51 protein-coding genes and 1 pseudogene (1 of these 52 running past the window's edge) are annotated in these 57,671 nt (G+C 39.2%); 27 read left to right on the forward strand and 25 right to left on the reverse strand.

Translation table 11 applies throughout. The features are described 5' to 3' along the window. The 4 genes from dnaA to gyrB are packed head-to-tail and all read left to right on the forward strand — an operon-like array spanning position 1 to position 6,044. A complete protein-coding gene (gene dnaA, locus F1325_RS00005; RefSeq protein ID WP_100157783.1) occupies positions 1 to 1,401 on the forward strand; it encodes a chromosomal replication initiator protein DnaA in 1,401 nt (466 codons plus the stop codon). Positions 1,402 to 1,405: 4 nt separating this feature from the next. Continuing rightward, on the forward strand, positions 1,406 to 2,509 hold the full coding sequence (gene dnaN / locus F1325_RS00010) for a DNA polymerase III subunit beta (protein WP_075673270.1): 1,104 nt from the start codon (positions 1,406 to 1,408) through the stop codon (positions 2,507 to 2,509). Positions 2,510 to 2,520: 11 nt separating this feature from the next. Continuing rightward, entirely contained in the window at positions 2,521 to 3,609 is a 1,089-nt protein-coding gene (recF, locus tag F1325_RS00015; protein ID WP_160229839.1) for a DNA replication/repair protein RecF, read from the forward strand. A 20-nt stretch (positions 3,610 to 3,629) separates the two neighbouring features. Continuing rightward, positions 3,630 to 6,044, forward strand: a complete 2,415-nt coding sequence (gyrB, locus tag F1325_RS00020; RefSeq protein ID WP_109373359.1) for a DNA topoisomerase (ATP-hydrolyzing) subunit B — start codon at positions 3,630 to 3,632, stop codon at positions 6,042 to 6,044. A gap of 74 nt (positions 6,045 to 6,118) precedes the next feature. Here gyrB and pepT read toward each other — a convergent pair whose 3' ends face one another. The 3 genes from pepT to asd all read right to left on the reverse strand — a co-directional run bounded on the left by pepT (position 6,119) and on the right by asd (position 10,507). After that, positions 6,119 to 7,354, reverse strand: a complete 1,236-nt coding sequence (gene pepT / locus F1325_RS00025) for a peptidase T (RefSeq protein ID WP_109373360.1) — start codon at positions 7,352 to 7,354, stop codon at positions 6,119 to 6,121. Positions 7,355 to 7,394: 40 nt separating this feature from the next. Further along, a complete protein-coding gene (locus F1325_RS00030) occupies positions 7,395 to 8,939 on the reverse strand; it encodes an AbgT family transporter (RefSeq protein WP_160229840.1) in 1,545 nt (514 codons plus the stop codon). Between the two features lie 461 nt (positions 8,940 to 9,400). Then, positions 9,401 to 10,507: an aspartate-semialdehyde dehydrogenase gene (gene asd, locus F1325_RS00035; protein WP_100157779.1), complete on the reverse strand. Its 1,107-nt coding sequence runs from the start codon at positions 10,505 to 10,507 to the stop codon at positions 9,401 to 9,403. Positions 10,508 to 10,978: 471 nt separating this feature from the next. Between asd and F1325_RS00040 the strand changes: the two genes are divergently transcribed. Beyond that, positions 10,979 to 11,542, forward strand: coding sequence for a class I SAM-dependent methyltransferase (locus F1325_RS00040; protein ID WP_109373362.1), 564 nt, complete (start codon positions 10,979 to 10,981; stop codon positions 11,540 to 11,542). A 50-nt stretch (positions 11,543 to 11,592) separates the two neighbouring features. On the opposite strand, the gene F1325_RS00045 is transcribed toward F1325_RS00040, so the two are convergent. After that, complete coding sequence (locus tag F1325_RS00045) at positions 11,593 to 13,080, reverse strand: PLP-dependent aminotransferase family protein (protein WP_160229841.1); 1,488 nt, start codon at positions 13,078 to 13,080, stop codon at positions 11,593 to 11,595. Between the two features lie 134 nt (positions 13,081 to 13,214). On the opposite strand from F1325_RS00045, the gene F1325_RS00050 reads away from it, so the two are divergent. Further along, the gene (locus F1325_RS00050) at positions 13,215 to 13,673 is read left to right on the forward strand and encodes a GNAT family N-acetyltransferase (RefSeq protein ID WP_160229842.1); all 459 of its coding nucleotides are present in this window, start codon (positions 13,215 to 13,217) and stop codon (positions 13,671 to 13,673) included. Positions 13,674 to 13,767: 94 nt separating this feature from the next. Here the strand turns inward: F1325_RS00050 and F1325_RS00055 are convergent, their stop codons facing one another. Continuing rightward, entirely contained in the window at positions 13,768 to 14,505 is a 738-nt protein-coding gene (locus F1325_RS00055; protein ID WP_109373365.1) for a tetratricopeptide repeat protein, read from the reverse strand. A gap of 108 nt (positions 14,506 to 14,613) precedes the next feature. Between F1325_RS00055 and murQ the strand changes: the two genes are divergently transcribed. Both murQ and F1325_RS00065 read left to right on the forward strand, forming a co-directional pair. Then, complete coding sequence (murQ, locus tag F1325_RS00060; RefSeq protein WP_109373366.1) at positions 14,614 to 15,510, forward strand: N-acetylmuramic acid 6-phosphate etherase; 897 nt, start codon at positions 14,614 to 14,616, stop codon at positions 15,508 to 15,510. Positions 15,511 to 15,910: 400 nt separating this feature from the next. Next, positions 15,911 to 16,155: pseudogene (locus F1325_RS00065) on the forward strand (IS3 family transposase); the annotation flags it as partial. 79 nt (positions 16,156 to 16,234) lie between these two features. Here F1325_RS00065 and F1325_RS00070 read toward each other — a convergent pair. The 3 genes from F1325_RS00070 to F1325_RS00080 all read right to left on the reverse strand — a co-directional run bounded on the left by F1325_RS00070 (position 16,235) and on the right by F1325_RS00080 (position 23,334). After that, positions 16,235 to 21,178: an RHS repeat domain-containing protein gene (locus tag F1325_RS00070; protein ID WP_160229844.1), complete on the reverse strand. Its 4,944-nt coding sequence runs from the start codon at positions 21,176 to 21,178 to the stop codon at positions 16,235 to 16,237. Between the two features lie 107 nt (positions 21,179 to 21,285). Then, complete coding sequence (locus F1325_RS00075) at positions 21,286 to 22,206, reverse strand: transferase (protein WP_109373370.1); 921 nt, start codon at positions 22,204 to 22,206, stop codon at positions 21,286 to 21,288. Between the two features lie 264 nt (positions 22,207 to 22,470). Continuing rightward, positions 22,471 to 23,334: a YicC/YloC family endoribonuclease gene (locus F1325_RS00080; protein ID WP_109373371.1), complete on the reverse strand. Its 864-nt coding sequence runs from the start codon at positions 23,332 to 23,334 to the stop codon at positions 22,471 to 22,473. 126 nt (positions 23,335 to 23,460) lie between these two features. On the opposite strand from F1325_RS00080, the gene rph reads away from it, so the two are divergent. Further along, positions 23,461 to 24,177, forward strand: coding sequence for a ribonuclease PH (rph, locus tag F1325_RS00085; protein ID WP_160230850.1), 717 nt, complete (start codon positions 23,461 to 23,463; stop codon positions 24,175 to 24,177). 81 nt (positions 24,178 to 24,258) lie between these two features. Beyond that, the gene (pyrE, locus tag F1325_RS00090; protein WP_109373372.1) at positions 24,259 to 24,903 is read left to right on the forward strand and encodes an orotate phosphoribosyltransferase; all 645 of its coding nucleotides are present in this window, start codon (positions 24,259 to 24,261) and stop codon (positions 24,901 to 24,903) included. 308 nt (positions 24,904 to 25,211) lie between these two features. On the opposite strand, the gene slmA is transcribed toward pyrE, so the two are convergent. From slmA to coaBC, 3 genes are all read right to left on the reverse strand, one after another. Beyond that, entirely contained in the window at positions 25,212 to 25,814 is a 603-nt protein-coding gene (slmA, locus tag F1325_RS00095; RefSeq protein WP_109373373.1) for a nucleoid occlusion factor SlmA, read from the reverse strand. A 112-nt stretch (positions 25,815 to 25,926) separates the two neighbouring features. Further along, positions 25,927 to 26,385, reverse strand: coding sequence for a dUTP diphosphatase (gene dut, locus F1325_RS00100; protein ID WP_006534255.1), 459 nt, complete (start codon positions 26,383 to 26,385; stop codon positions 25,927 to 25,929). After that, complete coding sequence (gene coaBC / locus F1325_RS00105; RefSeq protein WP_109373374.1) at positions 26,369 to 27,580, reverse strand: bifunctional phosphopantothenoylcysteine decarboxylase/phosphopantothenate--cysteine ligase CoaBC; 1,212 nt, start codon at positions 27,578 to 27,580, stop codon at positions 26,369 to 26,371. Before coaBC ends, dut begins: the two co-directional genes overlap by 17 nt. A gap of 302 nt (positions 27,581 to 27,882) precedes the next feature. On the opposite strand from coaBC, the gene radC reads away from it, so the two are divergent. From radC to F1325_RS00140, 7 genes are all read left to right on the forward strand, one after another. Then, entirely contained in the window at positions 27,883 to 28,554 is a 672-nt protein-coding gene (radC, locus tag F1325_RS00110; protein ID WP_109373375.1) for a RadC family protein, read from the forward strand. Positions 28,555 to 28,801: 247 nt separating this feature from the next. Beyond that, complete coding sequence (gene rpmB / locus F1325_RS00115; RefSeq protein ID WP_036914542.1) at positions 28,802 to 29,038, forward strand: 50S ribosomal protein L28; 237 nt, start codon at positions 28,802 to 28,804, stop codon at positions 29,036 to 29,038. 11 nt (positions 29,039 to 29,049) lie between these two features. Further along, positions 29,050 to 29,217, forward strand: coding sequence for a 50S ribosomal protein L33 (gene rpmG / locus F1325_RS00120; RefSeq protein WP_006534250.1), 168 nt, complete (start codon positions 29,050 to 29,052; stop codon positions 29,215 to 29,217). 149 nt (positions 29,218 to 29,366) lie between these two features. Then, on the forward strand, positions 29,367 to 30,494 hold the full coding sequence (locus F1325_RS00125) for a glycosyltransferase family 4 protein (protein ID WP_160229845.1): 1,128 nt from the start codon (positions 29,367 to 29,369) through the stop codon (positions 30,492 to 30,494). 138 nt (positions 30,495 to 30,632) lie between these two features. Continuing rightward, entirely contained in the window at positions 30,633 to 31,634 is a 1,002-nt protein-coding gene (locus F1325_RS00130; RefSeq protein WP_109373377.1) for a glycosyltransferase family 9 protein, read from the forward strand. Between the two features lie 3 nt (positions 31,635 to 31,637). Next, positions 31,638 to 32,741, forward strand: coding sequence for a glycosyltransferase family 4 protein (locus F1325_RS00135; RefSeq protein WP_160229846.1), 1,104 nt, complete (start codon positions 31,638 to 31,640; stop codon positions 32,739 to 32,741). Continuing rightward, positions 32,741 to 33,910: a glycosyltransferase family 4 protein gene (locus F1325_RS00140; RefSeq protein ID WP_109373441.1), complete on the forward strand. Its 1,170-nt coding sequence runs from the start codon at positions 32,741 to 32,743 to the stop codon at positions 33,908 to 33,910. Before F1325_RS00135 ends, F1325_RS00140 begins: the two co-directional genes overlap by 1 nt. A 1-nt stretch (position 33,911) precedes the next feature. On the opposite strand, the gene rfaL is transcribed toward F1325_RS00140, so the two are convergent. Then, positions 33,912 to 35,165 carry an O-antigen ligase RfaL gene (rfaL, locus tag F1325_RS00145; RefSeq protein WP_160229847.1) on the reverse strand — a complete coding sequence of 418 codons (1,254 nt, stop codon included), beginning with the start codon at positions 35,163 to 35,165 and terminating at the stop codon, positions 33,912 to 33,914. Between the two features lie 101 nt (positions 35,166 to 35,266). Here rfaL and mutM point away from each other — a divergent pair, with 101 nt between their 5' ends. Beyond that, complete coding sequence (gene mutM / locus F1325_RS00150) at positions 35,267 to 36,091, forward strand: bifunctional DNA-formamidopyrimidine glycosylase/DNA-(apurinic or apyrimidinic site) lyase (protein WP_109373442.1); 825 nt, start codon at positions 35,267 to 35,269, stop codon at positions 36,089 to 36,091. On the opposite strand, the gene coaD is transcribed toward mutM, so the two are convergent. The 6 genes from coaD to rfaQ all read right to left on the reverse strand — a co-directional run bounded on the left by coaD (position 36,088) and on the right by rfaQ (position 42,001). Further along, on the reverse strand, positions 36,088 to 36,573 hold the full coding sequence (coaD, locus tag F1325_RS00155) for a pantetheine-phosphate adenylyltransferase (RefSeq protein WP_109373380.1): 486 nt from the start codon (positions 36,571 to 36,573) through the stop codon (positions 36,088 to 36,090). The two genes, mutM and coaD, sit on opposite strands and share 4 nt — an antisense overlap. Continuing rightward, positions 36,563 to 37,342 (reverse strand): glycosyltransferase family 2 protein, encoded by a 780-nt coding sequence (locus F1325_RS00160; RefSeq protein WP_160229848.1) that lies wholly within the window; start codon positions 37,340 to 37,342, stop codon positions 36,563 to 36,565. The genes coaD and F1325_RS00160 overlap by 11 nt, the downstream gene beginning before the upstream one ends. After that, entirely contained in the window at positions 37,342 to 38,619 is a 1,278-nt protein-coding gene (gene waaA, locus F1325_RS00165; RefSeq protein ID WP_075673244.1) for a lipid IV(A) 3-deoxy-D-manno-octulosonic acid transferase, read from the reverse strand. Before waaA ends, F1325_RS00160 begins: the two co-directional genes overlap by 1 nt. Before the next feature lie 81 nt (positions 38,620 to 38,700). Then, positions 38,701 to 39,804: a glycosyltransferase gene (locus F1325_RS00170; RefSeq protein WP_109373382.1), complete on the reverse strand. Its 1,104-nt coding sequence runs from the start codon at positions 39,802 to 39,804 to the stop codon at positions 38,701 to 38,703. Then, on the reverse strand, positions 39,801 to 40,934 hold the full coding sequence (locus F1325_RS00175) for a glycosyltransferase family 4 protein (protein ID WP_109373383.1): 1,134 nt from the start codon (positions 40,932 to 40,934) through the stop codon (positions 39,801 to 39,803). Before F1325_RS00175 ends, F1325_RS00170 begins: the two co-directional genes overlap by 4 nt. After that, on the reverse strand, positions 40,934 to 42,001 hold the full coding sequence (gene rfaQ / locus F1325_RS00180) for a putative lipopolysaccharide heptosyltransferase III (protein WP_109373384.1): 1,068 nt from the start codon (positions 41,999 to 42,001) through the stop codon (positions 40,934 to 40,936). Before rfaQ ends, F1325_RS00175 begins: the two co-directional genes overlap by 1 nt. 159 nt (positions 42,002 to 42,160) lie before the next feature. Here rfaQ and F1325_RS00185 point away from each other — a divergent pair, with 159 nt between their 5' ends. Continuing rightward, a complete protein-coding gene (locus F1325_RS00185) occupies positions 42,161 to 43,123 on the forward strand; it encodes a polysaccharide deacetylase family protein (RefSeq protein ID WP_109373385.1) in 963 nt (320 codons plus the stop codon). 1 nt (position 43,124) lies between these two features. Continuing rightward, positions 43,125 to 44,198: a glycosyltransferase family 9 protein gene (locus F1325_RS00190; protein ID WP_160229849.1), complete on the forward strand. Its 1,074-nt coding sequence runs from the start codon at positions 43,125 to 43,127 to the stop codon at positions 44,196 to 44,198. A 21-nt stretch (positions 44,199 to 44,219) separates the two neighbouring features. On the opposite strand, the gene rfaC is transcribed toward F1325_RS00190, so the two are convergent. The 3 genes from rfaC to rfaD are packed head-to-tail and all read right to left on the reverse strand — an operon-like array spanning position 44,220 to position 47,176. Then, complete coding sequence (gene rfaC / locus F1325_RS00195) at positions 44,220 to 45,179, reverse strand: lipopolysaccharide heptosyltransferase RfaC (protein WP_160229850.1); 960 nt, start codon at positions 45,177 to 45,179, stop codon at positions 44,220 to 44,222. After that, a complete protein-coding gene (gene rfaF / locus F1325_RS00200; RefSeq protein WP_109373388.1) occupies positions 45,176 to 46,228 on the reverse strand; it encodes an ADP-heptose--LPS heptosyltransferase RfaF in 1,053 nt (350 codons plus the stop codon). The genes rfaC and rfaF overlap by 4 nt, the downstream gene beginning before the upstream one ends. A gap of 9 nt (positions 46,229 to 46,237) precedes the next feature. Beyond that, the gene (rfaD, locus tag F1325_RS00205; RefSeq protein ID WP_109373389.1) at positions 46,238 to 47,176 is read right to left on the reverse strand and encodes an ADP-glyceromanno-heptose 6-epimerase; all 939 of its coding nucleotides are present in this window, start codon (positions 47,174 to 47,176) and stop codon (positions 46,238 to 46,240) included. Between the two features lie 270 nt (positions 47,177 to 47,446). Here rfaD and F1325_RS00210 point away from each other — a divergent pair, with 270 nt between their 5' ends. Together F1325_RS00210 and tdh are read left to right on the forward strand one after the other, a co-directional pair. Continuing rightward, positions 47,447 to 48,646 carry a glycine C-acetyltransferase gene (locus F1325_RS00210; protein ID WP_109373390.1) on the forward strand — a complete coding sequence of 400 codons (1,200 nt, stop codon included), beginning with the start codon at positions 47,447 to 47,449 and terminating at the stop codon, positions 48,644 to 48,646. Positions 48,647 to 48,655: 9 nt separating this feature from the next. Next, positions 48,656 to 49,681: an L-threonine 3-dehydrogenase gene (gene tdh / locus F1325_RS00215; RefSeq protein WP_023583402.1), complete on the forward strand. Its 1,026-nt coding sequence runs from the start codon at positions 48,656 to 48,658 to the stop codon at positions 49,679 to 49,681. Positions 49,682 to 49,732: 51 nt separating this feature from the next. Here tdh and F1325_RS00220 read toward each other — a convergent pair whose 3' ends face one another. From F1325_RS00220 to rimO, 3 genes are all read right to left on the reverse strand, one after another. Next, positions 49,733 to 50,698, reverse strand: a complete 966-nt coding sequence (locus F1325_RS00220; RefSeq protein WP_160229851.1) for a divergent polysaccharide deacetylase family protein — start codon at positions 50,696 to 50,698, stop codon at positions 49,733 to 49,735. 2 nt (positions 50,699 to 50,700) lie between these two features. Then, positions 50,701 to 51,993, reverse strand: a complete 1,293-nt coding sequence (envC, locus tag F1325_RS00225) for a murein hydrolase activator EnvC (RefSeq protein WP_109373392.1) — start codon at positions 51,991 to 51,993, stop codon at positions 50,701 to 50,703. Positions 51,994 to 52,208: 215 nt separating this feature from the next. Beyond that, positions 52,209 to 53,537, reverse strand: coding sequence for a 30S ribosomal protein S12 methylthiotransferase RimO (gene rimO / locus F1325_RS00230; protein ID WP_099073937.1), 1,329 nt, complete (start codon positions 53,535 to 53,537; stop codon positions 52,209 to 52,211). A gap of 360 nt (positions 53,538 to 53,897) precedes the next feature. Between rimO and F1325_RS00235 the strand changes: the two genes are divergently transcribed. The 5 genes from F1325_RS00235 to F1325_RS00255 all read left to right on the forward strand — a co-directional run bounded on the left by F1325_RS00235 (position 53,898) and on the right by F1325_RS00255 (position 57,378). Continuing rightward, positions 53,898 to 54,335 carry a rhodanese-like domain-containing protein gene (locus tag F1325_RS00235; RefSeq protein ID WP_109373443.1) on the forward strand — a complete coding sequence of 146 codons (438 nt, stop codon included), beginning with the start codon at positions 53,898 to 53,900 and terminating at the stop codon, positions 54,333 to 54,335. Between the two features lie 69 nt (positions 54,336 to 54,404). Next, a complete protein-coding gene (secB, locus tag F1325_RS00240) occupies positions 54,405 to 54,875 on the forward strand; it encodes a protein-export chaperone SecB (protein ID WP_109373394.1) in 471 nt (156 codons plus the stop codon). Then, the gene (gene gpsA / locus F1325_RS00245) at positions 54,875 to 55,891 is read left to right on the forward strand and encodes an NAD(P)H-dependent glycerol-3-phosphate dehydrogenase (RefSeq protein WP_099073939.1); all 1,017 of its coding nucleotides are present in this window, start codon (positions 54,875 to 54,877) and stop codon (positions 55,889 to 55,891) included. Before secB ends, gpsA begins: the two co-directional genes overlap by 1 nt. A 93-nt stretch (positions 55,892 to 55,984) precedes the next feature. Continuing rightward, a complete protein-coding gene (cysE, locus tag F1325_RS00250) occupies positions 55,985 to 56,806 on the forward strand; it encodes a serine O-acetyltransferase (protein ID WP_160229852.1) in 822 nt (273 codons plus the stop codon). Continuing rightward, positions 56,806 to 57,378 (forward strand): serine acetyltransferase, encoded by a 573-nt coding sequence (locus tag F1325_RS00255; protein ID WP_160229853.1) that lies wholly within the window; start codon positions 56,806 to 56,808, stop codon positions 57,376 to 57,378. The genes cysE and F1325_RS00255 overlap by 1 nt, the downstream gene beginning before the upstream one ends. A gap of 61 nt (positions 57,379 to 57,439) precedes the next feature. Here the strand turns inward: F1325_RS00255 and trmL are convergent, their stop codons facing one another. Next, a protein-coding gene (trmL, locus tag F1325_RS00260) for a tRNA (uridine(34)/cytosine(34)/5-carboxymethylaminomethyluridine(34)-2'-O)-methyltransferase TrmL (protein WP_160229854.1) crosses the window boundary here: on the reverse strand, positions 57,440 to 57,671 show its 3' end. Its footprint extends 272 nt past the window's final position; only the last 232 of its 504 coding nucleotides appear in the window; its start codon lies off the right edge, out of view; its stop codon occupies positions 57,440 to 57,442.

The raw sequence follows: 57,671 nt of genomic DNA on the forward strand, positions 1-57,671 counted from the left end.
GTGTCACTTTCGCTTTGGCAGCATTGTCTTGCCCGATTGCAGGATGAGTTACCTGCCACTGAATTTAGTATGTGGATACGTCCCTTGCAGGCAGAACTAAGCGATAATACGCTGGCGCTGTATGCACCTAATCGTTTTGTCTTAGATTGGGTGAGAGAAAAATACATTAATAATATCAACGCATTATTAGTGGATTTTTGTGGCTCTGAAGTCCCTTCTTTACGTTTTGAAGTGGGTAATAAACCCGCATCTGCACGTACTACAGAAAGTATTCCTAAAGCTGTTGTACATCCGACAGTGAATACCGCTCCAACACATAGTCAGCCTGTTCGTCCTAGTTGGGATAATCAACCGGCATCTCAGCTGCCTGAACTCAATTATCGTTCTAACGTTAACCCTAAACATAAGTTTGATAACTTCGTTGAAGGTAAGTCAAACCAGTTAGCAAGAGCAGCGGCAAGACAAGTTGCTGATAACCCAGGTGGAGCTTATAACCCACTCTTTTTATATGGTGGAACAGGGCTTGGTAAAACGCACTTGTTACACGCCGTGGGTAACAGCATTATGGAACGCAAAGCGAATGCAAAAGTCGTGTATATGCATTCTGAACGATTCGTACAAGATATGGTAAAAGCATTACAAAATAATGCGATAGAAGACTTTAAGCGCTATTACCGTTCTGTGGATGCACTATTAATTGATGACATTCAATTTTTCGCCAATAAAGAGCGTTCACAAGAAGAATTTTTTCATACCTTTAACGCATTGTTAGAGGGAAATCAGCAAATTATTTTAACGTCAGACCGTTATCCTAAAGAGATAAATGGTGTTGAAGACAGATTAAAATCACGCTTCGGTTGGGGATTAACGGTTGCTATTGAGCCACCTGAACTTGAAACCCGAGTGGCGATTTTGATGAAAAAAGCGGATGAAAACCAAATTCAGTTACCTGACGAAGTGGCCTTTTTTATTGCTAAAAGACTTCGTTCTAACGTCCGTGAGCTTGAAGGTGCATTAAACCGAGTAATTGCTAACGCAAACTTTACAGGTCGTGCGATTACTATCGACTTTGTACGTGAAGCATTACGTGATCTGCTCGCCTTGCAGGAAAAATTAGTCACTATCGATAATATTCAAAAAACGGTTGCTGAATATTATAAAATTAAAGTTGCTGATTTACTGTCAAAGCGGAGATCCCGATCGGTTGCCCGTCCGAGGCAAATGGCAATGGCGCTGGCGAAGGAATTAACAAACCACAGCTTGCCTGAAATCGGGGATGCCTTTGGTGGTCGTGATCATACAACAGTCCTTCATGCATGCCGAAAAATAGAGCAATTGCGTGAAGAAAGTCATGACATCAAAGAAGATTTTTCTAACTTAATCAGAACATTATCATCCTAGCGCTATGAAATTTATCATTGAACGTGAACAGCTTCTTAAGCCGCTACAACAAGTAAGTGGCCCTTTAGGTGGTCGTCCAACATTACCTATTTTAGGTAACCTATTGCTTAAGGTAACTGAAAATACCTTATCGCTAACGGGGACTGACCTTGAAATGGAGATGGTGGCAAGAGTTAATCTTAGCCAATCTCATGAAATTGGCGCCACAACTGTTCCTGCGCGTAAGTTTTTTGATATTTGGCGTGGGCTACCAGAAGGTGCTGAAATTAGTGTTGAGCTCGATGGTGATCGCCTATTAGTGCGTTCAGGTCGCAGTCGTTTCTCCTTATCAACATTACCTGCATCTGATTTTCCTAATTTAGATGATTGGCAAAGTGAGGTTGAATTTACTTTGCCTCAAGCAACATTAAAACGTCTAATTGAGTCCACTCAATTTTCAATGGCGCATCAAGATGTGCGTTATTACCTCAACGGTATGTTGTTTGAAACTGAAAATACAGAGTTACGCACAGTTGCAACAGATGGACACCGTTTAGCAGTATGTTCAATGGATATTGGGCAATCTTTACCGGGACATTCTGTTATTGTTCCTCGTAAAGGTGTTATTGAATTGATGCGTTTACTTGATGGCGGCGGTGAAAGCTCACTGCAATTGCAAATCGGTAGTAATAATATACGTGCACATGTGGGTGATTTTATTTTCACCTCGAAGTTGGTTGATGGTCGTTTCCCTGACTATCGTCGTGTATTACCGAAAAATCCAACGAAAACAGTGACTGCGGGTTGTGATATTCTTAAACAGGCATTTTCTCGTGCTGCAATTTTATCCAATGAGAAATTCCGTGGTGTGCGTATAAACCTCACCAACGGTCAATTGAAAATTACAGCTAATAACCCTGAGCAAGAAGAAGCAGAAGAGATTGTTGATGTTCAATATCAAGGTGAAGAAATGGAAATTGGCTTTAATGTCAGTTATCTCCTTGATGTACTCAATACATTGAAATGTGAAGAAGTTAAACTTCTACTAACAGATGCTGTTTCAAGTGTTCAAGTAGAGAATGTGGCAAGTTCTGCGGCTGCTTATGTTGTTATGCCAATGCGTTTATAATAGTCACTAACATGATTTTATCCCGTTTATTGATCCGTCATTTTAGAAATATTGAACAGGCGGATCTGCCATTAGCGGATGGCTTTAATTTCCTTGTTGGACCTAACGGGAGTGGTAAAACAAGTATACTTGAAGCGATTTACACGTTAGGCCACGGACGCGCATTTCGTAGTTCTCAAGCTAATCGCGTGATCCAGCATGATGAAAATGAATTTATTCTTCATGGGCGCTTAAGTGGGCTAAATGAAGAGAGCCGTGGCTATGCGATTGGATTAAGTAAAGATCGCGAAGGCAATAGTACAGTTCGTATTGATGGCAGCGATGGTCATAAAATTGCAGAGTTAGCAAAATTGTTACCTATGCAATTAATAACACCTGAAGGCTTTACACTACTGAATGGTGGGCCTAAATATCGTCGTGCTTTTATTGATTGGGGTTGTTTCCATAATGAACCTCGATTTTTTGCTGCATGGTCAGATTTAAAACGTGTATTAAAACAACGTAATGCAGCACTGAGGCAAGCAATGTCTTATCGACAACTGATGCCTTGGGATAAAGAGCTTATCTTATTAACAGAACAGATAAGTGAATGGCGAGCTCAATATACCGAAGATATCGCTAAAGATATTGAAGAAACGTGTCGTCTGTTTTTACCTGAATTTTCGTTGAAAGTTAGCTTTCAACGGGGATGGGATAAAGAAACTGATTATGGTGAGTTGCTAGCACGTCAATTTGAACGTGATAAAATGTTAGCGTATACCTCACTTGGTGCTCATAAGGCGGATTTACGTATTAGAGCAAACGGCACGCCAGTAGAAGATATGTTGTCACGAGGCCAGCTCAAGTTGTTGATGTGTGCTTTGAGGCTGGCACAAGGTGAATATTTCACTCGTAAGAATGGGCAAAGATGCCTGTATCTGCTCGATGATTTTGCTTCCGAATTAGATGCGAGTCGGCGTCAGTTATTAGCCGAGCGTCTAAAGTCTACGCAAGCTCAAGTGTTTGTCAGTGCGATAACACAAGGGCAAGTGAAAGATATGCTAGATGTAAATAGCAGGCTATTTAGCGTAGAACGTGGCAAAATAGAGGTTAAACCATAGGAATAAAGCGAGAAACGTTGATGTCGAATACATATGACTCCTCAAGTATCAAAGTATTAAAAGGGCTGGATGCGGTGCGTAAGCGCCCGGGGATGTATATCGGGGATACAGATGATGGAACCGGTCTGCATCACATGGTCTTCGAGGTGGTCGACAACGCAATCGACGAAGCCCTCGCGGGTTTCTGTGATGAGATAATTGTCACTATCCATTCAGATAACTCCGTCTCTGTTCGAGATGATGGTCGTGGAATTCCAACCGGCATTCACCCAGAAGAGGGTGTCTCAGCAGCAGAGGTTATTATGACCGTTCTGCATGCGGGGGGTAAATTCGATGATAACTCCTATAAAGTCTCTGGTGGACTTCATGGTGTAGGGGTTTCTGTTGTTAATGCGTTGTCTGAAAAACTTGAACTGACAATCCATCGTGATGGAAATATCCATCAACAAATTTATCGTCATGGTGTGCCTGATGATCGCTTAAAAGTGATTGGCGATACTGAAAAATCAGGGACATTTGTACGCTTCTGGCCAAGTCTTGAAACCTTTAAAGGTGAGACTGAATTCCAGTATGAGATCCTAGCAAAACGTCTTCGTGAGTTGTCATTCTTAAACTCAGGCGTTTCTATTCGTTTAATTGATAAACGTGATAACCGAGAAGATCATTTCCACTATGAAGGCGGTATTAAAGCATTCGTTGAATACTTAAGCCGTAACAAAACGCCTATTCATCAAAACGTATTCTATTTCTCAACAGAAAAAGACAATATTGGTGTTGAAGTGGCAATGTTGTGGAATGACGGTTTCCAAGAGAACGTTTATTGCTTTACCAACAATATTCCACAACGTGATGGTGGTACTCACTTAGTTGGTTTCCGTACTGCAATGACACGTACGTTAAACAACTATATGGATAAAGAAGGTTTTAATAAGAAATCGAAAATCAGTGCAACGGGTGATGACGCTCGTGAAGGCTTGATTGCGGTTATCTCTGTTAAAGTCCCAGATCCTAAATTCTCATCACAAACAAAAGATAAACTGGTTTCTTCAGAAGTGAAAACAGCGGTAGAAACGCTGATGAATGAGAAACTGGTGGAATATCTGTTAGAAAACCCAAATGACGCGAAAATCGTTGTCGGCAAAATTATTGATGCTGCTCGTGCGCGTGAAGCTGCACGTAAAGCGCGTGAAATGACTCGTCGTAAAGGCGCATTAGATTTAGGTGGCTTACCGGGTAAATTAGCGGACTGTTCTGAACGTGATCCTGCTTTCTCTGAACTGTATTTAGTGGAAGGGGACTCTGCGGGTGGCTCTGCAAAACAAGGGCGTAACCGTAAAACACAGGCTATTCTTCCGTTAAAAGGTAAAATCCTAAACGTTGAGAAAGCGCGCTTTGATAAAATGTTGGCATCTCAAGAAGTTGCAACGTTAATCACTGCATTAGGTTGTGGTATCGGTCGTGATGAATATAACCCAGATAAACTGCGTTATCACAGCATTATCATCATGACGGATGCGGACGTCGATGGTTCTCACATTCGTACTCTGTTACTGACCTTCTTCTATCGTCAAATGCCAGAAATTATCGAACGTGGTCATATCTTTATTGCTCAGCCACCACTTTACAAAGTGAAGAAAGGTAAACAAGAGCAATACATCAAAGATGATGACGCAATGGACGAGTATCTGATGTCGATCGCTCTTGATGGTGCAGCACTGTATGTGAGCGAACACGCACCCGCAATGCATGGCGAGCAACTTGAAAAACTGGTTGTTGATTACCATGCAGCGCACAAAATTATTCGTCGTATGGAGCGTATCTATCCACTTAGCATGTTAAACAGCTTGGTGTATCACTCAACGCTGACAGAAGATGCGTTATCTGATAAAGCCAAAGTTGAAGAGTGGATGAGTGGCTTGGTTAACCGCTTAAACGAAGCCGAAGATCAAGGCAGTACTTATAGCTACACCATCGCTCAAAATGATGAAAATCGTCTGTTCGAACCTGTATTACGTATTCGTACTTATGGTGTGGATACAGACTACAAATTGGATTATGACTTTATCCACAGTAGCGAATATCAACGCATTACGCATTTAGGTGACATTATCGGTAACCTAATTGAAGAGGGTGCGTTTATTGAGCGAGGTGAACGTCGTCAGCCAATTTCAAGTTTTGAAGAAGCACTTGAGTGGTTAACAAAAGAATCACGTCGTGGTCTTGCTGTACAGCGTTATAAAGGTCTTGGTGAAATGAACCCAGAGCAATTATGGGAAACCACCATGAATCCAGATACACGCCGTATGATGCAAGTCACCGTGAAAGATGCGATCGCAACTGATGAATTATTTACCACCTTAATGGGTGATGCAGTTGAACCTCGTCGTGCCTTTATCGAAGAGAATGCGCTGAAAGCGGCAAATATTGATATCTAGTTTTATTCTAAATTAGATAAAAAAAGCGGAGCTGTGAAAACGGCTCCGCTTTTTTGTTGGCTACAACAATCACACTATCCGCGCTTACCTGCCAAACGGCACAGCATTTCTGTCACTAAATAGCTCTTTTCAAATGAGCTAACAGGTAAAAATTCAAAACGAGAGTGGAAATTCAGTGCACCAGTGAAATAGTTTGGTGTGAGTAATCCTCTTGCTGAAAGCGCAGAGCCATCTGTACCTCCTCGCATTGGGATCACATTAGGTTGAATATTTAATTGTTTTAATGCTTCAAAAATAAGTTCGATAGCGGTGCGATCTTCCCCAATCGAATCACTGATATTGCTATATACATCGACAATCTCATAGTTGATTTGTGCACGAGGATGGCGAGCTTGGATCAAAGCAACAGACTGTTTAATAAACTGTTTACGAGCTTCATAACTTTGTTTATCAAAGTCACGAATAGCCATTTTAATCACCGCATTATCAGGATTGGCTATTAAATCGGTGACATAGAAATAACCTTCACGATGCTCGGTATGCTCTGGTGTATCAAAGCGGTCAAAACAACCAATAAAATCATGAGCAACACGAATTGGGTTTAACAATACATTTTTCGCGGACATTGGGTGCGCAGTAACACCTTTTACAGACACTTTAATTGACGCGGCATTGAAGGTTTCATACACCACTTCACCTAATGCACAACAATCAATAGTGTAAGCAAAATCAACGTTAAAGCGAGATAAATCCATCAGTTTAGAACCGCGTAATCCAATTTCTTCATCGGGTACAAACGCGACATAGATATCGCCACAATCAAAATCAGCTTGTTGCAGTTTATCCATTAATTCCATCACAACGGTGATCGCCGCTTTATTATCAGCCCCTAATACACTTGTGCCATCACTGAAAATAATCTCTTCACCGATATAAGGCACAGCTTCAGGGTGTTCTTGAGCTTTAAACCAGATATCTTTCTCTTTATTTAAGCAGAGATCTTTACCTTCATAACGTAGTGTTTGAGGGTGAATATTGGGTGATATTCCCACATCAACCGTGTCAAGGTGAGCAACAAAACCCACTTTAGGCGCATTGGGATTATTACCTGGTCTCATCGCATATAAAATGGCATGAGAGTCGATATAAATATCTTTTAATCCGTAAGTTTCTAGTTCTTTAGCCAGTAACTTTGCTAGCTCAAGTTGCCCTTGTGTGCTGGGTACCACAGAAGCAGATGCATCACTTTGGCTTTCAACTGCCAGATAACGGAAGAAACGCTGTTCTAACTTTTTACCTAGGGTGTTCATTATAATGTTGTTCCTAATACTGTTATTTTATAAGAATGATTTATGCAGGTTGCCATGTATATCCACTGTCAAAACCAAGAGGGATATCTAATTCCCAAAAGATAAACAGTGTGGTAGTTAATACAATAAGCAAGCCAATAGTAAAGGGGATCATCATTGAGCATAGTGTACCGATACCTGCACCTTTATAGTATTTTTGGCAATACATCAAAATCAGTGGATAGAATGGGAACATTGGTGTGCTCACATTCATTGCAGAATCACTAACTCGGAACGCGGCTTGCGTTAATTCAGGTGAAATTCCGACAGCCATTAACATGGGGACTAATACTGGTGCAATAACAGCCCATTTTGATGTTGCTGAGGTGATCATGATATTTAAAATCGCAGTCAGCAAAATTACCCCTAATACCGTCATACCTGAAGGCATATTAAGTGTACGCAGTAATTCCGCACCTGATAATGCTAATAGTGTACCTAAATTTGAGTGCTGAAAAGAGTAAAGAAATTGAGCCGCAAAAAAGGCGAAAACGATAAATGGGATCAGTGATTTGGTGATATTTTCCATTGCTTTGACAATATCTTTTGTAGACGCAAAAGACTTTGTCATATAGCCATAAATTAAACCGGGTACAGAAAAGAAGATAAACAGTAAAGGCACCACAATTTGCATAATTGGGGCTTTAGGGCTGGTTAAACTGCCTTCTGGTGAACGTAATGGTGACGTTTCTGGTAATAACAGTGCAAATAAACCAATTCCCATCAGCACAACTGCCCAACCTGCAAAACGGAATGCTCGTTTTTCTATTGGTGTGATTTCACCTAACTCTGCATCTTTGGTATCAATACCAGAAGAGATAGGGCAGTTTTTATTTAACCAAGGCTCTACAATTTTTTCAGTGATATACCAACAAGTTAAAATAACGCCAAATGTTCCACCTACGCTAAAAAAGTAGTTACATAAAACGTTAACGCTATATCCTGGAGCCATAATTTGCGCTGCTTCTTGAGTAAAGCTTTGCATTATTGGATCAATAATTGACGGTGTATAACTAGCTGTAAACCCACCCGCTAAACCTGCAAATGAGGCAGCGATACCTGCTAAAGGATGACGACCACTGGCATAGAACATCATCGCAGAGACTGGCATAAGAATAACGTAAGCGGAGTCGGAAGCTAAGTGAGCAACAATACCAACAAAAACAACCGTCGTTGTCAGCATTTTAGGAGAAATAAACGAAAGCATTTTTTTTAGAGCAGTTTTAATAAAGCCGCTGCTTTCTGCAATACCAATTCCTAATGTTGCAACAATCGTGATCCCAAGTGGAGGAAAGCTAATGAAATTTTTCACTGCACTTGTCACAAATAATATGATTTCTTCATATTGAAACATATTAATAACGGCGATTTTCTCTTTAGTAACAGGGTGGAAATAATCAAAATGCACAAAAGAGAGAAAGAATGAAAATATCCAGCAGATTATTAAGGCGTAAACGAACAACATCGTAACATCAGGCATGATATTACCAATGCGCTCGACTCGGTTTAAAAAGCCTTTTTTATTGGGTTGTGTTTGTGTTGTCATATTTATAATGCATCTTTTTATAAAAGTAATAAAAATCACCTTAAATAAATGACAATAAAAAGTAAATTTATTTTTAAATAATAAGTAGTTACCGAGGTTCATATGAAAGAAAGAGAAAAGGAATAATATATTAGAAATTATTATATTTAGATTTTTGGCATCATTATTTTTCAGTTGTTAAAAAATGCTTTATTTATTTTTACACTCTGTTTTGAATAAAAATAGGTGGATTGTGCTGAATAATCAGCCTGAATTCTTTAGAGTTATTTTTGAAATTATTGTAGAAAACTTGTTTTATAAAGATCTATAAAATTAAAAATAAATAAAATAAGAAAAATTAAAAAATAGTTTTATGAGAAAAAGGTGTGAGGAAAATAAGAAATGAAGCTAATAACTATTGAGAATAAGAATATCAACCATTTCTATTTTCTTAAAATGGCCGATATTCTAAAGAATGAATTTTAACGCAGAATATTCAACATACGACGTAAAGGCTCTGCGGCACCCCATAACAGCTGGTCACCCACTGTAAAGGCTGAAATAAATTCAGGGCCCATATTTAGTTTACGAATACGGCCTACTGGTGTGCTCAATGTACCTGTGACTGCTGCTGGTGTTAATTCACGCATAGTTAATTCACGATCATTAGGAATGACTTTTACCCAATCATTATGGCTTGCGAGTAACTGTTCAATCTCTGCAACAGGTAAGTCTTTTTTCAGTTTTAAGGTGAATGCTTGGCTATGGCAACGTAATGCACCAATACGAACACAAAGACCATCCACAGGAATGATATTAGAACCTGTATTTAGGATCTTGTTGGTTTCAGCTTGCCCTTTCCACTCTTCACGGCTTTGACCGTTTTCTAGTTGTTTATCAATCCAAGGGATCAAACTACCTGCAAGAGGAACACCAAATTGTTCGGTAGGCATTGTACCGCTGCGCGTAAAGTTAGTGACTTTACGTTCAATATCTAATATTGCAGATGCTGGGTTTTCTAGCTCTTTAACCACTTGATTATGTAAAGAACCCATCTGTGACAGTAGCTCTCTCATATGACGAGCACCAGCCCCAGACGCCGCTTGATAAGTAGATACGCTTGCCCATTCCACTAGATTGTTAGCAAACAGACCACCTAATGACATTAGCATTAAACTGACGGTGCAATTACCACCGACAAAGGCTTTAATGCCTTTATTTAAGCTATCTTGAATATGCTGCCCATTAACAGGATCGAGAATAATCACTGCATCATCATTCATACGCAGTGCTGATGCTGCATCAATCCAGTAACCTTGCCAACCGGCTTGGCGTAGTTTGGGATAGATTTCATTGGTGTAGTCACCACCTTGGCAACTAATAATAATATCGAGTGATGCTAAGGTATCAATGTCATAAGCATCTTGCAGAGTACTACGGTGATTACCATAAGCAGGTGCTGCTTCACCTAATTGAGATGTGGTGAAGAAAACAGGGTTTATCCCATCAAAATCACGTTCTTCAACCATTCTTTGCATTAAAACGGAGCCGACCATACCACGCCAGCCCACAAAACCAACATTTTTCATTGTAATTACCCTGTCTTTGTCTGTAGGAATAGTGAGAGACCTCACACTAACCTGACAAAATATAGAGATAGGTGCAAGTGAATTTATTGATTATTTGCCAAAGAATTAGAAGCGTTTCTTATAGTCTGCATAGAGTTAACAAAAGGAAACCACAGAACGAACAAATATCAATAATTTGTTAAAAGCAAAATGGATGAGTCATTAAAATGTAAGAATATTCTGTTATTTCTTATTTCATTTTTTTAATAAATAAAAATATATTCTTGTTTAAGAAAATAGAGTAAAAATAGAAAAATGTAAAATAGTGTAATATATAAGAAAAACGTATTTACTTAGATATGGCTCCAAGCTTTATACTGAAAAACGTTATCCAAGAGATGACATAAATTCATAAATAAAAAATAACGATGAATATTCTTCATTTTATCTGATTTTTATTTTACCTTGATAAAAAGGTTTTAGGAGGCGCAAATGGATATATCTACATTCATTCCATTATCTACGTATTACTCATATTTAAAGCGGTTTGTGATTTCACCAACCACAATGGGTACTATCGCACCTTCATCTCGTTGGTTATGTTATGAAATGCTGGATAAACTCAACTGGCATCAAGATGTTCAAATTGCAGAATTAGGCGCGGGTACTGGCGTTATTACGCATCAAATTCTAAAAAGAATGTCTGCACATTCATCGTTGGATGTCTTTGAAATAGAACCGAGTTTCGCCACTGAACTGCGTAAAATTGATGATAAACGCTTAAGGATTTATACCACATCAGCAGAGAAATTAGATAGTCATTATAATATGATTATTTCAGGGCTTCCTTTTCTATCTATTAATCGAAAATTAGGATTAAAAATCTTAAAACGGGTTCATAGTGAGTTATTAAAAACACAGGGTTGCTTTGTTCTTTTCCAATATACAACTCGATATGAAAAGACATTATCTCGTTATTTTCATTTGGAAAAAAGACGTGTAATACGAAATGTTCCTCCTGCTTGGGTTTATTATTGCACACCAAAAATAAAATAGGGTGAATATAAAGCTTATCCGATTTTTATATTGTAAATAATCAATATTATTTATTCAGATAAAACTTGAGCAAGTCGCGTAATACTGTTTTCAATTTCGGTAGAATTATGAGCTGCATATCCTAATAATACGCCCTGTTTAGGATAAGCTTGCATGCAGTAACGTGATAAAGGCTGTATAGCTAAGCCAATTTCTTGCCCTTTTTTAACAATATATTCTTCTGTGTAGCCAGCCAGTAGCCAGCAGACAATATGGATCCCAGAGTCTGTCGGTTCAACACAGAAAACATGAGATAAATGTGTTTTTATGGCATTAGTCAATACTTGATAACGTTCATAGCAGGCTTTTCGTATTCGTCGAACATGGCGTGCATAATGACCTTGAGAAATAAACAGCGCTAATGTTGCTTGCTCTAAAAAGCCTGAGTGAGAGTCGGTGTAGTATTTAGCGACTTTAAAAGCGTCAACTAAAGTTTGAGGCACGACTAAAAAGCCTAAACGAAACCCGGGATACATCATTTTTGAAAATGTACCGGCATAAATAACGCGCTGGTATTTATCTAAACCTTGTAGAGATTGAATGGGTTTGGAGTGATAGCGAAATTCGCTATTGTAGTCATCTTCAAAGATCCACACATTATGGGATGATGCCCACTCTAATAACGCAATACGGCGTGAAAGTGAGAGGGTATTACCTAAAGGGAATTGATGTGAAGGTGTTGTAAAAACAAGTTTTGCTTCAGGACACTGCTCTATTCCTTGAAAAATATCCATTCCATCAATATCTGAATTTATTGGGTGTGATTTTATACCATAAGATGTGAAGATCCCTCGTGCGCTGTCATAACCAGGATCATCTAACCAAACGGCATCGCCTTCTTTTAATAATACTCTGGTGGTGAGGTTAATCGCTTGCTGTGTTCCATTTACAATAATGATTTGTTCAGGTTGGCAATAAAGACCACGAGTTGATTGCATATATTGGCATATCATCTCTTTTAATGGGGTATAGCCTGTTGGCGAATTAAATGTTGCGAGTGCTTTTTTTGATTGCCGCCAAACACGCCCTAATAATCTTCCCCAAAGTTCATGTGGAAAAAGATCAACACATCCGACTCCGACGTGAAAAATAGGGTTACTGTTTATATTGGGTTGCGATTGTTGCCAAAAATCCTGTGCTTTTTGCATATTCGGATTTAGCGTTTCTAACGGATTTTCTATTAACAAAGAAGAGGCTGGATTGGTTGTTTTAGCCCACTTATCAGAAATAATGGCATCAGGGATTGTACTTGCAACAAAAGTACCTGCACCGCGTCGAGTAAATAAATAACCTTCATCAATTAAACGTTCAAATCCTGCAATAACAGAATTACGGGAAATCGACATCATTTCAGCTAAGGTACGGCTTGATGGTAAGCGACTACCAGAAGATAAACGCCCATCTAAAATAGCTTTTCTAATCGCGTGATAAATCTGAGAACCAATAGGTCCTTCCTCTAAAACAAGGTTAGGAAAATAAGCTGTTTTTTTCTGTTTCATAAAGTGGATCCTATAAAAACACAAAAAGTGTACCTTATTGAGAACCAAAATTAAACGTACCATGGCAACGATTAAAGGCAGGGTGATACCTCCTTTTGTTTATACCGTTTATAAAAGTAGAAGGAAGCAAAGAGATGAGCACAACACCAATAACTGTTTCAATTCAGTTTGTTGAACAAGCGCATTATGCTCAATGGTTGCCACATTGGTTAAGTTATCAAGTATTTTATAAAGTTGAGTTATCAGAAGAAATTACATTAAAAACATGGGCACGTTTTTTTGATGAAAAAGAGCCTGTTTATTGTGCCGTAGCGATGGAAGGTGAAAAGGTATTGGGTTTTGTTCATTACCTTTTTCATCGTTCAACATGGGCTGAAAGTGATTTTTGTTATTTAGAAGATTTATTTGTTTCACCAGATATACGCGGCCGCCACGTAGGTAAGCAACTTATTGAGTTTGTTAATCAACAAGCAAAACAGCGTGATTGTGCTCGTTTATATTGGCATACACAGGAAACCAACTTACGCGGTCAACGTTTATATAACTGGGTGGCAGAAAAACCAGGTGTGATTGAATACCGTATGGCGCTGTAAAAGAACGTTAGATAGAGCCGATAGGGTATAAAAGAGATGGCAATATTTACCATCTCTTTTCTGAGTTAGGGTTATTTATTAGATTAAATTTCAGTTAGTTAAACGCTTGTTGGCAATAGAATTCATTGCCAACTTTTTTTGCTTCTTCACAAGCCTGTTTCATTAGTTCGTCAGCTTTTTGCTTATTTGGTTCGATAATATGATATTGACCAGAGAACATAAAAGAGGCCATTGCTTGAGCAAATCCTTCAAAAGTTATTTCGTTGGCTTTTGCAAACCACATATTCGCTTTTTCAGTATCTACAGGGACATTACCTACTCCGCTATAAAGAACACCTAACCAAATCGGCGCATAAACAAGTTCAGGTTGATGCGTTGCTGCGGCTTCTTCTAATAATGCAATTGCTTTTTTATAATCGGTTTCACCAGATAAAGGTGCTATCAGGGCTGTTGCCAGACTGATTTTTCCTCTTATGCTTCCTTTATTCGCTGCGGTTGTTGCTAACTTTCTTGCATCAACATAATGATTTTTAAAATAAGGGTCAGTATTAAATAAATAGAGATCAGCAAGTAGTGCGTAGGCATCGGCATAATTATTTTTTATGGCTTCATTAGCCCACAGTTGTGCATTAAAGAGATTTTTTTCTACACCCGTTCCCATTAAATACATTTCAGCCAATTGATATTGAGCTTGTGCATTATGGTTTAGTGCTTCTGTGCGGGTTTGTTCAAACACTCTTTTTTCTTGTTCTTCAAAATTAGCATGCAAAGAAAAAGAGAAGAAAAGGGTCATTAAACTGATAAAGGTCGAAATAGATTTAATAAATGTCATGTAGAGTACCGTTTGTAATGATTTTGAAAATCTTACCAATAATAATGGTATAAAAGCAGTTTATTTCTTCGACTTAATCAAACAAATAACAATATTGGGAGAGCGATAATGGCGATTGACCTTAGCAATCTTGTCACTGAAAGTAGAAATCATAACAGTGAAAATATAGACACACTTTCAACATTCGATATGCTAAAAGTCATCAATAATGAAGATAAAAAAGTGCCATTAGCAGTCGAGAAAGCGTTACCTGAAATTGCTCAATTAGTTGATAAAGTTGCAATTGCTTTTTCTCAAGGTGGTCGCCTTATTTATTGCGGAGCAGGTACATCGGGACGATTAGGGATTTTAGATGCCAGTGAATGCCCTCCAACTTATGGTACACCTCATGATATGGTGATTGGTTTAATTGCTGGTGGACACAAAGCTATTTTACAAGCTGTCGAGAATGCAGAAGATAATATTCAATTAGGTGAACAAGATTTACGCCAACTTAATTTTAATGAAAAAGATGTATTAGTGGGTATTGCTGCGAGCGGCAGAACCCCTTATGTCATTGGTGCTTTAAATTATGCAAAATCATTAGGGGCGACAACAGGTGCCATTAGCTGTAATCCTGAAAGCCCTATTGCACAAATTGCAGATATCGCTATTACACCGATTGTGGGAGCTGAGGTGGTCACAGGATCATCACGAATGAAAGCGGGCACAGCACAAAAGCTTATCTTAAATATGATAACAACGGCTGCGATGATAAAAATCGGCAAAGTGTTTGGTAATTTGATGGTGGATGTTGAAGCGACCAATGCCAAGCTTGTTGAGCGCCAAGTTCGTATTGTGATGCAAGCAACAGAGTGTGAAAGAGCTATTGCTGAACAAGCGTTATCACAATGTCAGCGTCACTGTAAAACGGCAATTTTGATGATCTTAGCAAACGTAGATGCACAGCAAGCTGCACAGATGCTTAATCAAAATAAAGGGTTTATTAGAAAGGCGTTGGAATAGTGTAATGCTACAATTTAATGTTCTCTATAAAGTACTATTATTGACATCCTCCTCGCCCTATGAACTGCATCCCAAAAGTTGGACTCTTTTAGTCTAATTTGAAGGGTGCTTTTTTATGTTAAAACATACTCTAGAGTTTAAATTTGAAATTATTCAGGCTTACCTAAATGATGAAGGGCCACCTAAAATACTCAGTAAAAGGTTTAAAATTAATCATGCCATAATCCGCCTATGGATTGAAAATTATCGATTACACGGGTTAGGTGACTTAAAAGTTAAAACGTCAAAACAAGTTTATTCTCCCGAGTTCAAATTTCATGCAGTTCAAATGATCCTCAATGGGACATCTCTACATGAAGTTTGCAGACAACTTGATATCAGCGATAGATCAAGGGGGTAGTATCAAATGGCTCATTATCAACAACAGCTACAGGAAAGGGGCTTACAACAAAGCATGTCACGAAAAGGGAATCGTTTAGATAATGCGTCAATGGAAAGCTTTTTCGGGATACTTAACTCTGAGTGTTTTCATGGAAAAGGATTTAAATCGGTTGATGAATTAGAGCAGACCGTGAAAGAATCAAGGTTAAATTGAAAGGACTCAGCCCTGTAGAGCACAGAACTCAGTCCTTGAAAGCTGCTTAATGAACAGTCCAACTTTATGGGGGTACTTCAGAAAGACAGGGTTTTACTGCATACCTGATAAGTGAATATAAACAATGAGTCAGAGTGGAAAATCGAACCATTTCCCCTTATGGCGAAATCGAGTAATATATTCTTTGGGTATTGGTGTTACAAAGGTCGCTTCTACGGTTCTTGCGGGTAGCATAGCGACAAAATTTGAAGTATCAACTGTTTCCCCATCAAGTAGTAAACGTGGAGAAGCTACATTTTTTCGAAATTTTAGCGTTTCAGTTCCAAGTACCTGAGCTGTGATATTTTGCTCATGCATTTTAGGAATTTTAATTTCATATAAATAATCACGAGAATCAGCATAACCCCCAGCCGCCATATCTGTACCGAAAGAGATATAATCTCGGTTAGGGCTACGGACATGGGCTTGTGAGTGTTCTGTAGCATTTTTACTAAATTCAGATTTGAAGCGCTGTAATATTTCTGCGGGTGTGTCTTGGCTCCAAGGTTTGAACCCTCCTGCTTCACTTATTTTATTGGGTGCCCGATTTTCACCTCGATAAAATGCCATTGCATCTTCTACTACGGCCCACTTTTTCGCAGCCGCAGTCGCACCGCGACCCGATAATCCTGTGTCTAGAATATTTCCAATACGAGCTCTGAAGCCTGAAGTTGCTCTGTTTAGCCCCATTAGGGCACCACGACCCACCGCCTCACTGATACCTGCAATACCTGTGCCTAAAGAAACCCAGCCAAGAACAGACGATGCTTCAAGATTACTATCAGAAATAGCACCGCTGACAATACTTGTAATATCGGAAACAACACCCAGAGCCCCTACAGCTAAAGTAATTGCAGAGGTTGAGCTAAGCGCTGCCGCCACACTGCCAGCTGCAATAATTGAAGCGCCTGCTGTGAAGATAGAGAAAATTAATCCTAACGCACCCAATACAATTCCTGTAATAGCGTTGCCACTTAAATGACCACTGGGATCTAATCGGTTGATTGGATCGCCAGCACAATAGGCATAAGGGTTAATACCGCCCGCATCAAAGGGGCTGAGACTATCAGGGCTAATAAACCTCATTAGTTGAGGATTGTACGTTCGATACCCATTCCCCAGATGATAATTGCCACTAAGTGGATCACGACGCTCACCATTAAAGCCGGGTAGCCATAAATCACTACGACTATAACCGTAAGGGCTCCATTGGCTCAGTGTTCCATTATCTTGAGATGTGTCTCGTGACCAAAGTAGGCTGGCATGGCTATCTGTGGCAGTGAGTATGAGATTGTTTTCTGTTGCAGCACCCAAACAATGATGGCCTAGTTTGATTAATCGATTATTAATAGACTTAGATGTCATTAATTCGTTTACAAGCTCATCTCCCCGGTAATAGAGTGCTCTACTATCTGTGTCATCAATATTTTGTATGGCTAGACGATTTAATGCATCATAACTATATGTACTATTTTTTCCGTTCGGGTTACTGATGATTTTAAGTCGACCAATTGCGTCATAATGTAATGTATTATCTATTTCATCTTTAATCATACGTCCATTAGCATCATAACTGAGTGAAATATTAGCTGGATAATTGGCGTGTGTATGCGTTATCGATGAGAGTTGAGTGGGATCTTTATCATTTTGATAATGATAGTGAGCACTGTCTATAGTGTTATCTTTGTGGGTTGTGTCTACCTGAACAAGGTTATTAAGAGCATCATAAGAATAGATTTGTTTTGAGAGTAAATTACCATACGGCGTGGTTGGAAGCTCACTCCCTATTGCTTCGTAACTGAGTAAGCGATTGCGTAGATCGTAGTCATAATGTTCTGTACAGACAGTGGTGCCATTTTTTTGGGTTACACGATTGGCAAGTTGATCGTTTTCCAACCATGTTTGAGATATTACTATTTTCATACCGGAATTATCGGTTATAGTACGTGAGATCTCTCTGCCAAAATCATCATAAAAGAGCTGTGTTTTTAGGTTAGCTGCTGTTGTAGGATCAGAAACAGTTAGGGTGCTGAGATCCCCTAATGCGTTGTAGTTGATTTGAGTTTTTAATGCATTATCAGCAACTTCAATAAGTTGACCAAATGCATTTCTGTTGTAGCGCGTTTGAGCACTTGTGATATCGTTAAATGCGGTATTGCTGCCGAGTAATGTCCATTGGTAATCGCTTTTTTTAGCACCAGTTAAATTACTTGTGACGGTTTCTGTTTTTAATGTTCCTGAAGGATGCCAAGCCAATAGTGTATTAACGCTATTGGACTCGTCTGCATCTAACAGCCGGCCATTACGTGCATTATAAGAGAACTTTTGTTTAACGTCATTTGAGCTAAGGGAAAGTATGGCATTATCCAATTCAGGCACGTATGTCATAAGGATTTTTTCTTGTGCCGGTGTTGTCACATTATCTGGTACAGGGGAGGCTTTTTGATAGGTATAATCAGTTACCCTCCCTCCGCTTATACTTTTTACTACGCGTCCTAAACTATCAAATATTTGAGTACCTAGCGTCCAAGTTTCATTCTCTCTTTTTGAATTATTTCCCGTTACTTTTATGGATGTGATTTGTTCACCCTTTAAAAAAGGGGCGTAAGTGCGAGTGACTATGCTACCATCAGCTGCTGTTTGGGTAACAACGCGATCATAAGCGTCATAGGTACGTAGTGTGACGTGACCCAGCTCGTCTTCTTCCCTGCATAAGCGTCCCCATCCGTCATAATCATACTTACGTGTCCCTTTAATATTCTCTTGTTGGTCTTTGAGTGTAATATGTAGAGGTCGAGAGTTAATATCATAAGTTGTTTGAGTACTACCGCTATATATTTCTTGTCCATCTTGAGTGCCACTTTGTTTTAATATTTTTGTGAGATAGATGACATCAATATTTTGCCAACGTGTTCTACCATCAGTGGAGGATGCCTTGGTTATTTGACCCCAATTATCGTAACAGTAAGCATTACTTATTGTGTACTGTTTATTGCTTTGATTTTCTTCTAACTGCCAGTCACTACTGGTTTCTGAACTTATTTCATTCAATAAATTATAATTATAAGATTGAACTTCATACCAGATAGTAGGGGTATTGCTATTTGCTCGTAATTTACGAATGATTCGACCTAAACCGTCAAAAAAAATTTTTGACTTATTTCCTTGTCCATCGGTTTCTATGCACGTTATATTCTTATTTTGGTCAATGAGATAATGCCAAGTACTGGTATTTTCATATTCTGTTCCTTGGGATAAAGTTTTACTAATAATTCGCCCCATACAATCATATTGATAATTAGTGTTAATACCTTGAGCATCTGTTTTTGTGTAAAGTAAACCACTAAATAGTGATTGAACACGAGTGAGTTCACTACTTAAGCCGTCATAACCAATAAGTTTAGCTGTTTGTGTGATTAAGTTATTGTTTATTCGCGTACTAAAATATTGGGTATTAATATAGACGTTATCTTCATTTTCTAAGTCATATACTTCTTCTTTAATGATCGTTACTCGACCAAAGCTAATATCGTCTAGTGTTGAGTTTAAGGTGTAAAATTGCCGTGATAATAGTTTGTTATCACTATAAAAACATTTTTTCTCTTGTACGATATATTCAGTATTGCCGAGTTTTTGGTAACTAAACTGAATGACACGTATTGGTGTGAGATAAGGTGTTTTCGGTGGTATGAGTGTTTGTTGTTTCATATATTTTACAAAACCATTGGGGGTTGGTGGACAATTTTCTTCCCCTTCAGCTGCATACCAAAGTGTTTGGATTTCTGAGCCATCTGAATATTGTTCTTTAATCGGGTTGCCCCAGATATCAAATTCGGTTTTTGTTATCTCCTCACGACTCTGTTCTTCAGCAGGTTTGCTGAGGTCGGTATATTGAGTTGTTGTTTGTTTTGGTAACTGAAATTGCTCTGGTTGTTGATCAAAAGGCATACCTATCATTGCGTAATATTCCGTTTTTACGCTGTGTATACAGGTTCCTCTCTGGATCTTCTCTTCTGTGATCAAATGGAAATTGTTATAGTGACGAGTAATAGTAATATTTTCACTCTCTCCTATTTGAGTTTCAGTTGAACCATATTGATAATCAGTCAAAATAGCATAGGCGTTGTCACGGTTAGGAGAGAAATTAACGCCACTTGCAAACCCTAAATAGTTAGTGCTGGTATATTCATATGTAGTAACTTGTGCTTTCTGTTCGTTACCAGGGTCAAGAATATATTTTATTACAGCAGGAAGAGCGGGAATGGCATCTTCAGGAAAACGCATGATATTATTTTGATAAGTTATGGTTTCCGTTAATCCTGAAGGATAAATAATACTCTCAACAAAACCATTTATATTATATGAAATATCCCATTTGTAATCGTTATTTATATAAACTATTTTTTTCAGAAAGCCATTAAATAATTGGCAGTGTAAAAGACGTTCTTCTGAAGTTTCTGAGAATAGTGTTAATGCAGGAATATTTAGATCGTCATAATTGATGTTAATTAGCTCCCCATTTTGATCTTCTATACTTGATAGCCTATTTATTCCTTTAAATATCCAATTGAAATTAACTTGATGGCCTAGAGGGGAATGTATTGAGATCACATTTTTTATTTCTCTACCAGAATTAGTACCCTCTAAAATCTCAACTACGCCTGATTTGTAAGTAATAATATAATTCTCATTAGTTCGTTCTATTTTAAATGTTTTTAATTTTCGTTGTTCAACCTCTATACCTTGTGGATTTTCTTTGATGCGATAGGTTTCACCATTGGATAAATACAGTATTTTATTTAGTGCATCATAATAGGTTAGTGAGAAAGAAATACCTTTGCCAAAACCGATATTATCAGTGTTAAGTTGATTGTAATTTAATGAAAGATTAATTTCTGGACCTAAATTCCCATTTGCCACGATGTTTATGATGGGAAAAGAGAATGAATATAATCCAGTACGAGGATCTACTCCCCCAAGTGAAGCGCTGAAAAAATTATGACTTTGTGTAAAATATTCTGATTTTTGTGTCATTGTATAAAACTCCATTAATATTATTGGGTTGCAGGTGAAGTTAGCCTCTGTGCATAAGTGAGAGGCTAATTTTTTCAAAGATGGGATTTATTTAAATAGGTAATGAATCAAACAATAACGTTAAAAGATATTTGATTATCACCGTTTGATGTAACATTGATATCAGCTCTGTTTCCGTATTGGTCATGTAAGAAGAAATGTAAAGATTTTTTCCATTCGCTGTAGGACCATAGAGCACCATGCCATACCCGATAAGACCAGAAGCAGATCCCCGTTTCTTCATGATTTTTCGATGTTACGGTAATGGACCATGAAGAGGAAAAGGTAAATTTTTTTGTATAAGTGGCAGATACATCACGTTTTATCGATGAGTCAGTTGAGGTGCAGCAACCTTTATAATTTCCTGTTTGTTTATAGTGAAACCAGTAGCCTTTGTCACATAGCGCATCATGCGTTATTGTATTTTGTGCTGTTTTAAATCGAACATAATATTTTTTTAAAACACAGTTATAACCACCAAAATCACTCTCATTTTTTGTCACAATATCCAAATCATCATTATTAAATATTCTCTGAGGTTGGATGTTTAAAGAGATAAAATCAGGGGTGGCATTATTATTGTTATTAATAGTTGAGGTTGTATATTCAGTATCACCAACCATAACACTCACGGATACTTTGAGTGGGGACTCTGAAACCTTAGGTACGGAGAGATAACAAAGGCAACTACTAGCCGCGCTGGAGTATGTTATTGGTTTGGGAATTGGATATGCATATGCTCCTTCTTTATCGGATACTTCCAAAATACTATTTGGAATGGCCTCATTTTTATAGTCAACTAATTTGATGTGTTTGTATATTTCTTCATTAGATAAAATAATTGAATTATTTTTTGCATCTCTAGCCTCTATAATTATATTAATAGGGACTTGATGAGCTTTATTGGCATAAATAGATGTGGATTTCTCACCGTTAGAGATGTAAATATTTAATTTATATATTGTTTTTATATCACTCCATGTATTCATAGATAACCTCGCTATATTTATTAGTCAATTTTTTTCGATATATAGATATTATCTTTATTTTTCCTTTTTATCATAACACGCAAAAAAAACATTAATTATATTAATGCATATTATGGCGCTTATAATATTTATGTGTTGGTTTTTCTTATAACCCATTAAACAATAAGTAAGAGTTATTGGCGCTTATATCAAATAGAGACAAAAAAGCCAGCTAATACAAGGTATTGGCTGGCTTAATGATGGGCTGTAAACCGCTAAGAAATCTTATTCAATATTTTGGATCTGCTCGCGCATTTGTTCAATTAAAACTTTTAATTCAATGGCTGAATTGGTGACTTCAGTATTAATTGATTTTGAGGCTAATGTGTTGGATTCACGGTTAAATTCTTGCATCATAAAGTCAAGACGACGACCTACCGCTTCTTTTTTAACAAGAATTTTGCGCGTTTCTTTAACGTGAGCTTCTAATCTATCCAACTCTTCTGCGACATCTAAGCGTTGCGCTAACATCACTAACTCTTGTTCTAAACGATTATTATCAATTTGAACCTGTGCTTCTTCTAATTTGCTGGTTAAGCGTTCGCGTTGCCATTGTAAAATTTCTGGCATTTGAGCTCTTACTTTAACGACTTCTGCGCTAACCGCATCTAAACGTTGCTCGATAAGTTCTTTGAGTGATTGTCCTTCGGCTTCACGACTAGCAATAAAAGCATCGATTGCTAGATCTAATTCGGATAAAAGTTCAGTACCAATCGCATCTAAGTCTTGCTCTTGTGCTGAAATCACACCCGGCCAACGTAAAATATCAAAAGGGCTGATAGTGCCTTCATGGCTATGGCTTTTTACCCAATTGGCAGAAACAATCAGTTGTTTTGCGAGATTCTCATCAAGATTTAATTCACCTTGAAAGCGAGCATTAAGATCAAAACGTAAGTTACATTCAATTTTACCGCGCGTTAAGCGATTACGTAGACGTTCACGAATAACAGGCTCTAAACTACGTAATTGCTCAGGTAAACGAATATAAGTTTCAAGGTAGCGCTGGTTTACGGAACGCAGTTCCCAAGCGGCAGTGCCCCAGTCTTTTTTGATGTCTCGGCGAGCAAAAGCGGTCATGCTACGGATCATAATAGGGTCTCAATAATGTAAAAGATGATATGATTATAACCCTATGCATCAATACAAGGATAGGCATAAGCCATTTTAGGTCGTATAATGCGCCCCCAATATGTCAGAGAAAGCGGAGATAACACCATGCGTCCAGCAGACAGACAAGCAAACCAAGTACGTCCTATTACCATTACTCGCCACTATACAAAACATGCTGAAGGTTCTGTATTAGTCGAATTTGGTGATACTAAAGTCTTGTGTAATGCCACTGTAGAAGACGGTGTACCTCGTTTTCTGAAAGGACAAGGGCAAGGATGGGTGACCGCAGAATACGGCATGCTTCCTCGCGCAACAAATAGTCGTAATGCTCGTGAAGCGGCTCGTGGTAAACAAACGGGTCGTACTATGGAGATCCAGCGTTTAATCGCTCGCTCATTACGTGCCGCGGTTGATTTAAAAGCATTAGGTGAATTTACCATCACTGTAGATTGTGATGTTATCCAAGCGGATGGCGGTACACGTACTGCATCTATCTCTGGTGCTTGTGTCGCATTAGTTGATGCTTTAAATAAAATGGTTGAAGAAGGCAAACTGAAAAAAAACCCTCTGAAATCAATGGTAGCTGCAGTCTCTGTGGGTATTGTTGATGGTGAACCATTATGCGATCTTGAATATGTTGAAGATTCAGCAGCAGAAACAGACATGAATGTGGTGATGATCGATGATGGTCGTATGATTGAAGTTCAAGGTACGGCAGAAGGCGCACCATTTAGCCATGAAGAATTACTTGCTTTACTCGCCCTTGCGAAGGGGGGATTAGAGAAAATATTTGAAGCGCAAAAAGAGGCGCTTAAGCAATAAATTCTATTTTTAAAGGCGACTGAGAAGTCGCTTTTTTTATGCCTAAAATTTGTCATCAAGTAACGTAGAGAGGAGAAAGAAATGAAAGCCTACCAACGCCGCTTTATCGAACTAGCATTAGCAAAAAATGTCCTGAAATTTGGTGAGTTCACGCTGAAATCAGGAAGGGTGAGTCCTTACTTTTTTAATGCCGGTTTATTTAATACAGGGCGTGATTTGGCTTTGCTGGGGCAGTTCTATGCGCAAACATTATTAGATAATAATGTGTCTTGTGATGTGTTGTTTGGACCTGCTTATAAAGGGATCCCTATTGCAACTACAACGGCAGTCGCATTGGTTGAACATCATGATATCGATATCCCTTACTGTTTTAATCGCAAAGAGGCTAAAGATCATGGTGAAGGAGGAACATTAGTAGGAAGCCCATTGAAAGGTAATGTAGTGATTGTTGATGATGTCATTACAGCAGGTACTGCAATTCGTGAGTCAATGGAAATCATCAAACAGCATGATGCAACGCTTTCTGCGGTGTTATTAAGTTTGGATAGACAAGAGAAAGGGCGAGAAGAACTTTCTGCAATACAAGAGTTAAAACGTGACTATCAATGCCAAGTGTATTCGATTATTACTTTGGATGATTTAATTAGCTACCTAAGTGAGAGCAAGACTCTGTCTGAGCATTTACCTGCGGTTAAAGCTTATCGTGAACGCTACGGTGTGAATTAATAAAGTTAATACGCGATAAACGAGTTGACCGATTATAGATAAAAAAAAGCCCTCGCCCAATTATGGGCGGGGTGAGTAGTACAATGAATCTTCTGCGACAATTATCACAGATATTGAAATATAAAAAGGACTTTTACAGCAGGGGCAAAGCGAGTCGCTAATGCCACAATGTAGGAACTGCACGAGTGCCATTCCTGATAAATACATTTAGGTAACTCTGTACCAGAGGACGCATGTTAACACAAATAAGAAAAAAACGGCATATCTGTAAATTTCAAATTGTTGAGTTAAATCACGAGTCCATCATTTCATTGTAACTGTGCCAAAATTAATGGCCAGCGGGCTTCAAATTCTTGAGTGGGTTGATAGCGAAATTCTGTGCGTACAAAGCGCGCTAGCATGCCTTCACAAAAAGCGAGTAATTGTGAAGCAAGTAATGCTTCATCATGTAAGAAGGCACTCCCTTCACGAATTTTACGTTCTTTGATAACTTGTCGAAGCTGGACTTCAATGCGTTCATAAAGCTGGTTTATTCGCCCTTGTAATCTGTCTTGTTCAAACATCAAAGCATGACCCGTTAAAATACGAGATAACCCTGGATTTTTTTCAGCAAAACCAAGGATCAAGACAAGAATTAAGCGAATTCTTGCCACAGCATCTTTTTCGTCTTTTAAAATCAAATTAATACGAGAGACTAAGCTATCTTCGATAAACTCAATTAAGCTATCAAACATTTTGGTTTTACTTGGAAAATGTCGATAGAGCGCAGCTTCAGATACACCAACAGTAGCGGCAAGCTTCGCCGTTGTAATGCGCTGACTACCGTCACTTGATTCCAACATTTGGGCAAGTGACTGTAAGATTTCATCCCGTCTATTTCTTTTCTTTTTGGTTTCTTTTTCTTCTGCCATGACTGATAAGGCCCCTGCTAAAAGCAAAACAAATCAGTAAACCTTTGCACTAAGGTTTTTAGTGCAAAGGGAGTGATATCGTCATTGATATAATTAATGCAAGACGTCTTTATTATTGGCGGCCAGAGTGACCAAAGCCACCGCTACCACGTTCCGTTGCAGTAAAATCTTCAACAATATTAAATTCAGCTTGAACTACGGGCACGATGATCATTTGAGCAATACGTTCACCCGGTTCGATGGTGAACGCTGTTTGACCGCGATTCCAAACTGATACCATAAGTTGACCTTGATAATCAGAATCAATCAGACCAACTAAGTTACCCAATACAACACCGTGTTTATGGCCTAAACCTGAACGAGGAAGCACCATTGCTGCTAATCCTTCATCGGCAATATGTACAGCAAGACCTGTAGGTAATAATTCGGTTTGCCCTGGTTCAAGAACCAATGGTGCATCAAGGCAAGCGCGTAAATCTAAACCAGCAGAGCCTGTTGTGGCATAAGCAGGAAGTGGATATTCTTGACCAATACGTGCATCAAGGATTTTAACATCAATTTTTTTCATCATAATGTTTGGCTATCTCGTCAAGTAGGCGATGGCTAAGTTGTGCTTTACTACTGTGTGGTAAGCGCGTTTCTCCATTAGCCCAAATAAGGTGTAATGCATTATTGTCACTGTTAAAGCCTTGATTTTCTGCTGAAACATCATTGGCACAGATCAAGTCGAGCTGCTTTTGTTCTCGTTTTTTGCGGGCATATTCTTCCACATTCTGGGTTTCAGCTGCAAATCCAACAACAAAAGGACGGTGTTCAACCATTTTTCCAACACTCGCGACAATGTCGGGGTTTTTTACCATAGTGATGGTGACTTCATCACCTTGTTTTTTTATTTTTTCAGTCGCGATAAGTTTAGCGCGGTAATCGGCAACAGCTGCACAACCAATAAAAATATCTTGTGAAGGTGCGATTAACATCACTTGTTCGTACATTTCTTGTGCGCTTTCAACGTCAATACGTTTAACACAAGTCGGTGTCGGTAATGTGACAGGTCCTGCGATAAGCGTGACATCAGCCCCACGTAATGCGGCTGCATGTGCAATTGCAAACCCCATTTTTCCTGAGCTATGATTGCTGATAAAACGCACTGGATCTAAGGCTTCACGAGTAGGCCCTGCGGTTATCGTGATTTTTTTACCTGCAAAATCTTGTGGCGGTAAAGCAAGTTGTTTTTCAGCTAATGCGACGAGAGTTAGAGGATCTAACATTCGTCCTGGGCCTACATCACCACAAGCTTGACTACCAGAGTCAGGCCCCCAAATTAAACAGCCACGTTGTTCTAAAGCAGATAAATTTTCTTGTGTAATTGTGGCTCTGTACATTTGCTGATTCATTGCAGGCGCAATAGCGATAGGCGCGCTACTCGCTAAACAGAGTGTGGTAAGTAAATCATTTGCCATACCCACTCGCAAACGTGCAATAAGATCGGCAGTCGCGGGTGCAAGTAGAATTAAATCAGCCCATTTACCTAATTCAATATGTCCCATAGCGGCCTCTGCCGCTGGATCAAGTAAATCATCAGCAACAGGAAAACCAGAAACCGCTTGTAGTGACAAAGGCGTCACAAATGCATGAGCAGCGGGTGTCATTACAACTCGTACAATTGCGCCTTTATCACGTAAACGGCGTACAAGTTCTGGTGCTTTATAGGCCGCGATACCACCACTGATACCAAGAATAATCTTTTTGTCGTGAAGTGTAGTCATGATGAAATGCCTAAGTACATAAATAATTGCCCGTAATTTTACCACAAGGTAATCGTGAATTCGGAATTCTATGTAACTTCATGTTTTATAGATTAAATTTTTGAGATTCATCTCGCATAAATTTGATATGTGTCTTTTTTATACAAGATTAGTAGTTTATAGTAAATTAACTGTATAAAACAACAGTTGTTTTGCGATTGGCATTTAATGATGAGTGATGTTTCTCCTAGATCTTAATGCCTATGTGAATAAATAAAATAGATCATTAATACCACTACCTTTACTTATTAAGGAGTCCACGGATGGAAAATCAATCGATTAGTGAACTTTTACCTAGAGAAAAACTATTACTTTATGGCGTGGAATCACTCACTGATATTGAGTTATTGGCGCTCTTTTTACGCACCGGCACTTATGAAAAATCTGTATTAGAGCTTGCTGCTTTTTTACTTAAAGAATGTGGCTCTCTTTATCACGTTATTAATGCTGATTATGAAACATTAGGGCGTTTTAAAGGTGTTGGCGTGGGAAAGTTTACCCAGTTGCAAGCTATCAATGAAATGGCTCAGCGTTTTTCTACAATACAATTTATGTATAAAAATGTACTTTCTTCTTCTGAAGACACAAAGCATTACTTGCAAAAATTACTTCATTGGCGAGACCGAGAAGTGTTTGTGGTGTTGTTTCTTGATAATCAAAACCAATTGATTGCATTTGAAGAAATGTTTAAAGGAACAATTAACCGAGTAGAGGTTCATCCGAGAGAAATTGTCCGTCAATCGATAAAAAAGAATGCAACATCTATCATTCTTGCTCATAATCATCCCTCTGGTCATTCAGAACCAAGCCTTGCAGATAAACAATTGACTGAAAAAATTTTTACTGCTTGTCAGTTGGTTGGCATAAATGTACTCGATCACCTTGTGATAGGGCATGATAACTGTGTTTCTTTTGCAGAACGTGGTTGGTTATAGCAAATATTTTTGTAATTATTGTCAATCTTTATTTGTACGGGTCTTGAGCGTTGAGGCCATTGGGCGTATACTACGCCACCTTTGAGGATCTTGGGTTTGGCGAGAAGAGCCTATCTCAGCAAGTTTTTTCTGAGGTGTTTACACAGTTTTTCAATCGTTAAAAGTTGCTGAGATGGGCTCCAAAGCCTGACGAGGCGGTCAAACCTGATATTAAAGCTCGAGCTGATTAGATTTTTGGAGAATAGACATGTCCCGAGTCTGCCAAGTTACCGGCAAGCGTCCTGTGAGTGGAAACAACCGCTCTCACGCATTAAACGCGACTAAACGCCGTTTTCTGCCAAACCTGCACTCTCACCGTTTCTGGGTTGAGTCTGAGAAACGTTTCGTAACTCTGCGTGTATCTGCTAAAGGTATGCGTGTGATTGATAAGAAAGGCATCGAATCTGTATTAGCAGATTTACGTGCCCGTGGTGAGAAGTTCTAAGGAGCTGAAAAATGGCTAAAGGTATTCGCGAGAAAATTAAACTCGTTTCTTCTGCTGGTACAGGTCACTTCTATACCACTACGAAGAACAAACGCACTATGCCAGAAAAACTGGAAATGAAAAAATTCGATCCAGTTGTTCGTCAACATGTGCTTTATAAAGAAGCTAAAATTAAATAATTTTAGTTTTCTTAAAAAACCCGACCTTAGTGTCGGGTTTTTTGTTATCTGGAGCCCGCTAAGTATAACAAAGTAAAGCTATTGTGATCTTCGCTTACTCTTTAGCTATACTATGGCTCTTTTAAAATCATCGGGTGAATGGATTGCGGATGAGCAAGTCAGTATTATCAATATTACACACAGAGTCATCTTGTGGCTGGGGTGGTCAGGAAATTCGTATACTGACGGAATCTCAAGGCATGATCCGCAGAGGGCACCGAGTTGCATTAGTGTGTTGTCCTACATCTAAAATTGCGAAGGCTGCACCGGATTATGGTATTGAGGTTTTCACTCTACCGATTGAAAAAAAACGCAGTTCAGCATTAAAAGCACTTCGCCAATGGTTAAAGTCACATCGTCACCAATTTGATGTTATCAATACCCATAGTTCAACTGATGCATGGTTAGTTGCCGCTTCTTGTGTCACATTACGTCATTCACCCGTAGTTGTTCGAACTCGTCATGTTTCTACGGATGTTTCACGTTTATTACCAACACGATGGCTTTATCTTTCATCTTGTGCGCATGTCGTGACAACAGGTGAGAAATTACGCCAGACACTCCATCAGCATAATAAATTTCCATTAGAAAAAATGACCTCAGTTCCTACAGGAATTGATTTGCAACGTTTTTTTCCACAAGATAAACAGCAAGCCAGAGAAAAAATTGGCATACCTAATAAACCAACATTAGGGATTGTTGCTACCATGCGAGTATGGAAAGGGCATAAATATTTAGTAGAAGCATGGAAATTGTTACATCAGCAGTTTCCAGACTGGCAATTAATTTTTGTAGGTGATGGCCCTCAGCGTAAAAACCTAGAGCCAATGGTGAAAGAGGCTGGTTTAGAACAGAGTATCTTTTTCCTTGGTAATCGTAATGATGTACCAGATTGTTTAAATGCAATGGATCTCTTTGCGTTACCCTCTTTTGGTAATGAAGGTGTACCACAAGGTATTATGCAGGCGATGGCATGTGGTTTACCTGTCGTGTCAACTACGGTTGGCGCGATTAGCGAAGCAGTTATTGATGGTAAAACAGGATTTACATTAGTACCGCAAGTACAAGAATTATTAACCCGTCATTTAGCTAAATTAATGAGCTCAGATAAATTGCGTGAACAAATGGGACAAGCAGCGCTTGAACATGCCGTTTCACGATTTAGTTTGGATAATATGTTAGATAAGATGGAAAGGATCTTTATTCAGGCAATCAACGATAAAAATAAATCAGTATGATTCATGTTGATAATAAAGCCGTGAAACGATTATCTCTATTATCAACTTGGTGTATTCATCTTATTGATGAATATTTGTAATACTTTTTAGTGTATAGTCTGAGAAGTAAATGTATCATTTAAGCCAAATAAAAAGCATATGGATCCGAAAAATATATTGGTTATAGCGGTAGCGCGTTTTGGTGATACATTACTTATCACTCCCGTTATTCATGCCTTAAAACAGCGCTGGCCCAATGCTCATATTCATGTATTTGCACATAAGCGTAGCGCATGCATTCTTGAGCATAACCCTGATATTGATAGCATTAGGCATTTTTCTAAAAAAAGGGCGGTTTGGACTGGTTGGTTACCTCATAAGCCTTATGATTTGGCTTTGGTATACGGTAATGATCGTGATTTGGTGAATTATGCTCGTCGCCAATCTCATCATACCGTTGCTTTTGCTGATATTTCTCAGCAACAAGGCAATGTGACTTGGGTTGCTCGTCCCAAGTCGCCGATAGTTGCACAAAAAGAACGTGCCTTATTAATTAATGCATTAGGGATTTATCCGAGTTGTTGGCAATTGCGTTACTTTATCAATGAGGAAGAAGCGACTTTTGCACAACAGTTTTTAAAAGATAATTCATTAATTAATAAGAATATTATTGGTTTTCAACTGCAAAGTTTTCCAGCTAAAGCCTATCGAGATTGGCCTGTGGAAAATTTTCTACAATTAGCAAAACAGATTATTACCCATGACGCGAGTGCGTACTTTTTGCTATTAGGTAGTAAGGAAAGTGAACAATTATCCATTGATTTAGCTAAACAAATGGGTGAACAGCATTGTTTAGCCTTAGCGGGTCGAGTTTCAATGCGGCAAAATGCGGCAATTATGGCGAATTTATCGCTTTATGTTGGGGTAGATACAGGTCCCACACATTTAGCTGGGGCTTTAGATATCCCAATGGTGGCGTTATATCATAGTTATCACCCAGGGTGTTATTTAGCGCCATTACAGCATTCTTGTTGTCAGGTTATCCAGCATCCAACGTCGTTGGACAATGCCCGCCGTGAAGATAATATGGCTGATATATCAGTCGAAGAAGTGTGGGGTGCAGTGCGTAATATCATTGATGGAATGAAGGTGAAAAAGTAATCCATGAAGATCGGTATAATTGATGTCACAATCACCATGTCTTATGGCGGGATCCAAACAGCGGTTTGGGAACTGGCTAAGCAATTGCATGATGCGGGGCATGAAGTTCATCTTTATGGTGGTAATGGCGATATTCGACACAATCTGGCGGGACGCCAAATACAGGTACACACTTATCCTTATACACCGCGAGATAAAGTTATCGATCTTGGTGGTCGTTTTCGTCGTATTGTTGAGCGCTACACTTTTGCACGACACGCTAAAAAAGATGTTATCAGTCAAAAATTCGATTGGGTTATTTTAACGAAACCTTTTGATTTTTTTTGGCCTTCTATGATGCCTAAATCATCCTCAACGCGTTTTTGCTATATGAGTGGAGGCACCAGCTTTTTTAAAGGTGATCGCAGATTAGGTAAAAAGATTTCAGCATGGGTAGCATGTAGCCATTTTAATGCTTGGCAAATCCAACATCATTTTAAGCAATTCCCTAGTGTGATTTATAATGGTGTGGATATTGAAAAATTTAAACCTATGACTACCTCGTTACGTGAGCGATTAGGAATAGGTGAGTCTACTTTTTTACTCTCATTTGCTGGACGATTAGTTGGTTGGAAAGGCTTGAGTGTCGCAATCGATGCCATTGAAAAGCTGAAAGGTGAAGATGTTAAGCTCTTGATTATCGGTACGGGTGATGATCTAGAGCGATTGAAGAGTAAATCGGTAGCGAAAGGCATTGCTGAACAAGTTATTTTTCATCAACCCGTTGAGCATAACCAATTACCTGAATTTTATGCAGCAAGTGATGCTGGTATTTTCCCAAGTACTGGGGATGAAGCATTTGGCATTACGATTGCAGAAGCGATGGCATGTGCTAAACCGGTTATTGCTAGCCATATCGGAGGTATTCCCGAAGTTGTCGGTAATGAAGGTACCGCTGGGGTTTTAGTCGCCCCAGGTAGTGCAGATGAAATTGTGATGGCAATTAATCATCTTCGCGAATTACCCGACAGAGGTAAAACAATGGGCGAGAATGCACGTTCACGTATAGAAACACGTTATACTTGGCAACATTCTGCACAACGTTTATTACAGACATTGGCGTCATAATAATGAAGATTGCCTATCTTGATCCTTACCCAGTTCCTGACTTACGAGTTGCTTCATTGCAAATTTTGCAAAATGTTGATGCTTTTGCCAGAGCGGGTGCACATGTCACTTTAGTTACACCAAAAGGACAATATCGAGATAGCGATATATTAGGTCGTTCAATCCATGCTAATGCAAGTTTAGTTTCCTTAAGAGATATTCGTCGTAAATGGTATTTTCCATTTAATTCACAAAAACTTTTCTCATTACAGATAGCGCGTTGGGTTAAGCAAAATAACGTTGATGCATTGTTTACTCGTAATTTAAAACTGGCTTGTTATCTTTGTGAAAGCTATCCAGAAATTCCCCTTTTTTTTGAAAGCCATGAAATATTTGCGCAATCTTTTGCCGAGTCTCATTCATTTGAGAAAAAAAAGAATCGTGCTAAATACCATAAATTATTAAAAATGGAGAAATTGGTTTACAGCCAAGCGACAGGTATTTTCGTTCTTACTTCATTACTCAGAGATGATATTGTTTCGCAATATCAAGTTACTACACCAATAACGGTTGTCCCTGATGGTGTTGATTTGCATGCCGCGATGGATTATCAGATTACTCCTCCTTTATTAGATAAAACTATAACTGAAGTGCTGTATTTAGGTAGCCTGCATAAATGGAAGGGTATTCCTACCATGATGCGAGCAATGAAATATCTTGATAACGCACGGTTGAATATCGCAGGGGGAACGCCAGAGCAGATCGGAGGATTAACCTTATTAGCGCAAGAAATGGATGTAAAAGATAAGGTCAATTTTTTGGGGTTTATTGATCCGAAAAAACGCTTTGAAGCGATTGCCCAGCACGATATCTGTGTGCTCCCGCTCACGTTAACCAGTATTGGAAGCCGTTATACTTCACCACTTAAGTTATTTGAGTATATGGCGATGGAAAAACCTGTGGTGATTTCAGATTTTCCTTCAATCCGTGATGTTGTAGATGAAAAAGCGGTAAGTTTTGCAGATAGTGGCGATGCACAAAGTTTTGCAAAACAGATAATACAGTTAAGAGATAATCCACAACGAGCAAGTGAAAAAACCGCCCATGCCCGCTCATTAGTTGAAAACTATTACAACTGGGATAAACGGGCTGAGGTTATTCTAAAGACAATAGAGACGTTAATTCAGTGATCTATTGCTGTTTATCTAACAGTGTTGCTGATTGATTATTGAGTAAAGCATGTCGCAACGCCAACATTAATCCCACCAAAATACCCACCTGATTGATATAGGCATTTTCAAATAATCCTCGCAGTACATAAACACCGAGGAAAGACATAAGTAATACAAGGGATGCTTGGCGAATAATACCTTGGTTTTTTCTTATTAACTGAATACTTTGGGCAATAATGGAAGAGCAAAAATAGAAAATACCAATCAACCCTAAAATACCGCCTGCAAACCAGAAAGCTAAAAAGACATTATGGGGACCTCTCGATTTTTTAAATACCCAGTGCGGGTTATCTCTCACTAGAGGATCGTAAATATTATGAAAAATCTGATTACCGTAACCATAACCTTTTATTGGGTTTTGTTTAATAAGCTCTAATGCGGAGCTTTGTGTTCCATTACTGAATCTTTTTCCACTATTTAGTTGAAATAATTTAGATTTAAGCTCACCATTAATAAAATTATTATTTAGATAAATTGCAGATGCTGACAATAGTATACAACTACTTAAGATTACAATAATTAGATATTGGCGATTAATAATTAAGGTGAGCGATGTAATAATTACTAATGCTATCCATGCCCCCCGTGCTAAAGTTCCTAGCATTATAAAAATAAATAATGCACTAATTAAAATTAATAAAAACCAATTAATAATAGAGTTTCTTTTTTTTAAAATAAGGGAAGATAAAATGATTGGGAAGAAGAAAAGTAGGGCATAAGATATCTCTCTATGTGCTGTTTGGCTTTTTTGCGTAAATGGAGAAATTCCTTTCTGATACTCCAAATAATACTGCACCAGTTCCTTAGCCATAATCACCAATAGCCCAATTGCAAAAGCTATCATCACCATCTTTGCAATATCGGTAGGTTTTTCTTTATATAATACGATCGGAAAAGTTACCGCAAAAAGCAGTAAGCCATTTAGTATCGGCTTATTAATCTCTTTAATACTAATACTAGGTTCGACAGAAATTAGGATGGAATAAGCAATCACCAACAATAAAAATAGCAGTGAGAATGACAGATTATTTTTAAATATCTTGCAGATAGTTTTAAAATCACGCACCAGATACCACAGTGCGGTTGCACCAATCAATCCCATCACAATATTTTTATAGCGAGTGATATCTGGTAAGTAGATCAATATAATGTAAAGCCCAATAATGGATAAATTCCACAGGGATTTTTTACTATAGTCTTTAAACACCATCATAATAATCTGCCATCATCCTTTATACTTTTGATAGAGTGGCGATCATACAATAAAAATGTGTTTATCGCTGTATCTCTTATCTGATAATCATGGAGCAACTTGTGCCTGAATTACCGGAAGTCGAAACCAGTCGCCGAGGTATTGAGCCTCATCTTGTGGGCAATGTGTTGCACTATGCCATTGTACGTAATAGCAAATTACGTTGGCCTGTTTCAGAAAAAATAAAAACGTTACTGGATGAGCCTATTTTAAGTGTAAAGCGACGTGCTAAATATTTGCTAATCGAGCTTAATACAGGGTGGATCATTATTCATTTAGGAATGTCAGGGAGTGTTCGTATTCTATTAGAGGAACAACCTGAAGAGAAACATGATCATATCGATTTGATTTTTCGTGATGGTAAAGTGCTCCGCTATACCGACCCACGACGCTTTGGTGCTTGGCTATGGTGTGAAGACTTAGCCACAAGCTCTGTATTAGCGCATTTAGGGCCAGAGCCACTTTCTGATGAATTTAATGCCGAATATCTCTATCAACAATCCAAAAATAAAAAAACGGCGATAAAACCGTGGTTAATGGATAATAAATTAGTGGTTGGTGTAGGCAATATTTATGCTAATGAGGCACTATTTTCATCAGGAATTATGCCAGATAGAAAAGTCAGTAGTTTAACGCAAGAAGAATGTGCAGTTCTTGTCACGGCGATTAAGCGCGTATTAACCCGTTCTATTGAACAAGGTGGCACAACGCTAAAAGATTTTCTGCAGTCAGACGGTAAGCCAGGTTATTTTGCGCAAGAGTTATTTGTTTATGGGCGTAAAGACAAGCCTTGTTTAATTTGTGGTCAACCGATAGAAAGTATTAAACAAGGGCAACGTAGCACATTTTTCTGCCGACATTGCCAACATGGTGAAAATGAGCGCTAAATTTTACCGAGTTTTTTTAGCATGGCGGTGGTGACAACTTCAGGTAAAAACGTAGAGACATCACCGTCATGGCGCGCCACATCTTTAATTAAAGATGAAGAGACAAATGAAAGATTTTGAGAAGGCAGTAAAAATACACTATCAAGATCAGGCGCAAAGTGACGGTTCATATTCGCAAGTTGCCATTCATATTCAAAATCAGAAACAGAGCGGACACCGCGAATTAAAATGGTGGCTTGTTGTTGCTTAGCAAAGTTAGCCATCAGTTCACTAAATCCCACCACTTCAACATTAGGTAAATGGCTTGTCACTTCTTTGGCTAAATTAACCCGCTCTTCTAAGGTGAACATAGGATTTTTACGGGCGCTATCAGCAATCGCTAATAAAACAGTATCAAACATACCTGCCGCACGCGTTAAAATATCAATATGACCATAAGTGATAGGATCAAAGGTTCCGGGATAGATAGCTTTATTTTTCATGATTTACAGTCTTCTGGCTGAGTTCCCATAAAGAGGCGTATTTATTAAAGGTATACTGTGCGTTAACAAATGCCAGTATTAATCCCTGTTTCCCGTCTAAAAACCCCATTCTTAACAACCATGTCTTAAAAAAAGCACCAGCAGTATGGCTTAAGATAGAACCATAACTTGTTGTTCTACCTTGTTGATGGCGCTCTTTTGCCCATTCGGAGGCATATTTTAGCTGTTTTTGCTGAAATTCCATTAAATCACGGCAGGTAAGATGCAGTAGATCACCTTGCAAGGTTTTTACTGTTGCACCTTTTGTTTCTAATGATTCATGCACTAAATTATCATTATATTGATAATGCTCACGGGCATATAAACGTGTCACTTTATCGGGATACCAACCGCTGTGTTTCATAAATCGCCCCATAAATAAGTTACGGCGAGCACAGTTATAAATGACATTTTCTTCAGGTTGTTGCAATACTGCGAGGATACTGCTTTTGAGTTCAGGAGTGACACGTTCATCACTATCAATCATAAAAATATAATCACCAGAGGCATATTGCTGCGCTAACTGGCGTTGTTTACCAAACCCAGGCCATTCACTGTTTACAAAGACTTTCGCCCCTTTCTCTGTCGCAATACGGTAGGTGTCATCTTGGCTACCAGAATCTAATACAATGATTTCATCAGCCCATTGTACTGAGTCTAAGCATTCACCAATGATATCAGCTGCATTTTTGCTGATCATCACTACAGAAAGGCGCTTACTTTGGCTCATTAGTGACTCCGTGGAGGAAGATAAGGTGAAAGTAAGGTAAGTAAACGCAGTAATGCCCCTTGATTTTCATGAAGCACTTCAACTGCATGACGACCATAATAACGGCGATAATCTTCATCATTAAGCAATGAAGCAATAGCAGTCGCCATCGATTCACTGTCTGTAACCGTAATTAATCCTTCAGCTTGATCAAGTTTGGCACAGATATTTTTAAAATTAAAAGTATGAGGTCCCATGATAACAGGGATAGCGTGAGCAGCGGCTTCTAAAGGATTATGACCACCACGCTCAACCAAACTCCCGCCAACAAAGGCTAAATCTGCAATACCATAGAGCAACATAAGCTCGCCCATTGTATCGCCAATAACCACTTGCGTTTGTGCATCTGGCACAGCATCGGTACTTCGTAAGGTATATTTTAACCCTGCTTCGCGTGTTAATTGTTCGGCTTTAGGAAAACGCTCTGGGTGGCGAGGTACTAAAATTAACAAAAGCTGAGGAAATTGTGTCAGTAGCTTTTTATGTGTCTCTAAAATAATGGTTTCTTCACCCTCATGGGTACTTGTTGCTATCCAAACCGGGCGGTGAGCAGCCCATTGACGGCGCAAAGCAACCGCTCTTGCGGCTAACTCTGGGGTGACAGAAATATCAAATTTTAGGCTACCTGTAACATGTAAATGCGAACGTTTTAAACCAAGCTCGATAAATCGTTCACCATCTTCCTGATTTTGAGCGGCAATCAAAGTGATTTTTTGGAGCATCGTTTTGACAAAGCTGCCCAATTTTTGGTAACCCGCAGCAGAGCGTTCTGATAAACGTGCATTAGCAATAATCAACGGGATTTTTCGTTGATGAAGTTTTGAAATCAGGTTAGGCCATAACTCCGTTTCCATAATGATCACCAATTTGGGGTCAACTGTTTTAAGAAAACGATTAACTGACCCCGGTAAATCATAAGGAAGGTAGACATGGTAAACATCATCACCAAATGCAGAACGCACACGTTCTGAGCCAGTTGGTGTCATAGTAGTGACGGTAATGGGCAAATCAGGATAGTGATGACGAAGGGCTCGAACAAGCGGCACTGCGGCGAGTGTTTCACCGACAGAAACGGAATGCAATAATATACCCTGAGGGACGACTTTGCCTTTGCAAAAGCCATAGCGCTCTCCCCACCGTTTACGGTAGGCGGGTGCTTTACGGCTGCGTAATAAAAGACGCAACCAAATCAGAGGTTGGATAAGGTAAAGAAGTACCTGATATAAACGCAACAACATGCTATCAAATTCACTTATCTGGACGAACGCTTATAGTATCACACTGTGTGAGAGAAAGTGTGTAAAACAAGTAAGCGCGGATTAAGGAATTAAAGCGATATACTGCTTTAAAATATGGTTTAGTTCAAATTTTGCATAGGATGATGGCAATATTTGAGGCTGTGAATAATACGCAAGGCGAAGTTTTTCTGCGAGAGAGTCACTATCCATTGTAGAGAGGTAATCAGAAAGCTCGTCTGTCATAATTTCGCTGACCCCACCAGGGCATCGAGTACTGACGATAGGCACACCACATATTAATGCTTCAATTAATACAGTAGGAAGCCCTTCACTATCAGAGCTTAATGCAACCACTTTAGCGCCTTTGATTGCAGGGAGAGGGTTTGAGATAAAACCCGCAAGTGTGACTTTCTCCACTAAGTTAAGTTGTTTAATTTGAGCTTCTAATTGCTGTTTAACGGTGGGAGTACCTTCACCTAATATAATGAGTTGGCAAGGTAAATCGGCTTTAGCAAAAGCCTCAATTAATCTGTCTTGTCTTTTTACTTCATGTAATCGACCCACATGCAGGATATAATCTTGTTCGGCAAATGGATTAGAAAGGGTGGCTTTTTGCTGTATTTCTTCAATATTAAATGGGTTATAAATAGTTTTTAGTTGTTCAGCATGAATACCAATGGCATTGATTAGATCATCTTTTACCGCATTAGAAACACAAACGAGATTTTTATCTCGATAAACTCGTTGGATTTTTATTTTTTTCAACCAATATGAAAATCCTGATTTATTGCCAAGATAAGATTGAGAGTAAATGCCGTGAATACAGTACCAAACATTGCAGCTTTTTAGTTGTTTAGAGCGACAAACAATACGGTCTGTTTTATGTAAATTAGAAAGAACAAGCGCTGGGCGCCCTTTTTTAGCAAAAAGTTGAGTGAGTACATTATCAAGCGATTTTGCTCTACGCGATATTTCAGTTAATTTTCTAAAAATTCCACGATAGTTATCATGATCAACAATATAATCAATAAAATCAGGTAGTTCATACGCTAATTTATTATGTAAGGATAATAATGTGACTTGGTATCCTGCTTGATGAAAACCATTAGCTAGCCTGAGCGTGACATTTTCAGCGCCACCACCCGGTAATCCATCAATAATAAAAAGTATATGTTGTTGACTCACAAGGCTAATATCCGTTTATAAAGTGAAATAAGCTCGCCTGATAATCGTTGTGGTGTATAAGGGAGAATGGTCTCTCTCGCCACTTGTGACATCTCAGTCCACGCTGTTTCTTTTGGGATCTGTGTAATCGCATCAGTTAATGCTGAAATATCTAATGCATCACAAACAAATCCATTTTTACCATGTTGAATAAATTCGGCACCACCACAAGTCGTTGAGGTGATCACCGGTAAACCACACGATAATGCCTCAAGAATAACATTAGGAAAAGGGTCATAAAGAGTAGGAAGTAGTAATGCATCCGCTATTTGATAAAAATCGAGTGTTTTTTTCTGCATACCTAAGAAGAAAATACGTTGCTCACAACCTAATTGTGTTGCGAGTTGTTCATATTTACGCTGATTTTTATCACTTCCAACAACTAACAATATAGCTGATGTCTTTGCTATTGCTGAGATAGCAGCCGCTAAACCTTTACGTTCGAAGCCTGATCCCACATAAATAAAGCAAGGTACATCGTGTGGAATATTATATTGTGTTTTTAATGTCCCTTTTTGAGAACTTGTTGCAGGTACGAAAGCATTATGGTCAATTGCATTATAAATGACAGTTATTTTATCGGCAGAAACACCAAAATCCTCAATAATTTCATTTTTAACCATCTGTGAATTACAGATAACTTGTTTTAATGCGGGATCGGCATACATCTGTTTTTCTGCATTCATTACATAGCGGTGGTATCTATCATAAAATAGCCAACGACCTTTCCAATTAGGCAATATTCTTTGGCGTTGTAATAGCCATCGGCGATGTACACCATCACCAGCACGAAAAATATCACAACCTGCGATACGTTCATGGCTTTGAACAATATCAAAATGATTTTCCTGCCAACATGCTCTAGCTGCCTTAGCGAAACCCGATTCTCGGCTAATCCTACCCAATTTTCGTGGATTGCATAAGTGAATATGCCAATCTGGATTAGTATTACCTTGCCATTCTCGCGTGATCACATTGAGTTCAAGGTCATCGTTGGATAATGCATCTAACGCGCGCGCAATAAAGCGTTCTGCTCCCCCATCTGGGCGATATTTTTGTCTGACAATGGCGAGTCGTAACGGGTGATTCATTAAGATAAATGCCTTATAGCTGTGTTGTAAACCACATCAACCGGAATAGCGGAAAGATAACGTTGTTGGGTGTCTGTCTTTATATGGTCTGGGTGTGGAATATCGTCATAATTGCCTGCCCATATTGTTTCACCTACGGCTTGCCAAGGGTGCCAATGTTCAAGTTTAGAAGGACCAAAAAGAGCAACTAAAGGTGTTTTTAATGCAGCTGCCATATGCATTGCGACAGAATCAACACCAATAAAAAGTCCTGCATTATCAATTAATACAGCAAGTTGAGATAAAGATGTTTGCCCAGCTAAAACTGTTATCACATCTTTGTTTGGGCAGTGTGCCAAAATAGTTTGTATCATCTCTAATTCTTTTGCTTCTGGGCCCGAAGTTAACACTACGGAATAATGATTTTGCTGAAGCTTTGTAATTAAAGTCGCCATTTTATCTTCATCCCAGCATTTGAAAAACCAGCGAGAGGTTGGTTGTATAACGATATAGTTTTTAGGGAGATGATATTTTTCAATAGTCTCAGTTAACCACTGTTTATCTGCTTCGCTATAAGCCATCATAACATCTGAAATGATAGGAATATTAAGTGGAGCAAGGATACTCAGATTTTGTTCAACAGTGTGTAGCTGTCCATGATCTGCCGTAGAGACAATAATATTGTGGCATTTTTGCCAAAACTGACTGTTTTTGCGCTTTTCAAATTCAAAACCTAAGCGCACTTGTGCTTTAGTGACTAAAGCAAAAATTGCAGCTTTCCACTGATCAGCTAAATTAACAACTAAATCATATTGCTGTTTTTTTAATATTCGACCAAGCTCCCACTCTTTTTTTAATCGAGTGAATTTACCTTGATGTTTCCAATTACGATCAAGATAAAAAATATTATTGATGAATGGGTTGTGCTCAAGCATAGGTAATGTTTCTTTGTATAATAAAACATCAATCGTTGCATTAGGATAAGCTGATTTTAATGAGCATATAACGGGCGTCGTTAATAACATATCTCCATGATGTTGGAGTTTAATAACCAGTATTCTATTAAATGATTGATTTATATTAGTCATAATTACTTTAGCTTTAGTGAGATACTCTAATTGTAAACAAAACAGCCAAAAGCATCCATAAAACCTAATTTATATTGATTGAATTGATGTTTTACACTGCATGCCATAGTATTAAATATAAATTTATTAGCCTATTATCCATTAATTGGCAGGGTATGCATGAAAAAACCAGCATTTATTATCACATTAGATACCGAAGGCGATAATCTTTGGGAAAACGAACGTGATATCACCACAAAAAATACGAACTTTCTACCCCGTTTTCAGCAACTTTGCGAGCATTTTCATTTTAAACCTGTTTGGTTAACAAACTATGAAATGGTAATGGATGATGCTTATATTGAGTTTGCTCGTGATGTTATTGCTCGTAATACGGGCGAAATTGGTATGCACTTGCATGCATGGAATAGCCCACCACTTGTCCCTTTAACCCATGATGATTTACATCATCAGCCTTACTTAGTTGAATATCCTAAAGATCAAATGCGAGAAAAAATCGCATTAATGACTGACTTACTTGAAAATAAACTACAAACCAAAATGTTAAGTCATCGAGCGGGTCGTTGGGCATTTAATGAAATTTATGCACAGCTTTTAGTTGAATTTGGTTATCAAGTTGATTGCTCTGTAACACCTAAAGTGGATTGGCGTTTTACCAAAGGTGATCCCGCGCAATCGGGCGGAACAAATTACACTGATTTTCCAAGTCATGCTTATTTTATGGATCTAGAGGATATCACTAAAACGGGGAACTCTACGTTGCTAGAAGTGCCAATGAGTATTCAATATAAGCACTCACCTTTAATGAATAAATTTAAGCAAGGTTACGATAAATTAAGAGGTAAACAGCGAGCACCTTCTGTAAATTGGCTACGTCCTAAAGGCGGAAATGCACAACAGATGATTGAAGTAGCAGAAAAATCTTTAGCACAAGGTCATGATCATATTGAGTTTATGTTGCACTCGTCTGAATTTATGCCAGGTGGTAGCCCCACATTCCGCACAGAAAAAGATATCGAAGGGCTATATAGCGATTTAGAAACGCTATTTAGTTTCTTAAAAGATAAAGTGCAGGGCATGACGTTGGCTGAGTATTATCAAAGTAAGGTACAGGCAAAGTAAGATGAAGTTGAAAAAACTAAAATGGGTACATAACTTCTTAAATATCTATAACCCACTTTTTGGCAAGATGAAAAAAACGGATACGTTTTCATCAGATATTCAATTTAACAGTATTCTTATTTTTTCAACGACTGCGCTTGGGGATTTTATGTTTAATACCCCAGCGATAAGAGCCATTCGTGCGCATTATCCAGATGCTCATATCACATTAGTGTCTAGTGAGAAAAATAGGTTATTAGTAGAGAACTATGACCAAATAGATAGTGTGATTTATTGGGATAATAAAATAAAAAACTTACTTCCTATTGCCTTACAGGCGAAAAAATATAAGCCTGAATTAGCCGTAATTTTACATTCTCACCTCCCTTATGATGTTCTATTCGCAGTAATGGCAGGTTGCCAATATATTTTACGTAATACTTTTCATGAACTTCCTAAGTGGTTTACAAAATGGATTGTTGCTGATCATAACACCACACCAGTACATCTTGTTCAAAGTAAATTAGATCTTGTCAGTCATTTAGGCATCACAAATGTAAGCACTGATATGGAAATCCCTTGTAAGATAAAGTTATTACCAAAAATAGAATATAAAGTGATTGGCTTTCAGATGGGGACGTCAACGCCAGAACGGAGATGGGCTGTCTCTCATTTTGTCGAGTTAGCTCAACAATTAATTAACAGTGATAATTCATTGATAATTAAATTAATTGGAGCACCTCATGAGCAAAATTTATCTGATGAATTTTTCAAATTACTTCCTGTTAATTATCACAAAAATATAGAAAACTTAGTTGGTAAAACGTCATTACCAGACTTATTAAGTCATATCAATATGATGAACGTATTAGTGACTGGTGATACAGGACCCTTACATTTAGCGATTACATTAAAACGACCAACTGTGAGTTTATTTGTCACCGCAAATCCTTGTTCAACAGGTCCTTACCAAGATCTTGAGCTACATACAGTGATTAAGAAAGAGCCTCTCTTTTGTGAAGCTCCAGAGTCGATTATGGATGTAATTACTGTTGATGAAGTCTTTAATGCAGTCAATAAAACTCTAAAAGGCTAGTGATCTTTAGGGTTTATAAGACTAAATATCAAGAAGGTCGAATATTTGCTGTGGCTTTATCTCACCAATATCTCCACCTTCTGCTTTCACAGACATTTGTGCCTTACCGTAACCGCCGATTAAACCAGGATCGGTAGGGCCAAATAGAGTGATATTCGGTTTATCTAATGCCGCGGTTAAGTGGCTTAACCCCGTATCCACAGAAACTACCCTTTTTGCACCAGCAATCACTTGAGCAACATCAGCGAGTGACATTTTTGGCAACACATCAACATAGTTAAAATCTTTAGCTAGGCGGATAGCACGTTGATGTTCATGCTCTGCACCCCAAGGCAATTTAATACGCAATCCTGAATCAGCAAGTAGGGCGATTAATTCTCGCCAATGGGATTCTGGCCAGTGTTTTTCATCACGAGTTGTCGCGTGCAAAAATACCAAATAAGGGTGCTCATCAAAGGATGGAAGTGAGAGAAAATGCTGTGCAATCCCATAATCACCTTGAGATTGTGGGATTGGATAATCTAAGCTCAGCGCAAAGAGTTGGCGAATACGTTCAACCGCATGCATTTTTTTGCTGACATCATGGTGAACATTATAGAAAAAACTGGCTAAAGGTTCGCGGGCGCATTGACGAGAATAGCCGTGTTTAGTGCCTTTGGCGTAGCGTGTCACTAAAAATGCACTTTTTAGTAAACCTTGTGCATCAATCACAGCATCATAATGATGAGCTTGAATCGCTTGACGAAATTGTGCGCGCTCAGCACGAATAGGCGCACTAAACCAATTTTTACGCCAACGGCGTATTGCTACTGGAATAACAGTATCAACAGCTTGGTGCCAGCTTGGAATTTGTGCAAAGCCTTCTTCAACAGCCCAGTCAAAACGGATATCCGGATACGCATTTATTGCATCAGTCAATGCGGGCAATGTATGTAAAACATCTCCCATAGATGAGGTTTTAACGATTAATACCCGCTTCACGCTGATGGCTCCGTTGACAATAAGTGTTCAAGTTCCGCAAAGACTTGCTTTGGCTGAATATCAATTAAGCTTTGGTGATAGCCTTGTTCAGCATCTCCTTTACGGATTTTGTGATAGCCCGTAATTAAACGGATCACACGCGCTTTATAGGATAACGGAGGTGTAAAATCAGGGCTACTTGGGCCGTAAAGTGCGACTAATGGGCGTTCTAATGCAGCTGCCACATGCATTAAACCAGAATCATTACTGACGACGGCTTTACAAGACGCAATCAAATTAACCGCTTGTTCAAGGCTGGTTTCACCTGCCAGATTAAAACAGGCTTCACGGGCTTCTGGCGTTAGGGCTTGTTTTATCTCTTCACCCGCTTCTTTATCTTTTTGAGAGCCAAAAAGGAAAATCTGATAACCCTGTTCAGCAATTAATTTTTGTGCTAAAGCTGCATAATGATAATGAGGCCAACGTTTTGCAGGACCAAATTCAGCACCGGGGCAAAAACCAATGGCAGGGCGCTGTGTAGATAATGAAAATTGAGTCAATGCGGTAGATATATCACGCTCTGTGACCGATAACTTAGGCCAAAGCAGAGGTTGAGGTAAATCTGTCGCTTTTTGGACTTTTTGCTTGTCATAAGCTAGAGCCACATAGCGTTCAACCATCAGCGGGAAGGCATCTTTATCTAAAGGGCGTAAATCATTTAATAGGCCATAACGCATTTCTCCACGCCAGCCTGTGCGCTTAGGAATATCTGCAAAGAAAGGGACTAATGCAGATTTAAACGAGTTAGGTAATACATAAGCGTGCGTGTAACCATTTTCTCTTAATTGCTTTCCTAAACGACGACGCTCACCAATCGCTAATGCACCATGGCCTAACGGCATTGGGATAGCATTATCAACTTCTGGCATTTTTTCAAGTAATGGACGGCACCACGCTGGTGCCATCACATCAATCGTTGCCGCAGGATGTAATGCTTTCAATGTACGATAAAGACTTTGAGACATCATCATGTCCCCGACCCATGAAGGCCCTACCACAAAGATTTTCATAAACAGCGATTACTTACCTTGATTTAACCATTGCATATAAAGCTCAACGCCTTCGGCAACCGTTTTAAATGGTGCGGTATAACCTGCTTTACGTAAGTTTGTGAGATCTGCTTGTGTAAAGGCTTGATAACGACCTTTCAATTTTTCTGGAAACTCAATATGTTCGATAGAGAGATCTTTATCTTTATGGTGCGCAATAACTGCGTCAGCAACCGCTTGGAATGATTCAGCGCGGCCTGTACCACAGTTAAAAATTCCCGATACATTATTGCGCCAAAACCATAAATTAACCGCAGCCACATCACCTACATAAATAAAGTCGCGTTGGAAGGTTTCGCTACCTTCAAATAACTTAGGATTTTGTCCAGCATTGACTTGGTTATTTAAATGGAATGCAACACTTGCCATACCGCCTTTATGTCCTTCACGAGGGCCATAAACATTAAAATAACGGAAGCCACAAATCATCGATTCTGCTTCAGGTAAAATTTGGCGTACATATTCATCGAATAGGAATTTTGAATAACCGTAGACATTTAAAGGTGCTTCGTATTTTCTATCTTCGATAAAGTTATCTGTACGACCGCCATAAGTGGCAGCAGAAGAGGCATATAAGAAAGGAATTTGGCGTTCAAGACAAAAATGAAGTAGCTCTTTAGAATATTGATAGTTGTTATCCATCATATATTTGCCATCCCACTCAGTGGTTGATGAGCAAGCACCTTCATGGAAAACTGCATCGATATCGCCGAAATCATCACCTGCAACAACGCTCGCAATAAAATCTTCTTTATCCATGTAATCGGTAATATTCAGATCGACCAAATTCACGAACTTGGTGCCATCTTTAAGGTTATCAACAACCAATATATCGGTATAACCTTCATCATTTAATGCTTTAACAATATTGCTGCCGATAAAACCTGCACCGCCCGTGACGATAATCATGTGGCTACCCCTTCATATAAAAATCTAAAAATTAGCTCTAGGTCTATAATAACACTGAACAGCATTAACGGTAGTATTCATCACGGAACAACAGGCTGAAATTCTCGAAAAACACAGTGTGTATTAGTGATCTTAATTACACAAATAACATTATTTATTTACATTTGTCGTTTTTAATAGAACAAAGGCATAGAATAAGAAACAATAACGACTACATTATAATCAAAAATGTATGTTACCTCTTTTCGTTCTGTAGTCTTAGGAGAAAGTATGTCTACCCACTCTTTCTATCAACAAATTAATCAACAACTCGAACAAACTCGTCAAGATGGTCTCTTTAAAAACGAGCGCATTATCACTTCTTCGCAAAGCGCAGATATCGCCGTTGCTGACGGAAGCCATGTTATTAACTTCTGCGCCAATAACTATTTAGGTTTAGCTAATCATCCCAAACTGATTGAAGCAGCAAAAGCAGGTATGGATAGCCATGGTTTTGGGATGGCTTCAGTGCGCTTTATTTGTGGTACTCAAGATTCACATAAAACATTAGAAAATAAAATTGCTGAATTTTTGGGTATGGAAGATGCCATTTTGTATTCCTCTTGCTTCGATGCTAATGGCGGACTATTTGAAACATTAATGGGGCCTGAAGATGCGATTATTTCTGATGCCTTAAACCATGCTTCTATTATTGATGGTGTGCGTTTATGTAAAGCGAAGCGTTATCGCTACGCCAATAACAATATGGCAGAACTGCGCTCACAACTTGAAAAAGCCAAAGCAGAGAATGCTCGCCACATTATGATCGCGACAGACGGCGTATTTTCTATGGATGGTGTGATTGCCGATCTTAAAAGTATCTGTGATTTAGCGGATGAATTTGGTGCCTTAGTGATGGTCGATGATTCGCATGCCGTGGGTTTTGTGGGTGAACAAGGCCGCGGAACTCATGAGTATTGTGATGTGATGGACAGAGTCGACATTATCACGGGCACTTTAGGTAAAGCCTTAGGCGGTGCATCGGGTGGTTATACCGCTGCACGTAAAGAAGTGGTTGAGTGGTTACGTCAGCGTTCTCGTCCTTATTTATTCTCTAACTCGTTAGCGCCTGCGATTGTTTCTGCTTCTATTGCTGTTTTAGATATGCTGAAAACCGGTGATGAAATACGCGCTCGTTTATGGCGTAACGCTTCGCTTTTCCGTGAAAAAATGAGTGCGGCAGGCTTTACATTGGCGGGTGCTGATCACGCGATTATTCCGGTGATGCTAGGCGACGCTAAATTAGCCCAAGAGTTTGCAACCCGCTTACTTGATGAAGGGATTTATGTCACAGGATTCTTCTATCCTGTTGTACCACAAGGCCAAGCTCGTATTCGTACACAAATGTCGGCAGCACATACTGCTGAACAAATTGAGCGTGCAGTGGCGGCATTTATCAAAATCGGCAAACAACTTAATGTGATTGCATAAGGTTCCCATATGAAAGCATTGTCAAAATTAAAAGCGCAAGAAGGTATCTGGATGACCGATGTCCCAGTACCTGAACTTGGTCATAACGATGTGATGATCAAAATTCGTAAAACAGCAATTTGTGGCACTGATGTTCATATTTATAACTGGGACGAGTGGTCACAAAAAACAATTCCTGTTCCTATGGTTGTAGGTCATGAATATATCGGCGAAATTGTTGCGATAGGACAGGAAGTTAAAGGTTTTAATATTGGTGATCGCGTCTCTGGTGAAGGGCATATCACTTGTGGTCATTGCCGTAATTGCCGTGGTGGTCGTACGCATTTATGCCGTAATACTATTGGTGTGGGTGTAAATCGTCCAGGCTGTTTTGCTGAATATCTGGTTATCCCTGCCTTTAATGCATTTAAAATTCCAGACAATATTCCTGATGAGCTTGCCGCTATTTTTGACCCATTTGGTAATGCTGTACATACCGCGCTATCTTTTGATTTAGTGGGAGAAGATGTGCTGGTTTCTGGTGCTGGCCCAATTGGTATTATGGCTGCTGCAATTTGTAAACATGTCGGTGCACGTCATGTGGTGATCACGGATGTTAATGAATATCGCCTTGATCTTGCGAAAAAAATGGGTGTTACCCGAGCAGTTAATGTCAGCAAAGAAAACTTAATCGATGTGATGAAAGAGTTAGGCATGACAGAAGGTTTTGATGTGGGATTAGAAATGTCAGGCGCACCACCTGCGTTTCGTACCATGCTGAATACTATGAATCATGGCGGTCGTATTGCCCTTTTAGGTATTCCGCCTTCTGATATGGCGATTGATTGGGGACAAGTTATCTTTAAGGGATTGTTTATTAAAGGTATCTATGGTCGTGAGATGTTCGAAACATGGTATAAAATGGCGGCACTTATTCAGTCTGGCCTTGATCTCTCGCCTATTATTACTCATCAATTCCCAATTGATGAATTTCAAAAAGGCTTTGATATCATGCGTTCAGGCCAATCAGGTAAAGTGATTTTAGATTGGCAGTGATATGTGAGAGCTAAGGAAAAAAAGAGCCTTTTAAGGCTCTTTTTTGTTACATTATTTTTCAACTTCGCCGATTTCGTTCGGAGTAGGCGTATTCGGTATTTTCTTTTTTTCTGATGAGTTAAACCCGCTTGATAAGGTATTAATCAGCGTACTTTTTTTCATCGAAATAATGGCTTCTTGTGCGGGTTTTAACCAAGTCGCAGGTTTTGGCTCTTGTGGTTGTTCTGTTGGTGGTACAACTTTTGGTGGTTCTGGTTGTATTGGTTTTTCTGCCTGTGGTTTTAATAGAGTACTCGGTGCAACCAGTTGAATATCAGCAGGTAATAAAGGTAACTGTTGCTGTAATGCTCGGACGGTTGAGGGGTGAGGGTGTCCAATCGCAATTGCAGAGCCATTCTTTCGTGCTAAAGCAATAGCGCGAGCCAGTTGTTGCCTTGTTTCAGCTTCGGTTTGTACGTTATCAAGAAAAACATGACGGCGTAAAGAGGGAACACCTGCGGCTTTTGCAGCAATGGCCGCTTGTGTATTACCAATGGTCACGCTATCTAAAAAATAGAGGTTTGAGTGATTAAGGGCTTTAATGACTCTATCCATCGCTTGTCTATTGGATGTCATCGCACTGCCCATATGGTTATTCATACCGATAGCGAAAGGAACATTACTAATAGCATGCTGAATAATGCGGTTAATTTCATCCTGACCCATAGAAGGTTTTAGGGTATCGCGCTCTAGAGGTTGTTTGCTAATAGGAGCCATTGGCATGTGGATCAGGATTTCTCGTCCTTGAGCATGGGCTTTAGTCGCCATTTCTTTACCATGAGGGGAATCAGGCAAAATAGCGATAGAAACTGCCGTAGGAAGTTGTAAAACTTGGTTATCTTCTTTTTTACGATAACCAAAATCATCAATCACAATGGCTAATTTGGCTGCGAATGCGGGAGTACTCACAACCAGACTTAGCAACATTAAACTAAGTAAAAAAGAGTGCTTGCGTTGTAATGTGCCAAGTAATTTCAAACCTACCTCCCAAGCCAAGGAACTGGATTTACCGCTTTCCCTTGACGTCTAATTTCAAAATAGAGTGCTGAACGCTCTTGTCCACCACTGTTACCGACTAAAGCAATAGCTTGTCCAGCTTTAACTTGCTGACCCACATTCACTAAAGCACTTTGGTTATAACCGTAAAGGCTCATATCGCCTTTACCGTGTTCAACCACGACGACTAAACCATAGCCTTGAAGCCAATCGGCTAACAACACGCGACCATCAGCAATAGCTTTCACTTCGGTACCTTGTGCCGCAGGTATAACAATACCTTTCCAACGTAATTCACCAGAGCCAGAAATAGACTCACCAAAACGGTGTAATAAAGAGCCTCTGATAGGCCAAATGGCTTGTCCAGCAGGTCTACCCAAACCGCCTGTACGAGACATCAATGATTGCTCTTCGGCTGTTGGTTTATAGGTTGAACCTCGTTGTTGTGCTTCACGCTGTTTTGCTGCAATGCGAGCGGCTTCTCGGGCCTCTCGCTCAGCACGGGCTTTGGCTTCACGCTCTGCTTGTGCAATTTTATTTCTTAACTGTGCTTCGTTAGCCCGCATGGTGGCTAAATTTTTCTGATCCGCTTTTAATGTTGATTCAAGTTGAGTTAGCGTTTTTTGGCGAGCGGCTAATGCGTTATCAAGCTTTTGCTTCTCTTGTTGTTGCTTTGTGAGAACTTGTTTTTGTTCATTTTGTTTTGCTTGTTGAGCGTTTTTTTCCGCTTCAAGTTCTTTTGAGGTTTGAGCAAGCTCTGCCATTGTTTCTTTACGCGCATCATTAATATAGCTGTAATACGCTAAGATACGCTCTTCACGTTGGCCTTCTTCACCACGAAATAGAAGCTCTATACCTTGATGTTTACCTTGGCGATAAGCCGCATCCATTTGGCGAGCTAATAATTCTTGTTGAGATTGATACTGTTTTTGTAAGCGTGCAATATTTGCAGTAATGGTTTTGATCTCTTTGCCTAACGTTTGTAAGCGGTTTTGTGTTTCATGCACAGAGCGACCCGCACTAGAAATTTGGGTTTCCTGTGTTTTTAATTGATTAAGAAGGGCTGTACGTTGTTTTTGTTGTTCTTGAACCTGTTTTTCTTTTTCAGCAATCGTGGTTTGTAAATCTTTTAGCTGATTACGATTATCCGTTAATGTGTTCGCAAAAATAGGGGATGCAGAAAAGAGGGAGGTGCTAATAAGCAACGTGATTAACGGTAAAGAAAATACACGATAAGACGGATGTGTTTTTTTTTGAAGATCCATTTTCTCTGCCATCTGACCAACGTACCTTTCATAACAGTTTGTAAGATTATTTCATGTCACAAAACAACTGACCAGCTAACACGAAATAAAGCCGAAATTTCAGATAATACCTAACAGGTAATCTATTCAATTAATAAGAGATTATAAAGCAATAATAATAGGAGAGCGGAAAAAAGAGGCAATCTGTGTGACAGCGCAATAGAATATCACGCTGTCCACGAGAGAGATTATTCGACGATAGTACCCCAAAGGTCATATTCGTCAGCATGTTCAATAAGAACACGCACGATTTGCCCTGGCTCTACATCAAATTGCTCATTGAGGTAAACAGCACCATCAATTTCAGGAGCATCAGCCATGCTACGACCAATCGCGCCTTCTTCATCGACTTCATCAATCATAACCAGCAATACTTTGCCGATTTTTTCTTGCAGGCGTTCAGTCGAAATTTGTTGTTGCAACTGCATAAAGCGATGATAACGTTCTTCTTTCACTTCTTCAGGCACTTGATCCGCCAGTTCATTTGCTTTTGCACCATCAACAGGGCTGTATTTAAAGCAACCTACGCGATCTAAACGTGCTTCGGTGAGGAAATCCAACAACATTTGGAAATCTTCTTCTGTTTCACCCGGAAAACCAACAATAAAGGTAGAACGTAAGGTTAATTCAGGGCAAATTTCACGCCAGCGCTTTACTCGCTCTAAGGTACGTTCAACGGCACCTGGGCGTTTCATTAGTTTTAAGATCTTAGGGCTAGCATGCTGAAGCGGAATATCCAAATAAGGTAGAATTTTACCTTCAGCCATTAAAGGAATGACATCATCAACATGTGGGTATGGATAAACGTAGTGTAAACGAACCCAAATGCCTAATTTTGCCAGTTGTTCACATAAACTGACCATACTGGTTTTGACAGGCATTCCATCCCAAAAACCCGTTTGATGTTTAGTATCAACACCGTAAGCAGAAGTATCTTGAGAGATAACAAGTAACTCTTTTACGCCTGCATTAACTAATCTTTTAGCTTCACCTAATACTTCACCAATTGGACGACTGTCTAAATCGCCTCGCATTGATGGAATAATGCAGAAAGTACAACGGTGATTACAGCCTTCAGAGATTTTTAAATAGGCGTAATGACGAGGTGTTAATTTTACACCTTGTTCAGGAACAAGACTGAGAAAAGGATTGTGGTCAGGTTTTGGTACATAGTGGTGAATATGAGATAAAACTTGCTCATAACTATGAGGCCCTGTGATTTCGAGTACTTTTGGGTGCACTTCACGAATTTGGTTCTCTTTTGCACCTAAACAGCCAGTAACAATCACTTTACCGTTTTCATCGAGTGCTTCACCAATCGCTTCTAGCGATTCTTGTACTGCGCTGTCAATAAACCCACAGGTGTTGACGATGACTAAATCAGCATCATTATAGGTAGGAACAACTTGATAACCTTCTGTGCGCAGTTCGGTTAAGATACGTTCAGAGTCCACTAAATTTTTAGGACAACCTAATGAAACGAATCCAATTTTAGGCACTTGATTTGTTTGCGACATGCTCGTGTTCTCAATACTTTTAAATAAATAACAGATAGTTGTTGTATCTCAGACAGGTATAAATCTTACGTAATATGGGCGATTTTATACGTAAGTAGCCATTATAAGGGATGCTGATTTATTAATAGCTTGCCTGAAGAGGGATCTTGTAGAGTAAAAAAGGAGTGACCTTTTTAATTCATCATTTTTCATAAATCCGGTGCTAATGGTACATAAATCCGTCAATAAAAAAAATGATTGTTGAGAAACTTTCCGCAAAAATAGAAAGAGAAACGCAGGAATAGGCTGTAATTGCGCCATGACAAAGGTATACTTTGGCTCTTTGATACTATTTTTAACTAACGAGAGTGATTGCATCCTATGCTGCAAGAAGTAATGCAATTTTTCAACCGGCACACCCTGTTAAGTTTTGTCTGGGTCGCATTGCTGGTGGCGGTCATTGTATTGACCTTTAAAGGGCTTTTTTCTAAGACGAAAAATATTTCCCGTACAGAAGCGATTTCTTTGATAAACAAAGAGAATGCGGTGTGTGTTGATATCCGTAGCCGTGATGAGTTCCGTAAAGGACACATCATTGATTCTATCAATTTAACGCCTTCTGAAATCAAAAGTAATAATATTGCTGAGCTGGAGAAATATAAATCACAGCCAGTTATTGTTGTGTCACCATCAGGCATTGAAGGTGCAAAACCTGCTGAGAGCCTAATTAAACTCGGTTTTGAAAAAGTCTTTATCTTAAAAGATGGTCTTTCAGGCTGGAGTGGTGAGAATTTACCACTGGCTAAAGGTAAAAAGTAACGAGCGGGCAGATTGAGTTCTATACTTACTGCTATTCAATTAATAAGGATATAAAAAGGTAAGATTATTATGTCAGAACAGCAAAACCAAGAGATGACTTTTCAAATTCAACGTATCTATACAAAAGATATCTCTTTTGAAGCGCCTAATGCCCCACAAGTTTTCCAAAAAGAGTGGCAACCAGAAGTTAAATTAGATCTGGATACTTCTTCTAATACTTTAGCTGAAAACGTCTATGAAGTTATTCTGCGCGTGACTGTAACCGCAACAATGGATAACGAAACTGCATTCCTGTGTGAAGTTCAACAAGCAGGTATCTTTACCGTTGAAGGTATCGAAGGCACTCAATTAGCACATTGCTTAGGTGCATATTGCCCTAACGTTCTGTTCCCTTATGCTCGTGAATGTATCACTAACTTAGTCAGCCGTGGTACTTTCCCACAACTGAATTTAGCACCAGTTAACTTTGATGCGTTGTTTATGAACTATTTACAGCAGCAACAAACTGATGCCGCTAATGAAGGGGTTGAAGAAGCTTAATGAACGCTTCTATGACAGTTATCGGTGCCGGTTCATACGGCACCGCTTTAGCGATTACTTTGGCGCGCAATGGCCATGACGTCGTACTTTGGGGTCATGATGCTGAGCATGTTGCTGCGTTAGAGCAAGCTCGCTGTAATCAGGCATTTCTGCCCGATGTTTCCTTTCCTGATAGTTTATACATGGAAGCTTCTTTGCAAAAAGCCATTGAAGCCAGCCGTAATATTCTGGTTGTGATCCCAAGCCATGTTTTTGGTGATGTATTACAACAGATCAAACCCTTTTTACGTCAGGATGCGCGTGTTGTTTGGGCGACAAAAGGACTTGAGGCACATACTGGTCGCTTGTTGCAAGATGTAGCGCGTGAAGTATTAGGTAATGAAATCCCGCTCGCAGTTTTATCAGGACCTACTTTTGCTAAAGAGCTTGCGGCAGGTTTACCTACTGCGATTTCTGTGGCATCAACGGATAATACGTTCTCTGAAGAGCTTCAACAGCTTTTCCATTGTGGCAAAAGTTTCCGTGTTTATAAAAACCCTGACTTTATCGGTGTGCAACTGGGTGGCGCGGTAAAAAACGTTATCGCCATTGGCGCGGGTATGTCTGATGGTATGGGTTTTGGTGCCAATGCACGTACAGCGCTTATCACCCGTGGTCTTGCTGAGATGAGTCGTTTAGGGAAAGCTTTAGGTGCAGATGCAGCAACCTTTATGGGAATGGCAGGGTTAGGTGATTTAGTCTTAACCTGTACTGATAACCAATCTCGTAATCGTCGATTCGGCATGATGCTAGGTCAAGGTTTTGATGTTGATACTGCCCAAGAGAAAATTGGGCAGGTAGTTGAAGGTTATCGTAATACCAAAGAAGTTCGCGCATTAGCAGAACAAGTTGGTGTTGAAATGCCTATCACTGAGCAGATCTACCAGATTTTATATCAGCATAAAGATGCCAAAGAAGCGGCATTATCTTTATTAGGTCGCGCAACGAAAGATGAGATAGACAGCAATCTGTTCTAAGTCTATTTTAAATAGTCAGTTATTTATTTCTGTTTTAAACATAAGAAGCCTAAGTTTTTGCTTAGGCTTCAATGTAAAAGAATGAGAGTGAGTATGTCGCTAGAAGAGCTAAAAAGAGTCTGGGATCATATTAAAAATGAAGCAAGATGTTTGGCAGATTGCGAGCCAATTTTGGCGAGTTTCTTCCATGCGACATTACTCAAGCATGAAAATTTAGGCAGCGCTTTAAGTTATATGCTGGCGAACAAGCTGGCAACTCAGACAATGCCCGCGATTGCTGTGCGTGAGATTGTTGAGGAAGCATATCGCAGTGATCATTCTATGATTGAATCTGCAGCTTATGATATTTCCGCCGTTCGTTTACGCGACCCTGCTGTTGATAAATACTCCACACCTCTGCTTTATCTAAAAGGTTTCCATGCCTTACAAGCTTATCGCATAGCTCATTGGTTATGGGGGCAAGATCGTAAAGCACTTGCCATTTACCTACAAAACCAGATATCTGTTACTTTTGGTGTCGATATTCATCCAGCCGCCCGCATTGGCCATGGCATTATGCTTGATCATGCGACAGGTATTGTGATTGGTGAAACTGCTATCGTCGAGAATGATGTCTCTATTTTACAATCTGTTACCTTAGGGGGAACAGGTAAAACTTGCGGTGATCGTCATCCTAAAGTACGCGAAGGCGTGATGATTGGTGCTGGTGCTAAAATACTTGGTAATATTGAGATTGGTCGCGGTGCTAAAATTGGCGCTGGCTCTGTGGTATTACATGAAGTTCCTGCACACACCACGGTTGCTGGTGTACCTGCTCGCATTGTGGGTAAACCAACCAGTGATAAGCCTTCACTCGATATGGATCAACACTTTAATGGTGTAGTATCTGGTTTTGAATGTGGTGATGGTATTTAATGGTATCAACAGAAGTCACACTCTCTGAACTTAAGGCTTGTTTACACGCTGAATATATTAGTGATAACAAGCCTTTTAGCTGGATAAGACTTTTTCATCGTGTTTTTTTCTGCCAACGCTCACGTTATCTATTTTGGTGGCGTGTCGCCCAATTCTTTTATTTCTCTAACCATCGTTTTCTTAAAAAGTTAGGCACTCGCATTGGTGCTAACAATAATCGTAAATATTGCAACGATATCTCACTAAGAACACGTATAGGCAAAGGTCTTTCATTACCGCATCCTATCGGGATTGTACTGACTAATTACTGTCAGTTAGGCGAGAATGTGACCTTAATGCAAGGCGTGACGATTGGTGTAAAAGCGAAAGATGGCAAAGCCAATATTCGAGTCGGCAATAACGTTTATATTGGTTGTAACTCATCGATTATTGGCGGAGAGATAGTGGTAGGTGATAATGCCGTGATTGGCGCTCATGCATTGGTGTTGAAAGATGTAGGGGAAGGGTGTCGGTATATTACGAAGGTTGTTGCTGATATAAAACGACCAGAAATAGATAAAATGACGTTTTAATATCTTTGGATTAAATAAAAAAAGCGCTTGCTCATTATTAATGAGTAGCGCTTTTTGCATTTCAGTCTCTTAATAATGCACCAGGATAACCTAGTTGACGCCATGCCTCGAAAACTACAACGGCAACAGTATTTGACAGGTTCATACTGCGACTATCTGCAAGCATAGGGACTCTGATTTTCTGCTGTGTTGGCATATTATCCAATACATAAGGTGGTAAACCACGAGTTTCAGGTCCAAAAAGAAGATAATCGCCATCTTGATAGCTAACGTTGCTATGTGCAGGAGTCCCT

Source organism: Proteus columbae (assembly GCF_009914335.1).
Classification (GTDB): Bacteria; Pseudomonadota; Gammaproteobacteria; order Enterobacterales; family Enterobacteriaceae; genus Proteus.

Coding starts and splice junctions, on each gene's coding strand:
- rpmG (WP_006534250.1), top strand. CDS start 29,050: ATGGCTAAAGGTATTCGCGAGAAAATTAAACTCGTTTCTTCTGCTGGT.
- rpmB (WP_036914542.1), top strand. CDS start 28,802: ATGTCCCGAGTCTGCCAAGTTACCGGCAAGCGTCCTGTGAGTGGAAAC.
- F1325_RS00130 (WP_109373377.1), top strand. CDS start 30,633: ATGGATCCGAAAAATATATTGGTTATAGCGGTAGCGCGTTTTGGTGAT.
- envC (WP_109373392.1), bottom strand. CDS start 51,993: ATGGCAGAGAAAATGGATCTTCAAAAAAAAACACATCCGTCTTATCGT.
- F1325_RS00075 (WP_109373370.1), bottom strand. CDS start 22,206: ATGAATACATGGAGTGATATAAAAACAATATATAAATTAAATATTTAC.
- gyrB (WP_109373359.1), top strand. CDS start 3,630: ATGTCGAATACATATGACTCCTCAAGTATCAAAGTATTAAAAGGGCTG.
- tdh (WP_023583402.1), top strand. CDS start 48,656: ATGAAAGCATTGTCAAAATTAAAAGCGCAAGAAGGTATCTGGATGACC.
- F1325_RS00185 (WP_109373385.1), top strand. CDS start 42,161: ATGAAAAAACCAGCATTTATTATCACATTAGATACCGAAGGCGATAAT.
- F1325_RS00190 (WP_160229849.1), top strand. CDS start 43,125: ATGAAGTTGAAAAAACTAAAATGGGTACATAACTTCTTAAATATCTAT.
- dut (WP_006534255.1), bottom strand. CDS start 26,385: ATGATGAAAAAAATTGATGTTAAAATCCTTGATGCACGTATTGGTCAA.
- F1325_RS00055 (WP_109373365.1), bottom strand. CDS start 14,505: ATGACATTTATTAAATCTATTTCGACCTTTATCAGTTTAATGACCCTT.
- rfaF (WP_109373388.1), bottom strand. CDS start 46,228: ATGAAAATCTTTGTGGTAGGGCCTTCATGGGTCGGGGACATGATGATG.
- rfaQ (WP_109373384.1), bottom strand. CDS start 42,001: ATGACTAATATAAATCAATCATTTAATAGAATACTGGTTATTAAACTC.
- F1325_RS00070 (WP_160229844.1), bottom strand. CDS start 21,178: ATGACACAAAAATCAGAATATTTTACACAAAGTCATAATTTTTTCAGC.
- F1325_RS00210 (WP_109373390.1), top strand. CDS start 47,447: ATGTCTACCCACTCTTTCTATCAACAAATTAATCAACAACTCGAACAA.
- rimO (WP_099073937.1), bottom strand. CDS start 53,537: ATGTCGCAAACAAATCAAGTGCCTAAAATTGGATTCGTTTCATTAGGT.
- waaA (WP_075673244.1), bottom strand. CDS start 38,619: ATGTTGTTGCGTTTATATCAGGTACTTCTTTACCTTATCCAACCTCTG.
- murQ (WP_109373366.1), top strand. CDS start 14,614: ATGGCGATTGACCTTAGCAATCTTGTCACTGAAAGTAGAAATCATAAC.
- F1325_RS00080 (WP_109373371.1), bottom strand. CDS start 23,334: ATGATCCGTAGCATGACCGCTTTTGCTCGCCGAGACATCAAAAAAGAC.
- coaD (WP_109373380.1), bottom strand. CDS start 36,573: ATGAAAAATAAAGCTATCTATCCCGGAACCTTTGATCCTATCACTTAT.
- asd (WP_100157779.1), bottom strand. CDS start 10,507: ATGAAAAATGTTGGTTTTGTGGGCTGGCGTGGTATGGTCGGCTCCGTT.
- F1325_RS00135 (WP_160229846.1), top strand. CDS start 31,638: ATGAAGATCGGTATAATTGATGTCACAATCACCATGTCTTATGGCGGG.
- rph (WP_160230850.1), top strand. CDS start 23,461: ATGCGTCCAGCAGACAGACAAGCAAACCAAGTACGTCCTATTACCATT.
- F1325_RS00030 (WP_160229840.1), bottom strand. CDS start 8,939: ATGACAACACAAACACAACCCAATAAAAAAGGCTTTTTAAACCGAGTC.
- gpsA (WP_099073939.1), top strand. CDS start 54,875: ATGAACGCTTCTATGACAGTTATCGGTGCCGGTTCATACGGCACCGCT.
- F1325_RS00050 (WP_160229842.1), top strand. CDS start 13,215: ATGAGCACAACACCAATAACTGTTTCAATTCAGTTTGTTGAACAAGCG.
- rfaL (WP_160229847.1), bottom strand. CDS start 35,165: ATGATGGTGTTTAAAGACTATAGTAAAAAATCCCTGTGGAATTTATCC.
- dnaN (WP_075673270.1), top strand. CDS start 1,406: ATGAAATTTATCATTGAACGTGAACAGCTTCTTAAGCCGCTACAACAA.
- pyrE (WP_109373372.1), top strand. CDS start 24,259: ATGAAAGCCTACCAACGCCGCTTTATCGAACTAGCATTAGCAAAAAAT.
- F1325_RS00255 (WP_160229853.1), top strand. CDS start 56,806: ATGGTATCAACAGAAGTCACACTCTCTGAACTTAAGGCTTGTTTACAC.
- F1325_RS00235 (WP_109373443.1), top strand. CDS start 53,898: ATGCTGCAAGAAGTAATGCAATTTTTCAACCGGCACACCCTGTTAAGT.
- F1325_RS00040 (WP_109373362.1), top strand. CDS start 10,979: ATGGATATATCTACATTCATTCCATTATCTACGTATTACTCATATTTA.
- coaBC (WP_109373374.1), bottom strand. CDS start 27,580: ATGACTACACTTCACGACAAAAAGATTATTCTTGGTATCAGTGGTGGT.
- F1325_RS00175 (WP_109373383.1), bottom strand. CDS start 40,934: ATGAATCACCCGTTACGACTCGCCATTGTCAGACAAAAATATCGCCCA.
- pepT (WP_109373360.1), bottom strand. CDS start 7,354: ATGAACACCCTAGGTAAAAAGTTAGAACAGCGTTTCTTCCGTTATCTG.
- rfaD (WP_109373389.1), bottom strand. CDS start 47,176: ATGATTATCGTCACGGGCGGTGCAGGTTTTATCGGCAGCAATATTGTT.
- F1325_RS00160 (WP_160229848.1), bottom strand. CDS start 37,342: ATGAGCCAAAGTAAGCGCCTTTCTGTAGTGATGATCAGCAAAAATGCA.
- F1325_RS00125 (WP_160229845.1), top strand. CDS start 29,367: ATGAGCAAGTCAGTATTATCAATATTACACACAGAGTCATCTTGTGGC.
- radC (WP_109373375.1), top strand. CDS start 27,883: ATGGAAAATCAATCGATTAGTGAACTTTTACCTAGAGAAAAACTATTA.
- F1325_RS00045 (WP_160229841.1), bottom strand. CDS start 13,080: ATGAAACAGAAAAAAACAGCTTATTTTCCTAACCTTGTTTTAGAGGAA.
- recF (WP_160229839.1), top strand. CDS start 2,521: ATGATTTTATCCCGTTTATTGATCCGTCATTTTAGAAATATTGAACAG.
- cysE (WP_160229852.1), top strand. CDS start 55,985: ATGTCGCTAGAAGAGCTAAAAAGAGTCTGGGATCATATTAAAAATGAA.
- slmA (WP_109373373.1), bottom strand. CDS start 25,814: ATGGCAGAAGAAAAAGAAACCAAAAAGAAAAGAAATAGACGGGATGAA.
- secB (WP_109373394.1), top strand. CDS start 54,405: ATGTCAGAACAGCAAAACCAAGAGATGACTTTTCAAATTCAACGTATC.